General features: G+C 76.1%; 56 protein-coding genes (1 of these 56 running past the window's edge). 23 read left to right on the forward strand and 33 right to left on the reverse strand.

Annotated elements, in window-relative coordinates; translation table 11 throughout:
• Nucleotides 1-98 precede the first annotated feature (98 nt).
• From treZ to ACI78R_RS15215, 3 genes are all read left to right on the forward strand, one after another.
• The gene (gene treZ, locus ACI78R_RS15205) at nt 99-1850 is read left to right on the forward strand and encodes a malto-oligosyltrehalose trehalohydrolase (RefSeq protein WP_457041320.1); all 1752 of its coding nucleotides are present in this window, start codon (nt 99-101) and stop codon (nt 1848-1850) included.
• A complete protein-coding gene (locus ACI78R_RS15210; protein ID WP_457041321.1) occupies nt 1850-2581 on the forward strand; it encodes a dihydrofolate reductase family protein in 732 nt (243 codons plus the stop codon). The genes treZ and ACI78R_RS15210 overlap by 1 nt, the downstream gene beginning before the upstream one ends.
• Before the next feature lie 135 nt (nt 2582-2716).
• Nucleotides 2717-3079 carry a peroxiredoxin gene (locus ACI78R_RS15215; RefSeq protein WP_457041322.1) on the forward strand — a complete coding sequence of 121 codons (363 nt, stop codon included), beginning with the start codon at nt 2717-2719 and terminating at the stop codon, nt 3077-3079.
• On the opposite strand, the gene ACI78R_RS15220 is transcribed toward ACI78R_RS15215, so the two are convergent.
• Nucleotides 3069-5627, reverse strand: a complete 2559-nt coding sequence (locus tag ACI78R_RS15220; protein ID WP_457041323.1) for an ATP-binding protein — start codon at nt 5625-5627, stop codon at nt 3069-3071. The two genes, ACI78R_RS15215 and ACI78R_RS15220, sit on opposite strands and share 11 nt — an antisense overlap.
• Nucleotides 5628-5661: 34 nt before the next feature.
• A complete protein-coding gene (locus tag ACI78R_RS15225; RefSeq protein WP_457041324.1) occupies nt 5662-7173 on the reverse strand; it encodes a serine/threonine protein kinase in 1512 nt (503 codons plus the stop codon).
• An 89-nt stretch (nt 7174-7262) separates the two neighbouring features.
• On the opposite strand from ACI78R_RS15225, the gene ACI78R_RS15230 reads away from it, so the two are divergent.
• The 3 genes from ACI78R_RS15230 to ACI78R_RS15240 are packed head-to-tail and all read left to right on the forward strand — an operon-like array spanning nt 7263 to nt 11025.
• On the forward strand, nt 7263-8330 hold the full coding sequence (locus tag ACI78R_RS15230) for an ATP-dependent DNA ligase (protein ID WP_457041325.1): 1068 nt from the start codon (nt 7263-7265) through the stop codon (nt 8328-8330).
• A 35-nt stretch (nt 8331-8365) separates the two neighbouring features.
• A complete protein-coding gene (locus ACI78R_RS15235; RefSeq protein WP_457041326.1) occupies nt 8366-9931 on the forward strand; it encodes an alpha/beta hydrolase in 1566 nt (521 codons plus the stop codon).
• A 26-nt stretch (nt 9932-9957) separates the two neighbouring features.
• Entirely contained in the window at nt 9958-11025 is a 1068-nt protein-coding gene (locus tag ACI78R_RS15240; RefSeq protein WP_457041327.1) for a DNA polymerase domain-containing protein, read from the forward strand.
• A 9-nt stretch (nt 11026-11034) separates the two neighbouring features.
• Here ACI78R_RS15240 and ACI78R_RS15245 read toward each other — a convergent pair whose 3' ends face one another.
• Nucleotides 11035-11757, reverse strand: a complete 723-nt coding sequence (locus ACI78R_RS15245; RefSeq protein WP_073420323.1) for an SDR family oxidoreductase — start codon at nt 11755-11757, stop codon at nt 11035-11037.
• An 82-nt stretch (nt 11758-11839) separates the two neighbouring features.
• On the opposite strand from ACI78R_RS15245, the gene ACI78R_RS15250 reads away from it, so the two are divergent.
• Complete coding sequence (locus tag ACI78R_RS15250; RefSeq protein ID WP_457041328.1) at nt 11840-12397, forward strand: TetR/AcrR family transcriptional regulator; 558 nt, start codon at nt 11840-11842, stop codon at nt 12395-12397.
• A gap of 54 nt (nt 12398-12451) precedes the next feature.
• Here the strand turns inward: ACI78R_RS15250 and ACI78R_RS15255 are convergent, their stop codons facing one another.
• The 3 genes from ACI78R_RS15255 to ACI78R_RS15265 are packed head-to-tail and all read right to left on the reverse strand — an operon-like array spanning nt 12452 to nt 15931.
• Nucleotides 12452-13990: an acyl-CoA synthetase gene (locus tag ACI78R_RS15255; RefSeq protein ID WP_457041329.1), complete on the reverse strand. Its 1539-nt coding sequence runs from the start codon at nt 13988-13990 to the stop codon at nt 12452-12454.
• On the reverse strand, nt 13987-15105 hold the full coding sequence (locus ACI78R_RS15260; protein WP_073420326.1) for a DUF5938 domain-containing protein: 1119 nt from the start codon (nt 15103-15105) through the stop codon (nt 13987-13989). Before ACI78R_RS15260 ends, ACI78R_RS15255 begins: the two co-directional genes overlap by 4 nt.
• Before the next feature lie 22 nt (nt 15106-15127).
• Nucleotides 15128-15931 (reverse strand): SDR family NAD(P)-dependent oxidoreductase, encoded by an 804-nt coding sequence (locus ACI78R_RS15265; RefSeq protein ID WP_457041330.1) that lies wholly within the window; start codon nt 15929-15931, stop codon nt 15128-15130.
• A 140-nt stretch (nt 15932-16071) separates the two neighbouring features.
• Between ACI78R_RS15265 and ACI78R_RS15270 the strand changes: the two genes are divergently transcribed.
• Entirely contained in the window at nt 16072-16689 is a 618-nt protein-coding gene (locus tag ACI78R_RS15270; protein WP_073420328.1) for a TetR/AcrR family transcriptional regulator, read from the forward strand.
• A gap of 48 nt (nt 16690-16737) precedes the next feature.
• On the opposite strand, the gene pdxR is transcribed toward ACI78R_RS15270, so the two are convergent.
• Nucleotides 16738-18144, reverse strand: coding sequence for a MocR-like pyridoxine biosynthesis transcription factor PdxR (gene pdxR, locus ACI78R_RS15275; protein WP_457041331.1), 1407 nt, complete (start codon nt 18142-18144; stop codon nt 16738-16740).
• A gap of 67 nt (nt 18145-18211) precedes the next feature.
• Between pdxR and pdxS the strand changes: the two genes are divergently transcribed.
• Together pdxS and pdxT are read left to right on the forward strand one after the other, a co-directional pair.
• Nucleotides 18212-19111 (forward strand): pyridoxal 5'-phosphate synthase lyase subunit PdxS, encoded by a 900-nt coding sequence (pdxS, locus tag ACI78R_RS15280; protein WP_457041332.1) that lies wholly within the window; start codon nt 18212-18214, stop codon nt 19109-19111.
• Nucleotides 19108-19848 (forward strand): pyridoxal 5'-phosphate synthase glutaminase subunit PdxT, encoded by a 741-nt coding sequence (gene pdxT / locus ACI78R_RS15285; protein ID WP_457041333.1) that lies wholly within the window; start codon nt 19108-19110, stop codon nt 19846-19848. Before pdxS ends, pdxT begins: the two co-directional genes overlap by 4 nt.
• A 531-nt stretch (nt 19849-20379) precedes the next feature.
• On the opposite strand, the gene ACI78R_RS15290 is transcribed toward pdxT, so the two are convergent.
• Both ACI78R_RS15290 and ACI78R_RS15295 read right to left on the reverse strand, forming a co-directional pair.
• Complete coding sequence (locus tag ACI78R_RS15290; RefSeq protein WP_457041334.1) at nt 20380-20574, reverse strand: hypothetical protein; 195 nt, start codon at nt 20572-20574, stop codon at nt 20380-20382.
• Between the two features lie 295 nt (nt 20575-20869).
• A complete protein-coding gene (locus ACI78R_RS15295; RefSeq protein WP_073420332.1) occupies nt 20870-21091 on the reverse strand; it encodes a hypothetical protein in 222 nt (73 codons plus the stop codon).
• Nucleotides 21092-21353: 262 nt separating this feature from the next.
• On the opposite strand from ACI78R_RS15295, the gene ACI78R_RS15300 reads away from it, so the two are divergent.
• Nucleotides 21354-21557: a cold-shock protein gene (locus ACI78R_RS15300; RefSeq protein WP_073420333.1), complete on the forward strand. Its 204-nt coding sequence runs from the start codon at nt 21354-21356 to the stop codon at nt 21555-21557.
• Between the two features lie 66 nt (nt 21558-21623).
• Here the strand turns inward: ACI78R_RS15300 and ACI78R_RS15305 are convergent, their stop codons facing one another.
• Together ACI78R_RS15305 and ACI78R_RS15310 are read right to left on the reverse strand one after the other, a co-directional pair.
• Nucleotides 21624-22088 carry a hypothetical protein gene (locus tag ACI78R_RS15305; RefSeq protein WP_457041335.1) on the reverse strand — a complete coding sequence of 155 codons (465 nt, stop codon included), beginning with the start codon at nt 22086-22088 and terminating at the stop codon, nt 21624-21626.
• A 97-nt stretch (nt 22089-22185) separates the two neighbouring features.
• Nucleotides 22186-22851 carry a hypothetical protein gene (locus tag ACI78R_RS15310; protein WP_457041336.1) on the reverse strand — a complete coding sequence of 222 codons (666 nt, stop codon included), beginning with the start codon at nt 22849-22851 and terminating at the stop codon, nt 22186-22188.
• 174 nt (nt 22852-23025) lie between these two features.
• Here ACI78R_RS15310 and ACI78R_RS15315 point away from each other — a divergent pair, with 174 nt between their 5' ends.
• The 3 genes from ACI78R_RS15315 to msrB are packed head-to-tail and all read left to right on the forward strand — an operon-like array spanning nt 23026 to nt 26248.
• The gene (locus ACI78R_RS15315) at nt 23026-25134 is read left to right on the forward strand and encodes a sensor histidine kinase (protein WP_457041337.1); all 2109 of its coding nucleotides are present in this window, start codon (nt 23026-23028) and stop codon (nt 25132-25134) included.
• Nucleotides 25131-25787 carry a response regulator gene (locus ACI78R_RS15320; RefSeq protein WP_457041338.1) on the forward strand — a complete coding sequence of 219 codons (657 nt, stop codon included), beginning with the start codon at nt 25131-25133 and terminating at the stop codon, nt 25785-25787. Before ACI78R_RS15315 ends, ACI78R_RS15320 begins: the two co-directional genes overlap by 4 nt.
• A 41-nt stretch (nt 25788-25828) precedes the next feature.
• A complete protein-coding gene (gene msrB, locus ACI78R_RS15325) occupies nt 25829-26248 on the forward strand; it encodes a peptide-methionine (R)-S-oxide reductase MsrB (RefSeq protein WP_457041339.1) in 420 nt (139 codons plus the stop codon).
• 107 nt (nt 26249-26355) lie between these two features.
• On the opposite strand, the gene hemQ is transcribed toward msrB, so the two are convergent.
• The 4 genes from hemQ to hemE are packed head-to-tail and all read right to left on the reverse strand — an operon-like array spanning nt 26356 to nt 30567.
• Nucleotides 26356-27072, reverse strand: coding sequence for a hydrogen peroxide-dependent heme synthase (hemQ, locus tag ACI78R_RS15330; RefSeq protein WP_457041340.1), 717 nt, complete (start codon nt 27070-27072; stop codon nt 26356-26358).
• Between the two features lie 49 nt (nt 27073-27121).
• On the reverse strand, nt 27122-28075 hold the full coding sequence (locus ACI78R_RS15335; protein ID WP_457041341.1) for a hypothetical protein: 954 nt from the start codon (nt 28073-28075) through the stop codon (nt 27122-27124).
• 57 nt (nt 28076-28132) lie between these two features.
• Nucleotides 28133-29515 (reverse strand): protoporphyrinogen oxidase, encoded by a 1383-nt coding sequence (gene hemG, locus ACI78R_RS15340; protein ID WP_457041342.1) that lies wholly within the window; start codon nt 29513-29515, stop codon nt 28133-28135.
• The gene (gene hemE / locus ACI78R_RS15345) at nt 29512-30567 is read right to left on the reverse strand and encodes a uroporphyrinogen decarboxylase (protein WP_073420339.1); all 1056 of its coding nucleotides are present in this window, start codon (nt 30565-30567) and stop codon (nt 29512-29514) included. Before hemE ends, hemG begins: the two co-directional genes overlap by 4 nt.
• An 84-nt stretch (nt 30568-30651) precedes the next feature.
• Here hemE and ACI78R_RS15350 point away from each other — a divergent pair, with 84 nt between their 5' ends.
• Together ACI78R_RS15350 and ACI78R_RS15355 are read left to right on the forward strand one after the other, a co-directional pair.
• Nucleotides 30652-31284, forward strand: a complete 633-nt coding sequence (locus ACI78R_RS15350) for a DUF3000 domain-containing protein (RefSeq protein WP_457041343.1) — start codon at nt 30652-30654, stop codon at nt 31282-31284.
• A 119-nt stretch (nt 31285-31403) separates the two neighbouring features.
• A complete protein-coding gene (locus tag ACI78R_RS15355; protein ID WP_457041392.1) occupies nt 31404-32651 on the forward strand; it encodes an HRDC domain-containing protein in 1248 nt (415 codons plus the stop codon).
• Between the two features lie 65 nt (nt 32652-32716).
• Here ACI78R_RS15355 and ACI78R_RS15360 read toward each other — a convergent pair whose 3' ends face one another.
• The 3 genes from ACI78R_RS15360 to ACI78R_RS15370 form a co-directional block, all read right to left on the reverse strand.
• Nucleotides 32717-34000 carry a sugar ABC transporter permease gene (locus ACI78R_RS15360; RefSeq protein WP_073420341.1) on the reverse strand — a complete coding sequence of 428 codons (1284 nt, stop codon included), beginning with the start codon at nt 33998-34000 and terminating at the stop codon, nt 32717-32719.
• The gene (locus ACI78R_RS15365; RefSeq protein ID WP_073420342.1) at nt 34000-34797 is read right to left on the reverse strand and encodes an ATP-binding cassette domain-containing protein; all 798 of its coding nucleotides are present in this window, start codon (nt 34795-34797) and stop codon (nt 34000-34002) included. The genes ACI78R_RS15360 and ACI78R_RS15365 overlap by 1 nt, the downstream gene beginning before the upstream one ends.
• A 74-nt stretch (nt 34798-34871) precedes the next feature.
• Nucleotides 34872-35978, reverse strand: coding sequence for a sugar ABC transporter substrate-binding protein (locus ACI78R_RS15370; RefSeq protein ID WP_457041344.1), 1107 nt, complete (start codon nt 35976-35978; stop codon nt 34872-34874).
• Nucleotides 35979-36220: 242 nt separating this feature from the next.
• Between ACI78R_RS15370 and ACI78R_RS15375 the strand changes: the two genes are divergently transcribed.
• The gene (locus ACI78R_RS15375) at nt 36221-37426 is read left to right on the forward strand and encodes a thiolase family protein (protein WP_457041345.1); all 1206 of its coding nucleotides are present in this window, start codon (nt 36221-36223) and stop codon (nt 37424-37426) included.
• Nucleotides 37423-39507 carry a 3-hydroxyacyl-CoA dehydrogenase NAD-binding domain-containing protein gene (locus ACI78R_RS15380; protein ID WP_457041346.1) on the forward strand — a complete coding sequence of 695 codons (2085 nt, stop codon included), beginning with the start codon at nt 37423-37425 and terminating at the stop codon, nt 39505-39507. The genes ACI78R_RS15375 and ACI78R_RS15380 overlap by 4 nt, the downstream gene beginning before the upstream one ends.
• Before the next feature lie 139 nt (nt 39508-39646).
• On the opposite strand, the gene ACI78R_RS15385 is transcribed toward ACI78R_RS15380, so the two are convergent.
• Together ACI78R_RS15385 and dxs are read right to left on the reverse strand one after the other, a co-directional pair.
• Nucleotides 39647-39937 (reverse strand): thiamine-binding protein, encoded by a 291-nt coding sequence (locus ACI78R_RS15385; RefSeq protein WP_336033185.1) that lies wholly within the window; start codon nt 39935-39937, stop codon nt 39647-39649.
• Complete coding sequence (gene dxs, locus ACI78R_RS15390; protein WP_457041347.1) at nt 39934-41856, reverse strand: 1-deoxy-D-xylulose-5-phosphate synthase; 1923 nt, start codon at nt 41854-41856, stop codon at nt 39934-39936. Before dxs ends, ACI78R_RS15385 begins: the two co-directional genes overlap by 4 nt.
• Nucleotides 41857-42062: 206 nt before the next feature.
• Here dxs and ACI78R_RS15395 point away from each other — a divergent pair, with 206 nt between their 5' ends.
• Nucleotides 42063-43247, forward strand: a complete 1185-nt coding sequence (locus tag ACI78R_RS15395; RefSeq protein WP_073420348.1) for an ROK family transcriptional regulator — start codon at nt 42063-42065, stop codon at nt 43245-43247.
• A 63-nt stretch (nt 43248-43310) separates the two neighbouring features.
• Here the strand turns inward: ACI78R_RS15395 and ACI78R_RS15400 are convergent, their stop codons facing one another.
• From ACI78R_RS15400 to ACI78R_RS15420, 5 genes are all read right to left on the reverse strand, one after another.
• Nucleotides 43311-43679: a hypothetical protein gene (locus ACI78R_RS15400; protein ID WP_073420349.1), complete on the reverse strand. Its 369-nt coding sequence runs from the start codon at nt 43677-43679 to the stop codon at nt 43311-43313.
• 66 nt (nt 43680-43745) lie between these two features.
• Nucleotides 43746-43973: a DUF4177 domain-containing protein gene (locus tag ACI78R_RS15405; RefSeq protein ID WP_073420350.1), complete on the reverse strand. Its 228-nt coding sequence runs from the start codon at nt 43971-43973 to the stop codon at nt 43746-43748.
• Nucleotides 43970-44566, reverse strand: a complete 597-nt coding sequence (locus ACI78R_RS15410) for a histidine phosphatase family protein (RefSeq protein ID WP_457041348.1) — start codon at nt 44564-44566, stop codon at nt 43970-43972. The genes ACI78R_RS15405 and ACI78R_RS15410 overlap by 4 nt, the downstream gene beginning before the upstream one ends.
• A gap of 48 nt (nt 44567-44614) precedes the next feature.
• A complete protein-coding gene (locus ACI78R_RS15415; RefSeq protein WP_457041349.1) occupies nt 44615-45940 on the reverse strand; it encodes a class I SAM-dependent RNA methyltransferase in 1326 nt (441 codons plus the stop codon).
• Entirely contained in the window at nt 45933-47972 is a 2040-nt protein-coding gene (locus ACI78R_RS15420) for an APC family permease (RefSeq protein WP_073420352.1), read from the reverse strand. The genes ACI78R_RS15415 and ACI78R_RS15420 overlap by 8 nt, the downstream gene beginning before the upstream one ends.
• A 159-nt stretch (nt 47973-48131) precedes the next feature.
• On the opposite strand from ACI78R_RS15420, the gene ACI78R_RS15425 reads away from it, so the two are divergent.
• Together ACI78R_RS15425 and ACI78R_RS15430 are read left to right on the forward strand one after the other, a co-directional pair.
• Nucleotides 48132-48797, forward strand: a complete 666-nt coding sequence (locus tag ACI78R_RS15425; protein ID WP_457041350.1) for a potassium channel family protein — start codon at nt 48132-48134, stop codon at nt 48795-48797.
• Nucleotides 48797-49465 (forward strand): potassium channel family protein, encoded by a 669-nt coding sequence (locus ACI78R_RS15430; RefSeq protein ID WP_073420354.1) that lies wholly within the window; start codon nt 48797-48799, stop codon nt 49463-49465. The genes ACI78R_RS15425 and ACI78R_RS15430 overlap by 1 nt, the downstream gene beginning before the upstream one ends.
• Before the next feature lie 4 nt (nt 49466-49469).
• Here the strand turns inward: ACI78R_RS15430 and ACI78R_RS15435 are convergent, their stop codons facing one another.
• The 7 genes from ACI78R_RS15435 to ACI78R_RS15465 all read right to left on the reverse strand — a co-directional run bounded on the left by ACI78R_RS15435 (nt 49470) and on the right by ACI78R_RS15465 (nt 54078).
• Nucleotides 49470-50312 (reverse strand): DUF3159 domain-containing protein, encoded by an 843-nt coding sequence (locus tag ACI78R_RS15435; protein WP_454555478.1) that lies wholly within the window; start codon nt 50310-50312, stop codon nt 49470-49472.
• Nucleotides 50309-50686, reverse strand: coding sequence for an OB-fold nucleic acid binding domain-containing protein (locus ACI78R_RS15440; RefSeq protein ID WP_073420355.1), 378 nt, complete (start codon nt 50684-50686; stop codon nt 50309-50311). Before ACI78R_RS15440 ends, ACI78R_RS15435 begins: the two co-directional genes overlap by 4 nt.
• Nucleotides 50683-51468 carry an alpha/beta hydrolase family protein gene (locus ACI78R_RS15445; RefSeq protein WP_457041351.1) on the reverse strand — a complete coding sequence of 262 codons (786 nt, stop codon included), beginning with the start codon at nt 51466-51468 and terminating at the stop codon, nt 50683-50685. The genes ACI78R_RS15440 and ACI78R_RS15445 overlap by 4 nt, the downstream gene beginning before the upstream one ends.
• Nucleotides 51465-52226: a DUF3710 domain-containing protein gene (locus ACI78R_RS15450; RefSeq protein WP_457041352.1), complete on the reverse strand. Its 762-nt coding sequence runs from the start codon at nt 52224-52226 to the stop codon at nt 51465-51467. The genes ACI78R_RS15445 and ACI78R_RS15450 overlap by 4 nt, the downstream gene beginning before the upstream one ends.
• Before the next feature lies 1 nt (nt 52227).
• Complete coding sequence (gene dut / locus ACI78R_RS15455; protein ID WP_457041353.1) at nt 52228-52707, reverse strand: dUTP diphosphatase; 480 nt, start codon at nt 52705-52707, stop codon at nt 52228-52230.
• A 23-nt stretch (nt 52708-52730) separates the two neighbouring features.
• Nucleotides 52731-53627: a hypothetical protein gene (locus tag ACI78R_RS15460; protein ID WP_457041354.1), complete on the reverse strand. Its 897-nt coding sequence runs from the start codon at nt 53625-53627 to the stop codon at nt 52731-52733.
• A 148-nt stretch (nt 53628-53775) separates the two neighbouring features.
• On the reverse strand, nt 53776-54078 hold the full coding sequence (locus tag ACI78R_RS15465; protein ID WP_073420360.1) for a DUF4193 domain-containing protein: 303 nt from the start codon (nt 54076-54078) through the stop codon (nt 53776-53778).
• A gap of 292 nt (nt 54079-54370) precedes the next feature.
• Here ACI78R_RS15465 and ACI78R_RS15470 point away from each other — a divergent pair, with 292 nt between their 5' ends.
• Nucleotides 54371-55414, forward strand: coding sequence for a phosphotransferase family protein (locus tag ACI78R_RS15470; RefSeq protein ID WP_073420361.1), 1044 nt, complete (start codon nt 54371-54373; stop codon nt 55412-55414).
• Between the two features lie 85 nt (nt 55415-55499).
• Nucleotides 55500-56036: a LytR C-terminal domain-containing protein gene (locus ACI78R_RS15475; RefSeq protein WP_073420362.1), complete on the forward strand. Its 537-nt coding sequence runs from the start codon at nt 55500-55502 to the stop codon at nt 56034-56036.
• Nucleotides 56037-56102: 66 nt separating this feature from the next.
• Here the strand turns inward: ACI78R_RS15475 and ACI78R_RS15480 are convergent, their stop codons facing one another.
• Nucleotides 56103-56156, reverse strand: partial view of an inositol monophosphatase family protein gene (locus ACI78R_RS15480; protein WP_457041355.1) — the end only. Its footprint extends 759 nt past the window's final position; the window shows 54 of its 813 coding nt (coding positions 760-813); the start codon falls outside the window, past its right edge; its stop codon occupies nt 56103-56105.

The following is a 56156-nucleotide window of genomic DNA, read 5'->3' on the forward strand; positions in this document are numbered from 1 at the left end:
GGCGGCCGGGGCTCCCCCGGCCGCCGCACCGGTGGTTGGCGGGCCGCAGCGCGGGCAAGACGGTCCGGTCACCCCGCACCGCCCCTGGAGGTCCCCGCATGTCCGCACCCGTCGAGTTCGCCGTCTGGGCGCCTGTGCCCGAGCGGGTGCGCGTGCAGGTCGACGGTGCCGTGCACGACATGCGCCGCGACGAGCACGGCTGGTGGCGCGCGGAGGTCGAGGCCGGCCCCGACGCCGACTACGGCTTCCTGCTCGGCGACGACGACACCCCGCGTCCCGACCCGCGCGCGCGGCGGCAGCCCGCCGGCGTGCACGGCCTCTCCCGCCGGTTCGACCCGTCCGCGCACGCCTGGGGCGACGGCGCGTGGACCGGGCGCCCGCTGGCCGGCGGCGTCGTCTACGAGATGCACGTCGGCACGTTCACCCCGGAGGGCACGCTCGACTCGGCGATCGACCGGCTCGGCCACCTCGTCGACCTCGGTGTCGACTTCGTCGAGCTCCTGCCGGTGAACACCTTCGACGGCACCCACAACTGGGGCTACGACGGCGTGCTCTGGTACGCCGTGCAGGAGAGCTACGGCGGCCCGGCGGCCTACCAGCGGTTCGTCGACGCCTGCCACCAGCGCGGCCTCGGCGTCATCCAGGACGTCGTCTACAACCACCTCGGGCCGTCCGGGAACTACCTGCCGCTGTTCATGCCGATCTTCTCCGAGGGCGGCGCGAACACCTGGGGCGAGTCGGTGAACCTGTCGGGGCCGGACTCCGACGAGGTGCGCCGCTACATCCTGGACAACGCGCTGATGTGGCTGCGCGACATGCACGTCGACGGGCTGCGGCTCGACGCCGTCCACGCACTGGTGGACGAGCGGGCCACCCACGTGCTGGAGGAGATGGCACGCGAGGTCGAGGCGCTGTCGGTCGCGGTGCGCCGGCCGCTCACGCTCATCGCCGAGAGCGACCTCAACGACCCGCGCCTGGTCACCCCGCGCGTCGCGGGCGGCACCGGGATCGACGCCCAGTGGAGCGACGACCTGCACCACGCGCTGCACGCCACGCTGACCGGCGAGGGGCAGGGCTACTACCGCGACTTCGCCGAGGCCGGGCTCGGCGGCGTGGCCAAGACGCTCACCGGCGCGTTCTTCCACGACGGCGCCTGGTCGAGCTTCCGCCGCCGGCACCACGGCCGGCCGGTGGACACCGCCCGCCTGCCGGGCTGGAAGTTCCTCGGCTACCTGCAGGACCACGACCAGATCGGCAACCGCGCCGTCGGCGACCGGATCTCGGCCACCCTCTCCCCCGGCCTGCTCGCCGTCGGCGCCGCCCTGGTGCTGACCAGCCCGTTCACCCCGATGCTGTTCATGGGCGAGGAGTGGGGCGCGGCGACCCCGTGGCAGTTCTTCACCAGCCACACCGACCCCGACATCGGCCGGGCGACGGCGGAGGGCCGCAAGAGCGAGTTCGCCGGGCACGGCTGGGACGCCGACGAGGTGCCCGACCCGCAGGACCCGGAGACCTTCCGCCGCTCGAAGCTCGACTGGTCCGAGCCGGAGCGCGAGCCGCACGCCCGGCTGCTGGAGGTCCACCGCACGCTGCTCGCACTCCGGCGCGCGCACCCCGAGCTGGCCGACGCCGACCTGTCGGCGGTCGAGGTCGGCTGGGACGAGGACGACCGCGTGCTGGTCGTGCACCGCGGCTCGCTGCGGGTGGTGGCCAACCTGTCCGGCGAGGAGCAGGAGGTCGACCTCGACCGGACGGCGACCGGCGTGCTGTTCGCGACGTCCGGCGAGCCGGCGCTGGACGGGACGACGGTGACCCTGCCGGCCGAGAGCGCCGCGGTCCTCACCACCTGATGCGCCGCCTGCACCCGGACCCCGCGGGCGACCTGTCCGACGGCGACCTCGCCGACGCCTACCGGCTCCCGCCGGGCCGGTCGCTGCGGGTGGACTTCGTGACCTCCCTCGACGGCGCGATCGCCGTCGGCGGGCGGAGCGCGGGGCTCGGGTCGCCGGGGGACAAGGAGGTCTTCCGGACGCTGCGGGCACTCGCCGACGGCGTCCTGGTGGGTGCCGGCACGGCCACCGCGGAGGGCTACCGGCCGGTGGACGCCGACCCCGCCGTGGCCGCGCTGCGGTCGTCGCTCGGGCGGCCCGCCGGGGCGCCGGTGGTCGTGGTGTCGCGGCGGGCGTCGCTCGCCCCGGACGGCCGGCTGGCGGTGCCCTCGACGGTGCTGGTCACCTGCGCGGCGGCGCCCGCCGAGCGCCGGGCCGCGCTGGCCGCCGCCGGGGTGGACGTGCTCGTCTGCGGGGACGACGACGTCGACCTGCCGCTGGCGCTCGACGAGCTCGCCGGGCGCGGGCTCGAGCAGCTGGTGTGCGAGGGCGGGCCGGCGCTGCTGGCGGCCGCGCTGGAGGCGGGCGTCGTCGACGAGCTCGACCTCACCCTCTCCCCCGCGCTGGTCGGCGGCGAGGCGCGGCTGGTCGGGCCCGCGCTGTCCGACGTCGTCCGCCCGCGGCTGCTGCAGGTGCTGGAGGAGGACGGCGTCCTGTTCACCCGCTACGCGGTGGGCGCGGCCCGCACCTGACCGGCGGGGCGGCGCTCGCGTGGGGGTCCGCGGCGCTCAGATGGGCGCCCGGGACCCATGTCCGCAGGTCGGGGCGTCCCTAGCGTCGTCGCCGGACCCGCCACCCCGGGCGGGCCGCGACCCCAGGAGGACGTCATGGCCAAGGCCGTCGTCAGTCTCGCCACCGGTCTCGAGGACCCGGAGAAGGTCACCGTCGCGATGCTCATGGCCGTCGGCGCCGCCGAGACCGGCCGCGAGACGGTCGTGTTCGCGGCCAAGGAGGCCGTCCGGCTCGCCCTGGAGGGCACCGCGGTCGGCACCGCGTGCGCCGGGTGCCCGCCGCTGCCCTCGCTGATGGACCGCTTCCTCGCCGCGGGCGGCCGCTGGTTCGTCTGCCCGGTCTGCTTCGAGGCCAAGCAGCTCGACGCCGGGCGGCTGGTCAAGGGCGCCGAGCTGGCCGGCACCGTCCCGCTCTGGACGTGGATCGGCGACGAGGGCGCCACCACCTTCAGCTACTGAGCAGGCCCAGCTCCGCCGCCCGGCGGACCGCCTCCCGCCGGCCGCCGGCGCCGAGCCGGCCGAGGACCGCGGTGACGTGGTGCTCGGCCGTCCGCGGTGAGACGACCAGCCGCGCGGCGATCTCCGCGTTGCTCAGCCCCTCGGCCAGCAGCCGCAGCACCTCGGACTGCCGGGCGGTCAGCCCGGCCGGGTGGGCACGGGTGGTCCCCCGCCGCCCGTGCCGGACGGCGAGACCGAGCTCCCGCATCCGCCGGGTCACCCGCGCGGCCAGCGGCGCGGCGCCCAGCGCCCGCGCCGTCTCCAGCGCCTCGGCCAAGGCGTCCGCGTCGTCGAGGGAGGAGAGCCACAGCGCGCGGTCGTGCGGCCAGGCGAGGGCACCGAAGGCGTCGGCGGCGGCCCGGGGGTCCCCGGCCAGCAGGGCCGCGTGGGCGGGCGCGGCCGGGCCGGCGGCGTCGTGGCGCACCCCGGCGAGCGACGCCCAGGCCGCCAGCCGCCCGCCACCCCAGCCGGCGCCACCGGCCACCCGGGCCAGCTCGACGGCGCGGGCGGCGCGCGCGGTGGGCATCGGCCTCCCGCGGACGAGCGCGTCCTCGACCGCCAGCTCCAGAGCGGGCACGAGGCGCTGCAGCTCGCCGGTGCGGTCGGCCCGGGCCGCGACGTCGGCCAGCCGCTCGTCCGCGTCGGGGTCGCCGCGCCGCACCGCCCGCTCGGCCAGCAGCGTGCGGGCCAGCAGGTCGCTCACCGACCCGTCGCGGCCGGCCTCCGCGCGGGCGGCGGCCTCGACGTCCACCGGATCGCCGGCGCGCAGCCGCAGCCACGCCGTCGTGAGCCGGGCGTAGCCGCCGAGCGCGTCGACCTCGTGCGCCGCGGCGTGCGCGGCCGCCCGGTCGGCGGCCGCGCGGGCGGCGTCCGGCCGCAGCCACAGCAGCTGCGTCCAGGCCAGGTTGACCAGCGCGCGCACCGCCTCGTGGTGGTCACCGGCCGCCACGGCCGCCCGGTGCGCGTCCTCCAGGGTGGCCGTGGCGGTGGGGTCGGTCTGTGCCTCGACGGTCCCGGTGGTCACCCGCGCGTGCGCGGCGGTGGCGGCGTCGCCGAGCCGGTCGGCCAGCGCGGCCGCCCGCCGGCCCTCCGCGAGCGCCTCCTCCGCGCGGTCGCCCAGCATGGCCAGCTGCGCGACCGCGGCCCGGGCGCGCACCAGGTCGGCGGAGTCGCCGAGCGGCTCGAGCAGCGCGACCGCCGCCGCGGCCTCCCGGCGCGCGGCCGCGCCGTCCCCGGCGTACCAGTGCAGCCGCGACCGGACCCGCGCGCACCGGCCCAGCCCCCGCCGGTCGTCGGTGGCGCGGTGCGCGGCCGCGGCCGCGTCGACGGCCGCCAGCGCGTCGGGCACCTGCCCGGCCAGGTAGGCGGCGCCCGCCAGCTCCTCGGACAACGCCGCCCGCTCCGCGTCGGGCAGCGCCCCGGCCAGCGGCACCGCGCGGCGGTAGTGCGCGAACGCCTCGCGGGTGGCGCCCGCCGCCGCGGCGGACCGGGCGGCGGGCAGCGCGGCCGCGGCCAGGGCGGCGACGTCGCCGGCGGCCTCCGCGTGGTGCACGAGGTCGGCCGGGTCGGCGCCCAGCCGCTGCAGCGCGGCGAGGACGGCCGCCGACAGGCGGCGCCGGTCGGCGGCGGGGAGCGTCTCGGCGACGGCGGTGCGGGCGAGCTCGTGGCGGAAGGCGACCGCGTCCGGGCCGACGGTCAGCAGGCCGGCCCGCTCCGGTTCGGCGGCGGCCAGCGGCCACCCGGGGAGGACCGCGTCGAGGACACCGGTGCCCGCGCGGGCAGGGACGACCGACACGAGCTCGACCAGCGCCCGGGCTGCCGGGGAGAGGGCGGCGACGCGGCCGGTGACGGCGTCGCGCACCGACGGCGGCGGCGCCGTCGTGCCCGCGGCGGCCAGCTCGGTGACGTAGAAGGGGTTGCCGCCGGTGAGGGCGTGCACCCGCGCCGCGCCGTCGCCGACCTGCTCGCCGACGAGCTCGGCGACCGCCGCCTCCGACAGCGGCGCCAGCGGCAACCGGGCGACCGCCGCCGGCGGCAGGGTGGCGAGCGCCGACCGCAGCGGCGCCCCGCCGTCGGGCTCGGCGTCGCGGTAGGTGAGCACCAGGACGGCGGGCAGCCCCGTCACCCGCCGGCCGACCGTCCGCACGAGGTCGAGGGTCGCGTCGTCGGCCCAGTGCACGTCCTCGAGCACCAGCACGGTCGGCCGCGACAGCTCGGCGAGCAGCGCGTCCGCGACGTCGCCGCGACCGGCCAGCGCCACGGCCAGCGGGCCACCGACCTCGCGGGCGACGTCGCGCAGGGGCCCGAGCGGGCGCGGCGTGGCCAGGTCGTCGCAGCGGCCGGTGAGCACGCGGACACCGGGGACCCGGGCGGCCGGCCCGGTCACCAGCGCCGTCTTGCCGATGCCCGCCTCGCCGGTGACGAGCACGACGCCTCCGCGGCCGGCCGCCGCCGACCGCGCGGCCGCGGCGAGGGCGGCCGTCTGCTCCCCGCGCTCGAGCAGGCGCACGCCCGGACGCTAGCCCCCGCGGGCGCCGTCCCGGTCAGTCGTCGCCGCGGCCGCCCCGCCCGTTGCCGTTCCCGTTGCCGTTCCCGTTGCCGTTCCCGCGGCCGTTGCCGTTCCCGTTGTCCTCGTCCTCGTCCTCCTCCTCGGCGGGCGCCGGGGAGGGCGCCTCCGGTGCCGGCGCGGTGGTCGGCGGGGCGGGGGCCGGCGGCGGGGCGACGGCGTGCGTGACGGTGACGACCGTGCCGGGCGCCAGCGCGCCGACGGGGTCGAGGGTGATCACCTGGCCGTCGGGGACGTCGGCGGTGGTGACCGGGCGCAGCGTCACCTGGAGCCCGCGGGCGGTGAGCTCCTGCTGCACCTCGCCCACGGGGCGGCCGACGTGGTCGGCGGCGGTCACCGCGACCGTCGGGTCCGGGGCCGGTGCGGGTGCCGACGACGTGGTCGTCGGGGCCGCCGGGGTCGCGTCCCCGCCGTCGCCGGCGTTCGCGAGCACCACGCCGACGACGGTCAGCGCCGCGAGCAGCGCCCCGAGCGCGAGCAGGAGGCCCCGGCGGCGCCGGGGAGCCGATCCCGTCCCGGGTGCGGGGGTCGACGGGGCGGGCGGCGTCAGCACCCGGGTGGCCGGCGGCAGGACGGCGCCGCCCAGGACCGCGCCGCCCAGGACCGCGGTGTCGGCGCGCGCGAGGGCGGCCGCGCCGGCGGCGGGCCCGGGGACCGCGTCGAGCGCCGCACGCAGGGCGCCGCCGTCGGGGAAGCGGCGGGCCGGGTCCTTGTCCAGCGCCCGCTCGACCACCGCCCGCAGGCCCGCCGGGACCGTCTCCGGCAGGGGCGCGGGCTGGGCGTGCACCTGCATCAGCGCCACCTGCATGGGCGTCTCGCCGTCGAAGGGCAGCCGCCCGGTGAGGCACTGGTAGCCGACGAGGCCGAGGGAGTACACGTCGCTGGCCGGGGACGCGGGCAGGCCCGACACGAGCTCCGGCGCCATGTACTGCGCGGTGCCGATGACCTGCCCGGTGCCGGTGAGCGCGGCGCTGGCCGCCGACCGGGCGATGCCGAAGTCGGTGATCTTCACGGTGCCGTCGGCGGCGACCAGGACGTTGCCGGGCTTGACGTCGCGGTGCACGACGCCGGCCGCGTGCGCCGCGCCGAGGCCCGCCGCCGCGTCGCGGAGCAGCCGCGCCGCCTCCGCCGGATCGAGCGGGCCGCGGGTCAGCACGCCGGCCAGCGACTCGCCCTGCACCAGCTCCATGACCAGCCAGGCGACCGGCTCGCCGTCGGCGCCGTCGGCCCCCTCGCCGTAGTCGAACAGCGTGGCGATGTGCGGGTGCACCAGGCCGGCGGCGTGCTGCGCCTCGGCGCGGAACCGGGCGCGGAAGGTCGGGTCGCCGTTGAACTCGCCGCGGAGCACCTTGACCGCGACGTCGCGCCGCAGCAGCTCGTCGCGCCCGCGCCACACCTGCCCCATGCCGCCGGTCGCCAGCAGGGACAGGAGCGTGTACCGGCCGCCGAGCACCCGGCCGCCCGGCGCGGCGTCTGTCCCCTGCTGCATCCCCCGAGGATCCCGCACGCCCGGAGGGACCACCCGTCCGGTCGACGTCGTCCTGTGCCGTGTCGGGCCCCGCTGGTTGACTGACCTGCATGGACCTGCCCGTGCTGCCGCCGGTGAAACCGATGCTGGCGAAGGCGGCCACGAAGCTGCCCACCGCCGACGGCCTGTACTACGAGCCGAAGTGGGACGGGTTCCGCTGCATCGTCTTCCGCGACGGCGACGAGGTCGAGCTCGGCAGCCGCAACGAGCGCCCGCTGACCCGCTACTTCCCCGAGGTCGTGGCCGCGGTGAAGGAGGCGCTGCCGGAGCGCTGCGTCGTCGACGGCGAGATCGTCGTCCCGCAGGGCGACCGGCTGCACTTCGAGTCGCTGCTGCAGCGCATCCACCCGGCGAAGTCGCGGGTCGACCTGCTGGCCGAGCAGACGCCGGCCCACCTGGTCGCCTTCGACCTGCTGGCGGTCGGCGACGAGTCGCTGCTCGAGGTGCCGTTCGCGCAGCGGCGGGCACGGCTGGAGCAGGTGGTCACCGGCACCGACCGGGTGCACCTGACGGCGCTCACGCAGGACGCGGCCACCGCGCAGCGCTGGTTCGAGGAGTTCGAGGGCGCGGGCCTCGACGGCGTCGTCGCCAAGGCCCCCGACCTGCCCTACGGGCCCGACCAGCGGCTGATGACCAAGGTCAAGCACGTGCGCACCGCCGACTGCGTGGTCGCGGGCTTCCGCTGGCACAAGAGCGGGCCGATCGTCGGGTCGCTGCTGCTGGGCCTCTACGACGACGGCGGACTGCAGCACATCGGCGTCGCGGCGTCCTTCCCCATGGCCCGGCGCGCGGAGCTGGTCGAGGAACTGGCGCCCTACCGCGCCGACGCGCTCGACGGGCACCCGTGGCAGGACTGGGCCGACGCCGAGCTGCAGGAGAACGGCGAGCACCGCATGCCCGGCGCCCAGAGCCGCTGGAACGCGAAGAAGGACCTGTCCTGGGTGCCGCTGCGGCCGGAGCTGGTCGTGGAGGTCAAGTACGACCAGCTGGAGGGCCGGCGGCTGCGGCACACCGGGCAGTTCCTGCGCTGGCGGCCCGACCGGACGCCGGAGAGCTGCACCTACGACCAGCTCGACGTGCCGGTCCGCTACGCCCTCGCCGAGGTCTTCACCGGATGACCGGCACCCGCCCGTCCCGACCTACGGTGGAGGTCATGCGTCTGCGCCGCGGCATGCTCGCCGCCACGACCGGACTGCTCCTGGCGGTCACCGGGTGCACCTCCTTCTCCGAGTCCTCCGGCGGGAGCGACACGTCGTCGTCGGCGGCCTCGTCCACGCCGGCCGAGCCGGAGGCGGCGCCGATCACCTGGCAGGACTGCGACGCCGAGATCACCGACCTCGTCGCCGGCACGCCGGGCAGCGAGCGCGACCTGGCCTTCGAGTGCGGCCGCACCGAGGTGCCCATCGACCACGACGAGCCCGACGGCGCCACGCTGCCGCTGTTCCTCGTGCGGGCGACGCTCGCCGGCCAGACCGACCGGATCGGCTCGCTGCTGGTCAACCCGGGCGGGCCCGGCGGCTCCGGCGCGGACGCCGCGATCGGGCTGGCGCTGTCGATGCCCGAGGACGTGCTGCGCCGCTTCGACCTGGTCGGCTTCGACCCGCGCGGCGTGGGCCTGTCCACGGCCGTCGAGTGCATCCCGGCCGAGCTCAAGGACCGGTCGACCGCCGCCGAGCCGCGGCCGACGACGCAGGCGCAGCTCGACGAGGTGCTCGCCCTGGCCGACGAGGCAGCCGACGCCTGCGCCGACGAGTACGGCGACGCGCTGGGCACCTTCAACACCGTCGACACCGCCCGTGACATGGACCTGCTGCGGGAGGCGCTCGGCGACGAGCAGCTGAGCTACCTCGGCTACTCCTACGGCACCACGCTCGGCTCCACCTACGCCGAGCTGTTCCCGCAGAACGTCCGCGCGCTGGTGCTCGACGCCGTCGTCGACCCCGACGCCGACCCGCAGGAGAAGGCCGAGTCGCAGGCGGCCGGGCTCGAGGCGAGCTTCGACGCCTTCGCCGGCAACTGCACCGGCCTGGTGTCGGGCTGCCCGCTCGGCGGCGAACCGCGGCGCTTCCTCGACGAGCTGCTCGCCCAGGCCGCGGGCGCGCCGATCCCGAGCGCGCGGCCCGGCGAGACCCGGACGGCGACGCCCGGCGTGATCATGACGGCGGTGCTGGCGGCGCTCTACGACACCGCGTCGTGGCCGCAGCTGTCGCAGTCGCTGGCCGCCGCCCGCAACGGCGACGCCGCCGGCGTGTTCTCCCTGGCCGACTCCTACACCGGCCGGCTCGAGGACGGGTCCTACACCAACCTGACCGACGCGAACCTGGCCATCAACTGCGCCGACACCCCCGAGGACGAGACCTTCTCGGAGGAGGAGGTGCTGCAGCTCGCGCAGGACTGGTCGGCCCGCTACCCGCTGTTCGGCGCCGGCTCCGCCGCCGGCCTCTACACCTGCTCGACGTGGGAGGCCCCGCGCACCCCGCTGCCCGAGCGGGACGCCGAGGGCAGCGCGCCGATCCTGGTCGTGGGCAACACCGGCGACCCGGTGACCCCGCTGCCCGGCGCCGAGGACATGGCCGAGGACCTCACCGCGGGGTCGCTGCTGGTCTGGCAGGGGCAGGGCCACACGGCCTACCCGAAGACCGACTGCATCAGCGCCGCCGTCAACGCCTACCTCATCGACCTGACGGTGCCGCAGGACGGGCTCACGTGCCCGGCCTGACCCGTCCCGACCCGGGGAGCTGACGGGTGGCCAGCAGCAAGGACGCCGTCGTCCTGACCGTCGACGGGCACGAGGTGCGCGTCTCCAGCCCGGAGAAGCCGTACTTCGCCGAGCACGGGATCCGCAAGATCGACGTCGTCGAGTACTTCGTCGCCGTCGGCGAGGGGATCCTGTTCGCCCTGCGGGACCGTCCGACGACGCTCGAGCGCTGGCCCGGCGGGGTGTTCGAGGGCGCCCGGCTGTCGACCCGGATGGACAACACCGGCGACGCCTTCTACCAGAAGCGGGTGCCCAAGAACGCGCCCGAGTGGGTGCCGACGGCGCACATCACGTTCCCGAGCGGGCGGACGGCCGACGAGATCGCGCCCGACTCGGTCGCCGTCGTCGCGTGGTGCGCCAACCTCGGCACGCTGACCTTCCACCCCTGGCCGGTGGACAAGACCGACGTCGAGTCGCCGAACCAGATCCGCATCGACCTCGACCCGCAGCCGGGCACCGATTTCTCCGACGCCGTCCGGGTCGCCCCGCACGTGCGCGAGCTGCTGGCCGAGTTCGGCATGGAGGGCTGGCCGAAGACCTCCGGCGGGCGGGGCGTGCACATCTACGTGCCGATCCAGCCGCGGTGGACCTTCACCGACGTGCGCCGGGCGGTGATCGCGTTCGGCCGCGAGCTGGAGCGCCGCCTGCCCGACCGCGTGACGATGTCGTGGTGGAAGGAGGAGCGCGGCGAGAAGATCTTCATCGACTACAACCAGATGGCCCGGGACCGTACGATCGCCAGCGCCTACTCCATCCGGCCCAAGCCGCACGCGCCGGTGTCCGCGCCGCTGGACTGGGACGAGCTGCCCGACGTGCACCCCACCGACTTCACGGTGCTGACCATGCCGGAGCGGTTCCGCGCGGTCGGTGACAAGCACGCGGGCCTCGCCGGGCACGCCTTCGGCATCGAGCCGCTGCTCGAGCTCGCCGAGCGGCAGGCCACCGACCTCGGGCTCGGCGACATGCCCTATCCCCCCGACTACCCGAAGATGCCGGGCGAGCCGATGCGGGTGCAGCCGAGCCGCGCCCGGAAGCCCGAGTCCGCCGCCGACTGAGCCGGCTCCTCAGCGCGCCCCGAGGGCGGAGAACAGCCGGTCGTACCGCTGCTCCGGGTCCAGCGGGAGGCCGGCCTTGACGAAGCGCGCCCAGTCGTCGGCCAGCACCTCCTGCGCGCCCGACTCGACGGCGTCGAGGGCGGCACCGACCAGGACCGACGGCGCGATCTTCGGCGCCTGCAGGCCCCGGGCCATGTCGGTGTCGACCAGCCCCATGTGCACGCCCACGACGTGCGTGCCCTGGGCGGCGAGCTCGAGCCGGGTGCTGTCGGTCAGCATCCAGGCCGCCGCCTTCGAGGCGGCGTAGGCGCCGGAGCCCGGGGCGGTGAACCAGGACAGCGCCGAGACGACGTTGAGGACGGCCCCGCCCCCGTTCGCCCGGAGGACCGGGGCGAACGCGCGGGTCGTGAGCAGCGGGCCGTAGAAGTTGGTGTCCATCTCCCGCCGGATGGCCGCCTCGTCGCCGGTGACCAGCGCCGTGCCCGTGGAGATGCCCGCGTTGTTGACGAGGACCTGCACGTCGCCGGCCGCGCGGGCGGCGTCCTCGACCTGGCGCGGGTCGGTGACGTCGAGCTCGATGGGGTGGACCCCGTCCGCCGCCTGCACGGTGCGCACGTCGCGGGCGGCGGCGTAGACCTTCGCCGCCCCGCGCTCCCGGAGCCGGGCGACGAACTCCGCCCCGATGCCCCGGTTGGCCCCGGTGACCAGCACGACCGCACCCTGCAGCCTCATGACGTCCTCTTTCTGTAGCGATCACTATGGATTGCGGCGAGCGTAGCAGGTTCCATAGTGATCGCTACGTTATGATCGGGGAGTGGCTGGAAGACCGCGGAGCTTCGATCGCGACACGGCGCTGGCGGCCGCCGTCGAGCAGTTCTGGCGCTCGGGCTTCGAGGGCACCTCGATCGCGATGCTGACCGGGGCCATGGGGGTGACCCCGCCCAGCCTGTACGCCGCCTTCGGCGACAAGGAGACCCTGTTCGCGGAGGCCTCGGCCGAGTACTTCCGCCGCACGTGCGAGGGCGTCGACCGCGCGACCGCCCTCCCGACGGCGCGCGAGGCCGTCGCCCGGATGCTGGAGGACACCGCGCGGGCGCACACCGCCGCGTCGACACCGCCGGGCTGCCTGATGCTGACCGAGCCCCGCCTGGCCGCACAGCGGGCGGACGTGCACGAGCGGCTGCGACGCCGGCTCGACCAGGGGGTGCGGGACGGCGACCTCCCGGCGGGCACGCCGACCGACCGACTCGCCTCCTTCCTCGTCGCGGTCATGCGCGGCATGTCCGGCTGCGCCCGGGACGGGGGCACCACCGAGGACCTCCTGGCGATCGCCGAGACGGCGATGAGCGCGCTGCCGGCCCCACGGCGGTGACACGGCAGGGCCGGGACCCGCACCCGTCGGCGGGTCGGCCAGGCGGGTCGCGCCTCAGGCGAGCAGGCGGGCCCGGACGTCCGGCTTGAGCACCTTGCCGATCTTCGAGCGCGGCAGGTCCGGCCACACCTCCACCTGCTTCGGGGCCTTCACCGGGCCGATGCGGTCGCGGGCGAACGCGCGGAGCTCGCCGGGGTCGAGGTCGACACCGGGCCGGGCCTGCACGACGGCGACCACCCGCTCCCCCCACTTGTCGTCCGGGAGCCCCAGGACGGCGCAGTCCTGGACGCCGGGGTGCGTCATCAGGACCCGCTCCACCTCGGCCGAGTACACGTTGAACCCGCCGCTGATGATCATGTCCTTGGCCCGGTCCACCAGGTACAGCCAGCCGTCGTCGTCGAGGTAGCCGATGTCGCCGGTGTGGTGCCAGCCGAACCGGGCGGCCTCCGCCGTGGCGGCCGGGTCCCGGTGGTAGCCGTCCATCACGAGCGGCCCGCGGACCACGACCTCGCCCCGCTCCCCCGGCGGCAGCAGCCGGCCCTCGTCGTCCATGATCGCGACCCGGGTGAGCGGCGTGGGCCGGCCGGCCGAGTGCAGCCGCTCGCGGGCGACGCTGCCGTCGGGCCGGAAGTGGTCGGCGGGGGCCATGGTCGAGACCATCATCGGCGCCTCGGACTGGCCGAAGAGCTGGCCCATCACCGGCCCGATGCGCGTCAGCGCCTGCTCGAGCCGGTCCGCCGAGATCGGTGCGGCGCCGTACCAGAGGCACTGCAGCGACGAGAGGTCCGTCGCGTCGAGCTCGGGGCGCTCGAGCAGCATGTAGACGAGCGTGGGCGGCAGGAAGGCGTGGGTGACCCGGTGCCGCTCGACGAGCGCCAGGAACTCGCCGAGGTCGGGCCGCGGCATCACGACGACCTCGCCGCCCAGTGCCATCACCGGGAAGCAGAGCACCCCGGCGGCGTGGGTGAGCGGGGCCAGCGCGAGGTACCGCGGCCGCCCTCCGAACGGGTAGCTCATCAGGGTCAGCGCCGCCATCGCCTCCAGGTTGCGGCCGGTCAGCCGCACGCCCTTCGGCCGCCCCGTCGTCCCGCCGGTGCCGACGAGCAGGACGACGTCGTCGGGCGGCGACAGCCCCTCGTCGGGCAGTTCGACGTCGCCTCCGGCGTCGAGCCAGGCGTCCAGGGACGGGTCGCCGTCCCCGTCCCCGTCGAGGCAGACGAGGGTGGTCAGCGCGGGCAGCGCGTCGCGGACCTTGGCGACCAGCGGCGCGAAGGCGGCCTGGTAGAGCAGCACCGAGCACCCGAACAGGTCGAGCAGCTCGCGGTTCTCCTCGGCCTCGTTGCGCGGGTTGACCGGGCACCAGACCGCGCCGGCGCGGGCGATGCCGAAGACGCACGCGAACGCCGTCGGGTCGTTGGCCGACAGGACGGCGACCGTGTCGCCGGGGCGGGTGCCCGAGCGCACCAGCGCCCGGGCCACCCGCCGGCTGAACGCCTGCACCTCGCCGTAGGACGTCGACCGGCCGTCGACGGTCAGGCACGGAGCGCCGGCACCCAGGTCGGCGCCCTTGTCGAGGAAGGCGGTCAGGCTCATCGGTGCTCGGTCACCACCGGGTCGAGGACCAGGCCGAACTGGCGCAGCACGCCCAGCAGCTGCCGGTGACCGAACGCCTGGCAGCCGGAGGCGAAACCGGCCCGCAGCGGCGGCTGCTGGAGCAGTGACATCGCCGCCCAGGCCTGCAGGAGCCCGGTCTGCTTGTAGTTGCTGTTGCCGTGGATGACCACGTGCTTGCGCCCGAGCGGGCCGGAGGCGTGCACGGAGTCGACGGAGGTGTTCAGCCGCGGGTTCTCCCGGGGCGGCATCCCCGTCGACCAGGCCTTGGCGACCTCGGCGAGCGCGTCGTCCCACTGGTCGCGCGGCAGGGTCTTGATGTCGCTCTCCACCGCCGCGGTGGTGGCGACGACGGCCTCCATGACCGGCCGGTTCATCACGCCGCCCTGGACCTTGACGTTGGCGACCCGCGGGTCGTCCTTGAACCACACGGGGTGGCTGGTGCCGCCCCACGGCACGGTCAGGCCGAGCTCGTGCTGACCGGGCACGACGACGTCCCACCTCGACAGCGGGTCGAGCTTCACGTACTGGTTCTCGGCCAGGTGGAACCAGTCGGCCTTGAGGATGGTGAAGATCGTCTCGGTGGAGGCGTTGGTCGGGAACCCCTTCCAGAGCACCAGGACGTCGAGGGTGTCCAGGCCCGGGGTCTCCAGCGCGATCTGCGCGGCGATCTCGCCGGTGGTGTACATCTGCGCGATGCCCGGGGCGAGCAGCAGCCCCTTCTCCTGGTAGTCCGCCGCGAACCGCTCCCGGACCGCCATGACCCAGTCCTGCTCGCCCGTGGTGTCCAGGTAGTGCGCACCGGTGGCCAGGCACGCCTCGGCCACCTCGAACCCCAGCTTGATGAAGGGTCCGACGGTGTTGCAGACGACGCGCGCGCCGTCGAACAGCTCCGTCAGCGCCTCGACGGTGTGCTCCACCTCGACGATGTCGTACTCGGCGGTCTCGATCCCCGGGATCCTGCCGACCACCTCCTGCAGGAGGTCCTTGTTCCGCCCCGCGGCGACGAACGGGACGTTCAGCTCGCGCAGGTACTCGCAGATCAGCCGGCCGGTGTAGCCGGAGGCGCCGTAGACGACGACGGGCTTGGTGCTCATGGTCGGTTCCCCTTCTCTCTGCTCAGGAGCCCATGCCGCCGTCGACGGCGAGGCCGGTGCCGTTGACGAAGCGGGAGGCGTCGGAGGCGAGGAAGACCACGGCGTCGGCCATGTCGGCCGGCTCACCGAGCCGCCCGGACGGCGTGAGCGCCACGACGGCACCGACCGCCTCCTCGACGCTGGGGAACAGACCCAGCTCGGCGCAGTCGACGGCGAGCTTCATGCCCATCTCCGTGGGGACCAGGCCGGGGTAGATGCAGTTGACGCGCACGCCGTAGCCGAGCTTTCCCGCCTCGGCCGCGGCGATCCGGGTCATCCGGTCGATCGCCGACTTGCTCGCCGAGTAGCCCGCGATGCCCGGGAAGGCGATGGTCGCCGCGACGCTGGCGATGTTGACGATCGAGCCGCCGCTCCCGGCCGCCCCGCCCGGTCGCATCGCCCGCAGGCCGTGCTTCATGCCGAGGGCCGTGCCGACGACGTTGACGTCGAACATGCGACGCAGGTTGGCGGGGTCGAGGTCGATCACCAGCTCGGTGACCTCGATGCCGGCGTTGTTGACCAGGACGTCGAGACCGCCCAGCTCGGCGACGGTCTCCGCGATCGCGGCCTCCCAGCTCGCCTCGTCGGTGACGTCGAGGTGGGTGGACGCCGCCTTGCCGCCCTCCGCCGCGATCTGCTGGGCCGCCTCCGCGCCGAGGTCGTCGAGGACGTCCCCGATCACGACCGAGGCCCCCGCGCGGCTGAGCGCCTGCGCCATCGCCTGTCCCAGGCCTCGTGCTCCTCCGGTGACCAGTGCCCTGTGTCCGTCCAGTGCGCCTACCGACATGCCGGTGTCCTTCCTCGTCGAAGCCCGGTGTGACGGCGGTCATGTTCGTGATGCTCTTTGACGACTGTCAAGACTTCTCTTGACGACTGTCCAGACGGACGCCGGGCACGTAGCATCCGCGGACACGAGGAGGAGGACGCGTGACGGCAGCAGCACACCGCCTGGGCCGCCGGCCGGTGGACAAGGTCGCCGCCCGGCGCAGCGAGCTGGCCGCCGCGGCGCTGAAGACGCTGGCCGAGCGCGGGTACGCCCAGACCGGCCTGCGTGACATCGCGCAGAACTCGGACTTCTCCCACGGCGTCCTGCACTACTACTTCGCGGACAAGACGGACCTGATCACGCACTGCGTGCGCGAGTACAAGGAGCGGTGCGCGACCCGGTACGACGAGGTCGTGGCCACGGCGACGACGGCCGAGGAGCTCGCCGCCGGCTTCCTGCGGAAGCTGACCGAGACCCTCACCGACGAGGCGCCGATGCACCGCCTCTGGTACGACCTGCGCAACCAGTCGATGTTCGAGCCGGCGTTCCGGGCCGACGTCGCCGAGATCGACCTCCTGCTGGAGCGGATGATCGGGCGGATCGTCACCCGCTACGCCGAGCTCTCCGGGCGGACGCCGCAGGTCGCCCCGCCGGTCGTGTACGCGGTCTTCGACGGCCTGTTCCAGCAGGCGCTCCTCCGCCAGCTGGCAGGCGTCCCCTCGGCGGCCGGCGAGCTCCGTGCTGCGGTCGGCCAGGTCCTGCCGCACCTCGTCCGCTGAGGCCGGTGCAGCCGCGCGCGGCGCGCGGGCCCGCCTGAGCCGCAGCGCTCAGGCGGCGTCGAGCAGCTCGGACAGGACGGCGAGCCCGCGGCGCAGCTCGAGGTCGGTCGGCGCGCCGTAGCCGAGGACCAGCCCGGGCGACGCCGGCGGACCCGCCGAGTAGTCGGCGAGGTCGGCGACGACGACCCCGCGGCCCGCGGCGGCGCGGACCAGCGCGGCCGCGTCGGTACCCGGGCGCAGGTGGACGACGACGTGCAGCCCGCCGTCGAGCGCGCCCAGCGCGACGTCGGGCCGCTCCCCCAGCGCGGCGGCCACCATCGACCGGCGGTGGTTGTAGTGCCGCTGCGCGCGGGCGGTGTGCCGGGCGAGGCCGCCGTCGGCCAGGTAGTGCGCCAGCGCGGCCTGCTGCACGCCCGACACCGGCGAGTCGAGCAGCGTGCGGGTGGCGCGCAGCCGCTCGCCGAACGCGCCGCGCAGCACCATCCAGCCGCAGCGCAGCCACGGGCTCAGCGTCTTGGACCAGCTGCCGACCAGCACGACGTCGGCCGGCGAGGGCAGGGAGGCCATGGCCGGCAGCGGGCGGCGGCGGTGCCGGAACTCGCTGTCGTAGTCGTCCTCCAGCACCACGACGCCCTCCTCCGCAGCCCACCGGAGGAGGTCCACGCGCTCCTGCACCGGCATCCGCCCGCCCAGCGGGTACTGGTGCGACGGGGTGAGCAGCACCGCGTCCGGCGCGGGGGACAGCGCCCGCAGGTCCGCGACGCGGGGGCCGTCGGCGTCCACCGGCAGGGGCACGACGACGGCGCCCGCGGTGGCCAGCACCCGCCGCGCCGCAGGGTAGCTGGGGTCCTCGACGACGACCCGCGGCGGGCGGCCCGGCGCCCCGAGGGCGGTGGCGACCAGGGCGAGGGCGTCGCTGGCGCCGGCGGTGACGAGGACGTCGTCCGCCCCGGCCTCCACCCCGCGCACGCGGCGCAGGTAGACGGCCACCGCCTGCCGCAGCGCGGGGAGCCCGAGCGGGTCGGGCGGACCGGCCGGGAGGTCGTCGGCGACGGCCCGGCGCCAGGCCGAGCGCCACTCGGCGTCGTCGAGCAGCCGGGTGGCCGGCCGCCCGGGCGTGAGGTCGACGACGTCGGGCCCGGCGGACGGGGACGGCGCGGACGGCGGGGCCGCCGCCGGGCGCGCCACGGTCACGTCGGGCCGGACGGCGACCACCGTCCCGCCGCCCCGCCGCCCGGTGGCGAAGCCCTCGCCGACCAGCTGCTCGTAGGCGGTGACCACCACGCCGCGGGAGACCCCGAGGTCGGCGGCGAGGGTGCGCGTGGGCGGCAGCGTGTCCCCCGGCCCGAGCGCGCCGCCCAGGACGGCCGCCCGCACCGACGCCGCGATCTGCACGCTCAGCGGCGTCGGGGCCGCCCGGTCGACCGGGACGAACAGGTCGCCGGTGTACGCCACTTGGTCCTCCCGCATCCGCCCGGTTTGGACTGCTGCCAGGACCAAAGCATGGCGCACCGTGGCGGCCATGAGCGAGCAGACCCCCTCCGTCGTCGGCACCGACCGCGTCAAGCGCGGCCTGGCCGAGCAGCTGCGGGGCGGCGTGATCATGGACGTCGTCACCCCCGAGCAGGCCCGCATCGCCGAGGACGCGGGCGCCGTCGCCGTCATGGCGCTGGAGCGGGTGCCCGCCGACATCCGCGCCCAGGGCGGCATCGCGCGCATGAGCGACCCCGACATGGTGCAGGGGATCATCGACGCGGTCTCCATCCCGGTGATGGCCAAGGCCCGTATCGGGCACTTCGTTGAGGCGCAGGTGCTGCAGAGCCTGGGCGTGGACTTCGTCGACGAGTCGGAGGTGCTCACCCCGGCCGACGAGGCCCACCACATCGCCAAGCACGAGTTCACCGTGCCCTTCGTCTGCGGCGCCACCGACCTCGGCGAGGCGCTGCGCCGGATCGCCGAGGGCGCGGCGATGATCCGCAGCAAGGGCGAGGCCGGCACCGGCAACGTCGTCGAGGCCACCCGGCACATGCGCGCCCTGCGCGCCGGCATCCGGCGGCTGACCACGCTCGACGAGACCGAGCTGTTCGTCGCGGCCAAGGAGCTGCGCGCCCCGCACGACCTGGTCGCCGAGGTGGCGCGCGCCGGGAGGCTGCCGGTCGTCCTGTTCACCGCCGGCGGCATCGCCACCCCCGCCGACGCGGCGATGATGATGCAGCTGGGCGCCGAGGGCGTGTTCGTCGGCTCCGGCATCTTCAAGTCCGGCGACCCTGCCCAGCGTGCCGCCGCCATCGTCCAGGCGACGACGTTCTCCGACGACCCGGCCGTCATCGCCAAGGTCTCCCGCGGGCTGGGCGAGGCGATGGTCGGGATCGACGTGGACACGCTGCCGGAGTCGCAGCGCTTCGCCGGCCGGGGCTGGTGAGCGCGCCGCGCATCGGCGTCCTGGCGCTGCAGGGCGACGTCCGCGAGCACCTCGCGGTCCTGGGCCGGCTCGGCGCCGACGCGACGCCGGTCCGCCGCCCGGCCGAGCTGGCCGGCCTCGACGGGCTCGTGCTGCCCGGCGGGGAGTCGACCACGATGACGAAGCTCGCGGTGCGCACCGGGCTGTTCGGCCCGCTGCGCGACGCCGTCGGCTCGGGACTGCCCGTCTACGGCACCTGCGCTGGGCTGGTGCTGCTGGCCCGGCGGCTGCTCGACGCCCCGCCGGACCAGCCGACCCTCGGCGTCCTCGACGTCGCCGTCCGCCGCAACGCGTTCGGCCGGCAGGCCGAGTCGTTCGAGGCGCCGGTCGCCGTCGACGGCGTCCCGGGCGGGCCGGTGACGGCGGTGTTCATCCGCGCGCCGTGGGTGGAGTCGGCCGGGCCGGGGGTCGAGGTGCTCGGCCGCGTCGAGGACGGGCCGGCGGCCGGCCGCGCCGTGGCCGTGCGCCAGGGCGGCGTGCTGGCCACCAGCTTCCACCCGGAGCTGACCGGCGACGACCGGGTGCACCGGCTGTTCGTCGACCTGGTCCGCGAGCGACGGTGTCGCGGTGGCCACGGGAGGTCCGGTGACCGTCCAGGCAGGGGACCGAACACGAGGACCACGACCATGATCGTCGAGCGTGCGGCACCCCTCACGCAGGGTCACAACGCACCGGGGACGTCCTCGAACGCCCTTTGAGAGCGACCTGAGGGCGGCGTCCACCCTGTACTCCTCCGGAGCCCGTCCCCCACCTGAACGGAGAGTCGACGTGGACTCCCTGATCGACTCCCGCATCCGCAATGCCCTGTGGGGAGCCAGCATCGCCACCCTGGTCGTCCTGGTGGCTCTGCCCTTCATGGCCCCCGGCGGCGAGGAGACGCCGGCCGGTGGAGGTGGAACCGCGGGAACCCCGGGCGCCGCGGCGACGCACCCGGTCGAGCCGACTCCGGCGGGAGCGACGATCCCGCCGGAGTCGGCTGCACCGACGGCCGGCGAGAGCCTCACTCTCGAGGACTTCCTGCCGGGTGCGGCCCCGCCGGCCGACTCGGCCGCTCAGCCGGTCCTGAGCGAGGCGGCTTCCGTCAGCGACTCGGGGACGACCGCGCCAGGGCGACGGTCCCCCGTCTCACCGAGCCTGCCTGGCCTCCCCTCGGTCACCCCGCCCCCGAGCCCCACGACCGCCGGCAACACGCCGTCCACCGCACCGCCCACGTCGGCGCCACCCACCGCTCAGCGCCCGCCGACCACGACGACACCACCGACGACGAGCCGCCCACCATCGGCGCCGCCCACGACCACCGCTCCACCGACCACCACGACGCCGCCGTCGACCACCGCGCCGCCCACGACCACCGCTACCCCGACCACCACGACGCCGCCGTCGACCACCGCGCCGCCCACGACCACCGCGCCGCCACCGGTCACACAGCCGCCACCGGTCACGCAACCGCCACCGGTCACGCAGGGGCCAGTCACGCAGCCGCCGCCCAGCGCGGAATCGCCGGCCGTGGAGTCCCCGGCTCCCCAGCCGCTGCCCACGACGCCGAGCGAGGTACCCACCTCCTCCGCTCCGGTGCCGCCGGGCGACTGACGCCGACACCGACCGCCCAGCAACAGCTCCCCTGAGGGGGGACGGCGACGGGGTGGCTGCGAGAAGTGAGGCGCCGGTCCCGGACCTCCCCCGCCCCCGTGGCGCGGGGGCCGGGACCGGCGCCCCGGCTCAGTCGGCCAGCAGGGCGGCGTGCGCGCCGAGGCGGTGCGCGAGCGCGGCCGCGGTGCCGGTGGAGCGCAGGACGTCGGCCAGGAGCGCGGCCAGCTCGTCGCCGTCCCCCGCGCCGGGGAGCGCGGCGGCGGGCTCGTCGAGCTCGGCGGCCAGCATCGCGTCGAGGTCGGCGACGTCGAGGTCGGCCAGCTCGACCAGCACGAGCGGGGTGGTCTCCACGACGGGGCTCCTCGGGTCGGGCCGGGCTCCGTCCCGGCACCCACGACCCTGACCGCGCCGCCGCAGCGGGGTCTCACCGGAACCGCACGATCGCCGCAAGAACGGGCTCCAGGGGGCCGCGCGATGTGACCGCCGCCACGCCGGAGGAACCCGATCACGCCCCGGACCCCCACGGAGGCGTCTGTGCGGCTAGGGTCGACACGTCGGGAAGGCCCTGCGCTCTGGCAGGACCCCGATGCACCATCGCAGCTAGGAGCGAGCAATGCCCGAAGGAACTGTCAAGTGGTTCAACGCGGAGAAGGGGTTCGGCTTCGCCACCCCTGACGGTGGCGGACCGGACGTGTTCGTCCACTACTCGGCCATCCAGACCAGCGGGTACCGCTCGCTCGACGAAGGCCAGCGGATCTCGTTCGACGTCGAGCAGGGCCAGAAGGGCCCGCAGGCCGCGAACGTCACCCCGCTCTGATCTCCTGATCAGCACAGCGCCCCCGCCCGGTTCGCCGGGCGGGGGCGCTGTCGTTCGTGGGGGTGGCTACCGGGCCCGGGGCACGTACCCGCCGACGAGCGACTGCATGAGCAGCGCCCCGGCGTCCGGGCCCACCGCCCGCGCCGCGTCGGCGAAGGCCCGCCAGCGGTCCCGCTCGACGTCGGTCGGCGCGTTGGCCGCGCGCAGGTCCGCCTGCTCGAGCAGGCGCTCCCACTCCCCCTGCGGGGTCGGCCACAGCCCCGCGAGCCGCCGCGCCTCGGCGGAGATCCCGGTGATCCGGACGATATCGCCGGCGTGGTTGGTCAACGGCTCGATGTAGCCCGCGGCGGCCAGCGCCTTCGCCGCGGCGACGACGTCGGCCTTCGGCAGCCCGCTGCCCGGGACGACGGAGCCGAGCAGGTACGGCGCGCCGCCGTGCCTGGGCTCGTCGACCAGCCGGGCGATCGCCCGCAGCACGGGCAGGTCGCGGGTGAACCAGGTGTCGGGCAGGGACGGGTCGAGCGGGGTCACGCCGTCCAGTCTCCCCGGGCACCCGGTGGCGCCCCGCCACCCGGGGTCACGGGGCGACGGGGCGGACCGGCGGAGAGGCGGACCGCGGCAGGTCCGCTCAGCGGCGGGTCAGCTGCGGCCGGGTCGCGAGGACCAGGCCCAGCACCCCGTAGCCGAGGACCAGGTGGCCGGCGCCGACGAGCGACTCCGTCGTCGCGCCCGCGACCGCGGCGACCGGGAACATGACCAGCGCCCACGTCTCGGCGAGCGCGGGCCACACCCGGGCGGCGCCGCGCCACCGCCCGGCGACCGCGATGCGGATGCCGATCGCGGCCATGCCGAGCATCGACAGCGGCCACGAGAGGTCCAGCGCGACGAAGAACGGCTCCTCGGTCAGCCCGGGCGCGACCAGCCACTGCACCGACGACCCGATCGCCAGCCCGAGCAGCACGTGCTCGGCGTGCAGGCACCCGCGGGCCAGCCGGCCGGTCCCGGTCGCCCGGGTGCGCAGCTGCACGGCCACCAGCGCGACCAGGCCGAGCTGGAACAGCAACGTCGCGGCCTTGTAGGCCGGCGGGTAGGCGTCGGTGGCCGGGTCGACGTCGGCGGTGGCCAGCAGCCCGGCCGCCCAGGCGACCGCGCCGGCCGTGGTGACCAGGCCGCCGAGCCGGACGAGCCGGGACGGGTCGGGCGCGTGCCGCGGACCGGACCCGGGCGCTGAGCCGGGTGCGGCATCGGGGGCGGCGCCGGTGCGGGCGGACGACGGGGTGGTGCTGAGCGACATCGGGGCCTCCGGGGTGTGGCGCGGTGCCCCGTGGCACCGCCTGCTGGGGACCGTGCCGGGGCCGCGTCCCGGGCGGCCAGGGCGCCGGCGCACGGGCGCTCCCGCGGGTGTCCCGGCCGGGCCGGGACGCCGTGTCCCTGTCGTCCGGGACGGCCGCTCGGGCAGGATCCGCGCGTGACGGTCGGCGAGCGGGTCCCGGCGACGGCGGCGCCGGCGGGCCCGCCGCCGCGGCGCCGGCGTCCCGTGCGCGCGCTCGCCTGGTCGGGTGCGGCCGCCACGCTGGTCGCCGTCGCCGCGACCGCGGTCCTCGACGTGCTCACCCCGGACGCGGCCCGGGCGGCCGCCGGGGCCGGGCCGGGCTGGGAGATCGGGCTGCCGGGGCTGCTGCTCGCCGTCCCGGGCGCGCTGCTGCTGTCCCGCGCGCCGCGCAACGCCGTCTCCTGGGTGGTCGCCGGCACCGGCCTGTTCTGGGCGCTCGACGGCCTGGCCTCGTCCTGGCTCACGTACGCGGTGCAGGACGACCCGCCGCTGCCCGCCGCCTCGGCGGCGATGTGGTTCGTCGGCCGCCTCGGCGCCGCGCTGCTGCTCGGGCTCCCGCTGCTGCTCCTGCTCTACCCGGACGGGCGGCTGCCCCGCGGCCCGTGGCGCGCGGTGTCGGTCGGCGCCCTCGCCGCCACCGCGGCGCTGCCCGTGCTCCTCCTGGTGACGCCGTTCGCGATCGCTGCCGAGCGGGGCGGCACCCCGACGCCCGAGGTCTACCGCGGCCTCGACCTCGACCCGGCCAGCTTGCCGCTGCCCCGTGACGTCGCCCTGCCGCTGCTCGAGCTGGCCTTCCCGGCGACCGGGCTGGGCCTCCTCCTCGCGCTGGCCGTCGTCGTCGCGCGGCTGCGGGCGGCCACCGGGGAGGACCGGCGGCGCATGCGCTGGCTGCTGTGGGCCGGCGTCGTCGACGCGCTCGTGCTGCTCGGCGCCCTGCTCTTCCCGCAGGCCACCCTCGGCCTCGACCTCAGCCTTGCCGTGGGCCTCACCGGGCTGGCGGTCACGCTGGGCATCCTGCGGCCCCGCGCGGTCGACATCGACCGGCTGCTCGGCGGCACCCTCGTCTACGGCGGGCTGGCCGCCGGCGTCGTCGTCGTCGACCTGGCCGTGCTCGCCGCGGCGGGCACGCTGCTCGGCGGCCGCTTCGACGAGCGCAATGCCGTCGTCGTGACGCTGCTGGTGGTGGCGGCCGTCTACGTCCCGCTGCGCGCGGCGCTGTGGCGGCTGGTGCGCCGCTGGGTGTTCGGCGAGCGGGAGGACCCCTACCGCGTCGTCGCGGGCCTGGCCGAGCGGCTCGAGCGCTCCGACGGCGCCGAGGAGCAGCTCCTCGCGGTCGCCGCCGGCATCGCCGAGGCGTTCCGCGTCCCGTGGGTCGGCGTCGAGGTGGACTCCGCCGACGGCGGCCGCCTCGTCGCCGACCACGGCCGGCGCCCGGCCGCGGTGCAGTCGCTGCCGATCGCCTACCGCGGCGAGGAGGTCGGCCGGCTGCTGCTCCCCCGCGACGGCGTCCGGGCGCACCTGGTCACCCGCGACGAGCGCCTGCTCGCCGACGTCGTCCGGCAGGCCGCCGCGGCCGCCCGGGCGAGCTCGCTGGCCGCGCAGCTGCAGGCCGGGCGCGAGCAGCTGGTCGCCGCGCGCGAGGAGGAGCGCCGCCGGCTGCGCCGCGACCTGCACGACGGCCTCGGCCCCTCGCTGGGCGCCGTCGTGCTGCGCATCGACACCGCCCGCAACCTCGCCGCGTCCCGTCCCGGGGACGCCGACCGGCTGCTCCGCCAGGCACGCGACGACGTCGCCGCCGCGCTGGCCGACGTCCGGCGGCTGGTGCACGACCTGCGCCCGCCGGCGCTCGACGACCTCGGCCTCGCCGGTGCCGTCCGCCAGCAGGCGCAGCGGCTGCTGCCCGCGGAGGTGGCCGTGACCGTCGACGCCGGCGACCTGGCCGAGCTGCCCGCCGCCGTCGAGGTGGCCGCCTACCGGATCGTCTCCGAGGCGCTGGCCAACGTCGCCCGGCACGCCGCCGCGTCGCGGGCCGCCGTGAGGCTGGCGCGCGACGGCGGCGACCTCGTCGTCACGGTCACCGACGACGGCGCCGGGATCGCCCCCGACCGCGCGGCCGGCGTCGGGCTGGTCGCGCTGCGGGAGCGGGCCGCCGAGCTCGGGGGCACGTGCACGGTGGACTGCCCCGCCGGGGGCGGCACGGAGGTGCGGGCGGTGCTGCCCGTGGACGGGAGGAGGTCGCGGTGACCGGGCCGGAGGAGCCGCTGCGGGTGGTCGTCGCCGACGACCACCCGGTGTACCGCGACGGGCTGGCCCTGCTGCTCGGCTCGGTGCCCGGTGTCGAGGTGGTCGGCACCGCGGGCGACGGCGCCGCGGCGGTGGAGGTGGTGCGCGAGCACCTGCCCGACGTCGTCGTCATGGACGTGCAGATGCCGGTGCTCGACGGCATCGAGGCCACCCGGCGGATCACCACCCAGGCGCCGTCGGTCGGCGTCGTGGTGCTGACGATGAGCGAGGACGACGGCACGGTGTTCGCCGCGGTCCGCGCCGGCGCCCGCGGCTACCTGCTCAAGGGCGCCGACCAGGAGGAGGTGCTGCGGGCGATCTCCACCGTGGCCTCCGGCGGGGCGGTGTTCGGCGCGGCGCTGGCCCGGCGGATCACCGACTTCTTCGCCGCCGCGCCCCGCGGGCCGGAGGAGGCCTTCCCGCAGCTGACGGCGCGCGAGCGGGAGGTGCTCGACCTGGTGGCCGCGGGACGCTCGAACGCGCAGGTCGCCGCCGCGCTCTACCTGTCGCCGAAGACCGTGCGCAACGTCGTCTCCAACGTGCTGGCCAAGCTGCAGGTCGGCGACCGCGCGCAGGCGATCGTGCGGGCCCGCGAGGCCGGCCTGGGGCGCTGAGCACGGGGAATCCGCCCGCCGCCCGGGCCGTTCCTGCAGGCATGACGACGTCCACCCCCCAGCCGAAGGTCACGAAGAGCGACGCGGAGTGGCGGGCGCAGCTCTCGCCGGAGGAGTACGCGGTGCTCCGCCAGGCCGGCACCGAGCGGCCGTGGACCGGCGAGTACGTGGACACGAAGACCGAGGGTGTCTACACCTGCCGGGCCTGCGGGGCCGAGCTGTTCCGCTCGCAGACCAAGTTCGACTCGCACTGCGGCTGGCCCTCGTTCTACGAGCCGTCGGCTGCCGACAACGTGGTGCTGCGCGAGGACCGCGCCTACGGGATGGTCCGCACCGAGGTCCTCTGCGGCAGCTGCCACAGCCACCTCGGGCACGTCTTCGACGACGCCCCGCAGACGCCGACCGGCGACCGCTACTGCATCAACAGCGTGTCCATCCGGCTGGAGCCGGCGCAGGGCTGACCGGCCCGCGCACGATCAGCCGGGATCACCGCAGCGCGTCCTGGCTCACCGTCGGCGGTGAGGCAGGACGCGGCACGACCAGGCGGCCTGATCGTGCGGCGACGCGGTCAGGCCAGGTCGGCGACCAGCTCGGCGACTGCCTTGCGGGTGCCCGTGTAGAAGGGCACCTCCTCGCGCACGTGCCGGCGGGCGCGGCTGGCGCGCAGGTCGCGCATCAGGTCGACGATGCGGTGCAGCTCGTCGGCCTCGAAGGCGAGCATCCACTCGTAGTCGCCGAGCCCGAACGAGGCGACCGTGTTGGCCCGCACGTCGGGGTAGGGGCGGGCCTGCATGCCGTGCTCCTTGAGCATGTCCCGCCGCTCCTCGTCGGGGAGCAGGTACCACTCGTAGGATCGCACGAACGGGTAGACGCAGACGTAGCGGCGCGGCTCCTCCTCGGCGAGGAACGCCGGGATGTGGCTGCGGTTGAACTCCGCCGGCCGGTGCAGCGCCATCTGCGACCACACCGGCTCCAGCCGCCGCCCGAGCGCCGTGCGGCGGAACCGGGTGTAGGCCTCCTGCAGCGCCTCCGGCGTCTCGGCGTGCCACCAGACCATGACGTCGGCGTCGGCGCGCAGGCCCGCGACGTCGTACGTGCCGCGGACGACGACGCCCTTGCCGGCGAGCTCCTCGAACAGCCCGGAGACCTCGTCGGCGGCCGCCGCGCGGGCCTCGTCGCCGAACGGGCGCGCCAGCCGGAACACCGACCACATGGTGTAGCGGATGAGGGCGTTGAGCTCGTTGGCCCGCTTGCCGACGCTCTTGGTCTCCGTCTGCTCGCTCATGCCCCCATCCTCCCCCGCCGGCCCGGCGGGATGCCGTGGGATCCCGGTCTCAGGACGGGACGACGCTGAGCTGCGGGCGCTGCCTGCGGCCGGGCCGGGCGGCCAGCGCGGCGAGCCCGATCGCGACGGCGTCCTCGGCCAGCGCCGCCTGCCAGTCGGGCACCCGCTTCGCCGCCCAGCGCCGCCAGGCCAGCCCGCCGAAGGACCCGGCGAGCGCGCCGAGCAGGCCGGCCGTCACCGGGGCGGCGGCGTTGGCGCCCTCCCGGCCGGCGATGCGGCCCGCGGCACCGGCGCCGCCGAGCAGCCGCGCCGGGAGCGCCTGCGCGCTGGTCCGCGCGGGGGTGGCCGGCAGCTTGTCGCCCACCAGCTCGCCGGCGACGGCGGCCAGCGCCCCGAGCCGGGTGCCCCGCCGGGATCCCGGGTCGCCGAGCACCGGCGCGGCCAGCGCCAGGGAGCTGCGCCCGCCGGTGGCCACGCCGAGGACGGCCGAGCGCAGCACCAGCCCGGGCGGCGCCGGTACGCGCCGGTCGCGCTGCTCGCGGGCCACCGGGACCGACGACAGCACGCCCTGCACGGCCGCGCCGTAGGCCAGGTGCGGCACCGCGTCGGCCACCCAGTCCGCGGCGGTCCACGTGCGCGGGTCGCTCACGCCGAGCGCGGCGACCGGGCCGTCGGTGGCCGCCATGGCCGCGGCGCCCGCGACCACCGCGCCGGTGGGGCCGGAGAACCGGACGCCGGCCGAGCGCAGCACGCTGGCCAGCACGCCGACGCCGAGCCCGGTGCCGATGCCGCTGAGCGCGCCGAGCGCCGTGCGGCGGTGCTCCCGCACGGCGCCCCGCCCGGGGAGGCCACCGGCGAGCCGCCCGGCCAGCGCGTCGACCACCTGCTCCGGCGTCTCGCTCGGCGCCCGCCCCCGCCAGAGCACGTCGGCGTAGGTGACGGCGTTGAGGACGGTGGTGCCGGCTGCCCCGGCCACCAGCCCGCGGGCGAGGCTGCTGATCACCTCCCCACCCTGCGGGGACAACGGCCGGTGCGGCAACCGGGGCCGCCGGCCCGCGGGCTAGAGCAGCGCCTCCACCGCGCGGCGGGCGCCGCGGATGCAGGCCGGCACGCCGACCCCGTCGTACGCGGCGCCGGCCACGGCCAGGCCCGGCACGGCGGCCACCGCGTCGCGGACCGCCACCACCCGCTGCGGGTGGCCGACGAGGTACTGCGGCAGGCCACCGCCCCAGCGCACGAGGTGGGCCTCCACCGGCTCGCGGCGCTCGAGGTCGAGCAGGTCGGCGACGTCGGCCACCACCGCGGCGGTCAGGTCGTCGTCGTCGCGCTGCAGCTGCGCCTCGTCGCCGTAGCGGCCCACCGAGGCGCGCACCCGCAGCAGGCCGTCGCCGGACAGGTGCGGCCACTTCGACGACGACACGGTGACGCCCTTGACCAGCCGGCCGGTCACCGGCGGCACGAGCAGGCCCGAGCCCGCCACGACCGGCTGGGCGGGGAACGCCATCGCGACCACCGCCATCGACGCGTACGGGATCCCGCGCAGCGGCTCGACCGCGTCCGGGGCGAGCCCGCCGAGCAGCCGCGCCGATTTCCCGGCGGGCGCGGCGACCAGCACGGCGTCGGCCTCGACCACCTCCGGGGCGGCCACCGGGCCGACGGCGACCTCCAGCCGCCCGCCCGCGCGGCGGATCGCGTGCGCGGGGGTGCGCAGCCGCACCCGCGCGCCCGAGGCGGCAGCCAGCGCCCCGGGCAGTGAGCCGATCCCGTCGGCGACGGTGACGAACACCGGCCCGTCGACGTCGCCGCGGCTGCGGGCGCCGGCGTCCCGGGCGGCGACGGCGGCCGCGAGCACCGAGTCGGCGCGCGCCAGCTGCGCGGCCAGGGCGGGCATGGTGGCGGCCAGCGACAGGTCGTCGGGGCGGCCGGCGTAGACCCCGCCGAGCAGCGGCTCGACCAGCCGGTCGACCACCTCGTCGCCGAGCCGCGCGCGCAGCAGCGCCCCGACCGAGACGTCGCCCTCCAGGCGCAGCGGCGGGAGGCCGGCCTCCGCGCGCACCCGCGCGACGCCGTCGTCGGTGAGCACCCCGGCCAGCCCGTCGGCCGACGTCGGCACGCCCTGCACGGTGCCCGGCGGCAGCGGGTGCCGGCCGTCGGGCAGCACGATCGAGGCCTGCGTCGTCGACGGCGCCACCAGCCGGTCGCCCAGGCCGAGTTCCGTCACGAGCTCCACGGCCTCGGGGACGCGGGCCAGCACCGCCTCGGGCCCGGTGTCGTACCAGGTGCCGGCGAGCTCGACCCGGTCGAGCTTGCCACCGATCCGCCCGCCCGCCTCGACGACGACCACCTCGTCGCCGGGCCGCTGCCGCGACCAGGCCCAGGCGGCGGTCAGCCCGGTGATCCCGGCGCCGACGACGACCAGGCGGCGGGTCATCCGGGGGGTCATCGCGCCGAGAGCTCGTGCACCAGCTCGACGACGTGGGTGAGCACGCCGGGGTCGGTGTCGGGCAGCACGCCGTGGCCGAGGTTGAACACGTGGCCGCGCGCGGCCCGGCCCTGCTCGACCACCCGGCGCACCTCGCGGTCGACGGTCTCCCGGTCGGCCAGCAGCACGGCCGGGTCGAGGTTGCCCTGCAGGGAGCGCTGCGGCCCGACGCGGCGGGCGGCCTCGTCGAGCGGCACCCGCCAGTCGACGCCGACGACGTCGGCCCCGGCGTCGCCGATGAGCGCCAGCAGCTCGCCGGTGCCGACACCGAAGTGCACGCGGGGCACGTCGCGGTCACCGAGCCCGTCGAACACCGCCCGCGAGTGCGGCAGCACGCGCTCCGCGTAGTCGGCGGCCGACAGCACCCCGGCCCAGGAGTCGAACAGCTGCACCGCCGAGGCGCCGTTGTCGACCTGCACCCGCAGGAACGTGGCCGCCGAGACGGCGAGCCGGTCGAGCAGCCGCTGCCAGGCCTCGGGCTCGGCGTACATGAACGCCTTGGTGCGGGCGTGCTCCTTCGACGGGCCGCCCTCGATCAGGTAGGTGGCCAGGGTGAACGGCGCCCCGGCGAAGCCGATGAGCGGCGTCGGCCCGAGCTCGGCGACCAGCCGGCGCACCGCCGTCGCGAGGAAGTCCAGCCGGTCGGGCTCGAGGCCCGGCAGCGCGTCGACGTCGGCCACCGTGCGCACGGGGTCCGCCACCACCGGCCCGACGCCGGGCTTGATCTCGATGTCGACGCCGGCGACCACCAGCGGCAGCACGATGTCGGAGAAGAGGATCGCGGCGTCCACGCCGTGCCGGCGGACCGGCTGCAGGGTGATCTCGGTGACCAGGTCGGGGTCCTGGCAGGCCTCGAGCATCGCCGTCCCGGCGCGCAGCGCCCGGTACTCCGGCAGCGACCGGCCGGCCTGCCGCATGAACCAGACCGGGGTCCGCTCGACCGGCAGGCCGCGCGCGGCCCGGACCAGGTCCGAGTCGGCGGGGGACGTCGGGCGGGCCTCTGCGGTGGTCACGACGGTCGATCCTCCCAGACCGCCCGAAGCCGGACGTGCGGCGCGTCGGAGACAGACCGGGCCCGCGACACCTACCCTGCCAGCGTGGAGCCACGCAGCACGGCCGGGACCCGCGAGGTCACGGGCGCGCACGGGCCCGCCGAGCCCCCGCCGGCCGAGTTCGCCGCGGGCGTCGCCGCGCTGTCCGCGCTGCGGGTGCGCCCCGAGATCGTCGTCGAGCAGATCCCCGCGCCGCAGCGGCTCGCGCCGTACGCGCACGCGCTCGCCGCGCGGATCACCGAGGGCGACGGCGACGACGAGGTGGAGCTGGCCGTCGCGCGGTTCATCGTGCTGCACGACCCCGCGGGCCACGAGTCCTGGAACGGCACCACCCGCTGCGTCGGCTACCTGTCGGCCGCCACCGACGAGCACATGGTCGACGACGCCATGTTCTCCGAGGTGGCCTGGAGCTGGCTCACCGAGGCGCTGGCCTCCTCCGGGGCGGCCGCGCACACCCTCGGCGGCACGGTCACCCGCACGGCCTCCACCCGCTTCGGCGACCTGGCCGGCCCCGAGCACACCGTCGACGTCGAGCTGCGGGCGTCCTGGACCGCCGGCGACACGGCCCTCGACCGCCACCTCGACGCGTGGCTGGAGGTGCTGGGCAACGCGGCCGGGCTGCCGCCGCCGGGCGTCTCCCTCCTGGGCCCCTCCGGCACGGTCGGGGACGGCAACTAGGATCGGGCACGGGGAGTTCCGGACTCCCCGGGTCCGCGCCGGCCGGTCCGATCCGCCGGGCACAGCGACTGTGGCGGACGCACGGACGAGAAGGTGGACGGCAACTGAGCACCGAGCCCCTGCCCGACCCCGCTGGCGAGGCCGGTACCGAGGAGACCGACGGGCCCGCGCCCGTCCCCCTGCTGGCGCCGCGTGACGGCCTGCCGCCGGTCCTGGACACCGCCGCGGCCGTCGCGGGCTACGCCGACGCGCTGCGCGCCGGGTCCGGCCCGGTCGCCGTCGACGCCGAGCGCGCCTCCGGCTACCGGTACGGGCAGCGCGCCTACCTGGTGCAGCTGCGCCGCGCCGGCGCGGGCACCGGGCTGGTCGACCCGATCCCCCTGACGCTGCCCGACCTCGCCGTGCTGCAGGACGCGATCGCCGGCGAGGAGTGGGTGCTGCACGCGGCCAGCCAGGACCTGCCGTGCCTGGCCGAGATCGGCCTGGTGCCCGCGCGGGTCTTCGACACCGAGCTGGCCGCCCGCCTGGCGGGGCTGCCCCGCGTGGGCCTGGCCGCCGTCGTCGAGTCGCTGCTCGGGTACTCGCTGGTCAAGGGCCACTCGGCCGCCGACTGGAGCACCCGCCCGCTGCCCGAGGAGTGGCTGGTCTACGCCGCCCTCGACGTCGAGGTGCTCGTCGACCTGCGCGACGCGCTGGCCGCGCTGCTCGAGGAGCAGGGCAAGACCGAGTGGGCGCGGCAGGAGTTCGCCGCGGTCCTCGCGGCCGGGCCGCCCGCGCCCCGGCAGGACCCGTGGCGGCGCACCTCCGGCGTGCACGGCCTGCGCAGCCGCCGCCAGCTGGGGATGCTGCGGGCGCTGTGGGAGGCCCGCGACGACCTGGCCCGCCGGCGCGACGTCGCCCCGGGCCGCGTGCTGCCCGACGCCGCCATGGTGTCGGCGGTGCAGGCCGACCCGCCGTCGGAGTCCGCGCTGCTGGAGCTGCCGGTGTTCCGCGGCCGGGCCAACCGCCGGCTGGTGAGCACCTGGTTCGGGGCGCTGGCCCGCGGGCGGGCGATGCCGGACTCCGAGCTGCCGCTGCACAGCCGCCCCGGCGACGGCCCGCCCCCGGTGAACCGCTGGGCCGACCGCGACCCGGCGGCCGCCACCCGGCTGCAGGCCGCCCGCGCGGGCCTGGCCGAGCTCGGCGAGAAGCACGCGGTGCCGGTGGAGAACCTGCTCTCCCCCGACCTGGTGCGCCGGCTCATGTGGACCCCGCCCGAGCCGCGCGACGCCGCCGCGGTGGCCGCGGCGCTGCGCGCCGGCGGGGCGCGCGAGTGGCAGGTCGAGCTGACGACCGGCCTGCTCACCGACGCGCTCGCCCGCGCCTGACACGACGGAGGGGCGGCCCCGGGAGAACCCCGGGACCGCCCCTCTGTCGTGCGCGGACGACGGCGCTAGTGCCCCGTCGCCGCGGCCCGCCGCCGGGCCAGCGCGTCGACGCTGGCGGCCAGCAGCAGCACTCCACCGGTGATGATGAAGTTCAGGTAGGCCTCGACACCGAGCAGGCCCAGGCCGTTGGCGATGATCGCCACGACCAGGCCACCGAGGACGGCGTCGCGCACCCGGCCCCGGCCACCGAAGAGGCTGGTGCCACCGATGACGGCCGCACCCACCGCGTACAGCAGCGTGTTGCCGGCACCCGACGCCGCGGTGACCGAGGCCAGCCGGGACGCCGCGGCGATGCCGCTGATGGCGGCCATCGTCGAGGACAGCACGAACACCAGGACGCGGATCCTGGTGACGTTGATGCCGGCGCGGCGCGCGGCCTCGGCGTTGCCGCCGACGGCGTAGACGTGGCGGCCGAAGCTGGTGCGGCTCAGCACGAAGGTGAGCAGCAGCAGCAGGATGACCACCAGCGGCACCGCGTACGGGATGCCCTCGAGGTCGACGGCCGCCGACAGCGCCCGGTCCTGGCTGAGGATCGCGGTGACGACGACCAGGATGACGGCGATGAGCACGCACCGGGCGGCCACCACGGCCAGCGGCTGGTGCGCCAGCCCGCGGGCCTTCTGCACCCGCCAGCGGTTCAACTGGATGGCGGCGTAGAGCAGGATCGCCACCGCGGTGAGGACCCAGCCGAGGGTGACCGGCAGGTTCCGGTTGGCGATGCCCTGCACGACCTCGTCGCGCACCGGGATGGTGCCGCCCTGGCCGATGATCCGCAGCGTCACGCCCTGGAACGCCAGGAACAGCGCCAGGGTCACGACGAACGACGGGATCCCGACGATCCCGACGAGCGTGCCGGTGAACAGGCCGATCAGCGCGCCGGCGGCACACGCGGCGAGGATCGCCACGTACCAGGGCGCCCCGGACTGGGCCAGCAGCTGCGCGAGCACGGCGGCACACACGCCGCTGACCACACCGGCCGACAGGTCGATGTCGCCCAGGAGCAGGACGAACACCAGGCCCATGGCGAGCAGGGTGATCGGCACGGCCTGGACCAGCAGGTTGCTGATGTTCAGCGGCGTCAGGAAGGTGTTCGGCCGCAGCGCGAAGAACAGCAGGCCGAGCGCCACGATGCCGAGGACGGCCGGCAGGGCGCCCAGGTCACCGCCGCGGACCTTGTCGACGTACCCGCGGACGACGCCCGAGACGCTGTTGTCCGGGCGGTCGGCCTCGAAGCCGGCCGGCGCGGCGCCGGACGGCTCGGGCTTGGTGGTGGAGACGGGGTTGCTCATCAGATGCTCGCCTCGGCGACGGCCGGCGCGATGCCCAGGTTGCCCGAGCGCCCGGCGGTGATCAGTTCGATGACCTGACCGCGGTCGACGGTGCTGATCGGCACGTCGGCGGCCATGCGGCCCAGGTACAGCGCGGCCACGCGGTCGGAGACCTCGAAGACGTCGACCATGTTGTGGGTGATGTAGAGGACGGCGTGGCCGGTGTCGGCCAGCCGGCGCACGAGGTCGAGCACCTGCCGGGTCTGCGCGACGCCGAGCGCCGCCGTCGGCTCGTCGAGGATGACGACCTTCGACTCCCACAGCACGGCCTTGGCGATCGCCACGGTCTGCCGCTGGCCACCCGAGAGGCTGGACACGAGCTGGCGGACCGACTTGAGGGTGCGGACCGACAGCTTGGCCAGCGTGTCGCGGGCGGCGGCCTCCATGGAGGCCTCGTCGAGCAGGATGCCGCGCTTGCGCTCGCGGCCGAGGAACATGTTCTGGACGACGTCGAGGTTGTCGGCCAGCGCGAGGTCCTGGTAGACGACCTCGATGCCGAGGGCCGCGGAGTCCCGCGGGCCGGTGACGCTCACCGGCCTGCCCTCGAACAGGATCTCCCCACCGTCGATGGGGTGGATGCCGGCGATGGACTTGATGAGCGTGCTCTTGCCGGCACCGTTGTCGCCCACGAGGGCGGTTACCTGGCCGGGGAAGACCTTCAGGTCGACCCCGTGCAGCACCTGGATGGCGCCGAAGCTCTTGGTGACACCGCGGAGCTCGAGGATCGGGGTCCCCTCACCCGCCTGCGGATCGGTCATGGCGGTCCTCTCTCGGAAAACGAGCCTGCGGGGCGCCTCCCGAGCATGTCAGGAGGCGCCCCGCAGGGAGGGGGTCAGGAGATGCCCAGCTCCTGGCAGTCGGCAGCGAACTCGCCGGTGCACAGCTCCTCGGCGGTGACCTGGCCGTCCTCGACGACGTCACCGACGTTGTCGCGGGTGATGGTCACCGGGTCGAGCAGGACCGACGGGACGTCGCGGCCACCCTCGGCGTCCTCGACGGTGCCGGTGGTCTCGGCCTCGTCACCGTTGATCAGCGCGATGGCGAGCTCCGCCAGGGCGCCGGCCTCCTGGGCCGCCGACTTGTAGACGGTCATGCACTGGTTGCCGGCGAGGATGTTCTGCAGGCCCTCGACCGAGGCGTCCTGGCCGGTGACCGGGACCTGACCGGCCTGGCCGTTGCGGGCCAGCGTCTGGATCACGGCGTTGGCCAGCGTGTCGTTGGCGGCGACGACGCCCTGGATGTTGCCGCCGGCCTGGGTGTACATCTGCTCGAAGATCGTCGCGGCCTGGTCGGGCTCCCAGCCCGGGACGGCCTGCTCGGCGACCTGCGTGTACTGGGTCAGCGGGTCGAGGATCTCGTGCGCGCCGTCGGCGAACAGCGTGGCGTTGTTGTCGTCGGGCGAGCCGTTGAGGAAGGCGATGTTGCCCTGCGTGACGCCACCGGCGTTCAGGCAGTCGGCGAGGCCCTGGCCCTGCAGGCGGCCGACCTCGGTGTTGTCGTAGGAGACGTAGTACTCGGCCGAGCCACCCAGGGTGAGCCGGTCGTAGTCGATCGTCGCCACGCCCTGCTGGGCGGCCTGCTGCTGGATCTGGGCGCCCGAGGCGGAGTCCAGGTTGACGATCGCGAGGACGGTGACGCCCTCGGTGATCATCTGCTCGGCGATGGTCGCCATGCGCTGGGCGTCGCCCTCGGCGTTCTGGATGTCGTACTCGACACCGGCGTCCTCGAAGGCCGCCTCGAGCAGCGGACGGTCCGCGCTCTCCCAGCGGGGGGAGGACTCGGTGTCGGGGAGGATGACGCCGACCTTGCCGGCGGCGTCGCCGCCGCCGCCGCCGCCGCCACCGCTGCCGCCGCTGCCGCTGTCGTCGCTGCCGCAAGCAGCGAGGCTGAAGACCAGGGCGGCCGCGAGGGCCGTCATCGTGGTGCGCCGTCGCGCCATGGATTGTCCACCGTTCCGTCGGGAATACGCAGAAGTGCGGCGGCCACTATGCGCGCCGCGTCACAGGCCGTGCAAGGCCACCCCCCCGACGTTGCCGGACCGTGACCTCGACCACTCCGGACGAGTGAGACCTCCGCCCCTCCCGGACCGGGTCGCGCTTGGTCGAGCTGTTACCGGCGGGTAACTTCTTCGGTGCCGCGCGCCCTGCCCGCGCCGGTTCCCGTTCCCGCTGCGGAGGTCCCATGTCCCGCTCGCTGCGCGAGGTCGTCTTCGTCGACGGCGTGCGCACCCCCTTCGGCAAGGCCGGCCCGAAGGGCATCTACGCCGAGACGCGCGCCGACGACCTCGTCGTCCGCGTCATCCGCGAGCTGCTGCGCCGCAACCCGTCCCTCCCGGCCGACCGCGTGGACGAGGTCGCCATCGCCGCCACCACGCAGATCGGCGACCAGGGGCTGACGATCGGCCGCACCGCCGCGCTGCTGGCCGGGCTGCCGAAGTCGGTGCCCGGCTACGCGATCGACCGCATGTGCGCCGGCGCGATGACCGCCGTCACCACCACCGCGAGCGGCATCGCCTTCGGCGCCTACGACGTCGCGATCGCCGGCGGCGTCGAGCACATGGGCCGCCACCCGATGGGCGAGGGCGCCGACCCCAACCCGCGGTTCTTCAGCGAGAAGCTGGTCGACGGCTCGGCGCTGGTCATGGGCTCCACGGCCGAGAACCTGCACGACCGCTTCCCGCACCTGACCAAGGAGCGCGCCGACGCGTTCGCCCTGGCCAGCCAGCAGCGGTACGCCAAGGCCGTGGCCAACGGCCAGATCGGCCCGGAGCTGGTGCCCGTCGCGACCCGCTCCGCCGAGCAGGGCTGGGGCCTGGCCACCGCCGACGAGCCGCCGCGCCCGGGCACCACGCTCGAGGGCCTGGCCACGCTCAAGACGCCGTTCCGCCCGCACGGGCACGTGACCGCCGGCAACGCCGCGGGCCTCAACGACGGCGCCACGGGCTGCATCCTCGCCGCCGAGGAGGTCGCGCAGGAGCTGGGCCTGACCGCCGGCATGCGCCTGGTCGGCTACGGCTTCGTCGGCGTCGAGCCCGAGGTCATGGGCGTCGGCCCGGTGCCCTCGACCGAGCGCGCGCTGGCCCGCACCGGCCTGACCATCGACGACATCGGCCTGTTCGAGCTCAACGAGGCCTTCGCCGTCCAGGTGCTGGCCTTCCTCGACCACTTCGGCATCGCCGACGACGACCCGCGGGTCAACCCGTGGGGCGGCGCGATCGCCGTCGGCCACCCGCTGGCCTCCTCGGGCGTGCGCCTGATGACGCAGCTGTCGCGGCAGTTCGCCGAGCGGCCCGACGTCCGCTACGGCCTGACCGCCATGTGCGTGGGCCTCGGCATGGGCGCCACCGTGATCTGGGAGAACCCGAACTGGGAAGGTGCCGCGCAGTGACCACTGTCTTCGAGGACGAGGTCGTCACCCGGGCGCTCGTCCGCTACCTGCGGGTGCCCGGTCTGGCCGGCGAGATCGCGCTGGTCACCCTGGACAACGGGCACGACCACACCCGCCCCTCCACCTTCGGCCCCCGCGGGCTCGCGTCCCTCGACGCGGCGCTCGACGACATCGCCGCGCACAAGCCAGCCCCGGCGGCCATCGCCGTCACCGGCAAGCCGTTCGTCTTCGCCGTGGGCGCCGACCTCTCCGGGGTCCCGGCGGTCACCTCCGCCGACCAGGCGCGCGAGATCGCCGAGACCGGGCACCGGGTGTTCCGGCGGCTCATGGACGCGGCCGTCCCGACGTTCGCGTTCGTCAACGGCGTGGCGCTCGGCGGCGGGCTGGAGCTGGCGCTGCACTGCCGGTACCGGACGATCGCCTCCACCGCGGTGGTGGCGTTCCCCGAGGTGTTCCTCGGCCTGGTGCCCGGCTGGGGCGGCACGCAGCTGTTGCCGGACCTCATCGGCATCGACCCGGCGGTCACCGTCGTCGTCGAGAACGCGCTGGCGCAGAACAGGACGACGCCCGCCCCGAAGGCGGCGCAGCTGGGCATCGCCGACGTCGTCCTGGAGCCCGCCGACTTCCTCGAGCGCTCGCTCGAGTGGGCCGTGGGCGTCCTGAACGGCGACGTGACGGTCGACCGGCCCGAGGTGGACCGGTCGGCCTGGGACGGCGCCATCGAGCGCGCCCGGGCGATCGTGGCCGGGCGGACCCGCGACGCCTCCCCCGGCGCCCTGCGCGCCGTCGAGCTGCTGGACCTCGCGCGCGCCGGGGTCCACGGCGAGGCGTTCACCGCCGGCACCGCCGCCGAGGACGCCGCGCTCACCGACCTGCTCATGACCGACGAGCTGCGGGCCTCGCTCTACAGCTTCGACCTGGTCAACAAGCGGGCCAAGCGGCCGGCCGGCGCCCCGGACAAGGGCCTGGCGCGGAAGGTCGGCAAGGTCGGCGTCGTCGGCGCGGGCCTCATGGCCAGCCAGCTCGCGCTGCTGTTCGTCCGGCAGCTGAAGGTGCCGGTCGTGCTCACCGACGTCGACCAGGCGCGCGTCGACAAGGGCGTCGCCTACGTCCACGGCGAGCTGGAGAAGCTCGCCCAGCGCGGGCGCCTCAGCGCCGACCGGCTCAACCAGCTCCGGGGCCTGGTGAGCGGCTCGCTGTCCAAGGACGTCTTCGCCGACGCCGACCTCGTCATCGAGGCCGTCTTCGAGGAGATGTCGGTCAAGCAGCAGGTCTTCGCCGAGGTGGAGGCCGTCGTCTCCCCCGAGTGCGTGCTGGCCACCAACACCTCCGCGCTGTCGGTGACCGAGATGGCCTCGAAGCTGGAGCACCCCGAACGGGTCGTCGGCCTGCACTTCTTCAACCCGGTCGCGGTCCTGCCGCTGCTGGAGGTCGTGCGCGCCGAGCGGACCGACGACGCCTCGCTGGCCACCGCCTTCGCCGTCGGCAAGGCGCTGAAGAAGAGCTGCGTGCTCACCGCCGACGCCCCGGCGTTCGTGGTGAACCGGCTGCTCACCCGCTTCCTCGGCGAGGTCACCTCGGCCGTGGAGCAGGGCACGCCGGTCGCCGTCGCCGACCGCGCGCTGGACCCGCTGGGCCTGCCGATGTCGCCGTTCGACCTGCTCACGCTGGTCGGCCCGCCGGTCGCCCTGCACGTGGCCGAGCGGATGCACGAGGCCTTCCCCGACCGGTTCGCCGTCGGCGAGGGGCTGCGGAAGATGGTCGAGCTCGGCAAGTCCAGCGTCTACTCCGAGCCGGGCGTCGTCGACCCCGAGCTCGAGGGCATCGACGCCGGCGACTCGCCGCTCACCGAGGAGCAGGTCCGCGAGCGGGCCGTCGAGGCGCTGGCCGAGGAGATCCGGCTGATGCTCGACGAGGGCGTCGTCACGGCCGTGCAGGACATCGACCTGTGCATGCTGCTGGGTGCCGGGTGGCCGTTCTGGCTCGGTGGCATCTCCGCCTACCTCGACCGCGCGGGCGTCTCGGAGAAGGTGACCGGGCAGCGGTTCCTGCCGCGCGGGGTGGCGAGCCTCCCCGCCTGAGGGCGCTGACGACGACGGCCCGGGTCCCCGCGCGGGGGCCCGGGCCGTCCGTCGTCCTGGCTCACCGTGGCGCGTCCTGGCTCACGGTCGGCGGTGAGCCAGGACGCAGCACGATCAGGCGGCCTGATCGTGCTGCGTCTCAGCGGAACTTGCGGGTGAGGCTCTCGATCGTGCGGTCGACCGAGGCGACCTTGACGTGCGAGATGCCGCTCGTGGCACCCGCGGCCAGCATCGCCTCGTGCGCGGCCCGCAGCGTCGCCCACACGGCGTCGGCGTCGCCCTCCAGCGTGGTGCCCAGCGCCCCGACCTCGGAGTGCAGGCCGGACGCCTGGATCACCCGGACGGCGGCCTCCACGAAGGCGTGAGGGTCGTCGGGCGTCCCGGCCGGCGAGGGCGCGACCTGGATCTCGGCGATCACCCGCCCGGTCACTGCTGGGCGCCGTCGACCGGCTCGACGGCCGCCGGCTGCTCCTCGGTGCGCTCGGTGACCACCGCGGTCCACTCGGCGATGCGCCGGGCCACGTCCTGCTCGGTGAGGCCGGCGTCGGCGAGCACCTGACCGCGGCTGCCGTGCTCGAGGAACGCCTGCGGCAGGCCCAGGGTGCGCACCGGCACGTCGACCTCGCGGTCCTGCAGCGCCCGGCTGAGCAGCGTGCCGACGCCGCCGGCCCGGCCGCCGTCCTCCACGGTGACGACCAGCCGGTGCTCCCCCGCCAGCTCCACCAGTTCGCCGGGCACCGGCACGACCCAGCGCGGGTCGACGACGGTGACGCCGATGCCGTGGTCGGCGGCGCGCTCGGCGGCGGCCAGGCACACCGGCACCATCGAGCCGACGGCGACCAGCAGCACGTCGTCGCGGTCGCCGCGGCGCAGCACGTCGACCGCGCCCCGCCGCTCCAGCGCCGGGATGTCGACCGGCGGCACGCCCTTGGGGAACCGCACGACCGTCGGCCCGTCGGTGACGTCGAGCGACTCGCGCAGCGCCTCCCGCAGGGTGGGCTCGTCGCGCGGCGCGGCCAGGCGCAGGCCCGGCACGACCGAGCAGATCGACATGTCCCACATGCCGTTGTGCGAGGCGCCGTCGGTGCCGGTGACCCCGGCCCGGTCGAGGACGACGGTGACCGGCTGCCCGTGCAGCGCGACGTCCATGAGCAGCTGGTCGAAGGCCCGGTTGAGGAACGTCGAGTAGACGGCGACCACCGGGTGCAGCCCGCCCATCGCCATGGCCGCGGCGCTGGTGAGCGCGTGCTGCTCGGCGATGCCGACGTCGAAGGTGCGCTCGGGGTACCGCTCGGCGAACGCGGCCAGGCCGGTCGGGTGCAGCATCGCCGCGGTGACCGCGACGACGTCGGCGCGCTCGCCGCCGATGCGCACCAGCTCGTCGGAGAACGCCGTCGTCCAGTCGCGGGCGACGGCGGGGCTGGTGCCGCTGTCGGGGTCGAAGACGCCGGTGGCGTGCCAGGCGTCGATCTGGTCGGTCTCGGCCGGCGGGTACCCGAAGCCCTTGGTGGTGACCGCGTGCACGATCACCGGGCCGCCGAAGGAGCGGGCGCGGCGCAGCGCGGACTCCATGACCTCGACGTCGTGGCCGTCGACCGGGCCGACGTACTTGAGGCCGAGGTCCTCGAACATGCCCTGCGGCGCCAGGACGTCCTTGACGCCCTTCTTCAGCCCGTGCAGCGCGTCGTAGAGGGCCGAGCCGACCACCGGCGCGCGGTGCAGCGCCTGGCGGATGGCCAGCAGCGCCTGCTCGTAGCCGGGCCGCAGCCGCAGGCTGGCCAGCGCGTCGGCCACGCCGCCGATGGTCGGCGAGTAGGACCGGCCGTTGTCGTTGACGACGATGACCACCGGGCGGTCCTTCGCCGCGGCGATGTTGTTGAGCGCCTCCCAGGCCATGCCGCCGGTGAGCGCGCCGTCGCCGATCACGGCGACGACCGGGCGCGCGTCGCCGCGCACCGCGAACGCCTTGGCCAGCCCGTCGGCGTAGGACAGCGCCGTGGAGGCGTGGCTGTTCTCCACCCAGTCGTGCTCGCTCTCGGCGCGGCACGGGTAGCCCGAGAGCCCGCCGCGCTGGCGCAGCCGGTCGAAGCCCTCGACGCGGCCGGTGAGCATCTTGTGCACGTACGCCTGGTGGCCGGTGTCGAAGACGATCGGCTCGCGCGGCGACTCGAACACCCGGTGCAGGGCGATGGTCAGCTCGACGGTACCGAGGTTGGGACCGAGGTGACCGCCGGTGCGGGCCACGCTGGTGACCAGCGCGTCACGGATCTCCGCCGCCAGCGCGGGCAGCTGCTCGGCGGGCAGCGCCCGGAGGTCGGCGGGGTCGCGGAGCGAGCGCAGGAGCGACACGGCGCGGCGTCGTCCTCTCTGTCGGCGGCAGGGACACGGCTCGTCGACGGGGCCGCCGACCCACTGTAGTCGCGCGACGGGCCCTCCCTCCTGGCGAAGCGGGGCCGGGCGGACCGTTCCGTCGCCCGCCGACCCCGACACCCCGGCGGAGGACGGCCGTTCCGTCGGTGATTGACAGAAGGCGACGGTGTGCTCACGATCACCGGATGGACCCCCGGCCGTGGCTGCCCGACCTCAGCGGGCCCTCGCGCCGGCTGGTCGAGGCGCTGCGGGTGACCGGCCCGGCCACCCGGGCGCAGCTGGTCGAGCAGACGGGCCTGTCCCGGGCCACGGTGTCCGGCTACGTGTCCGAGCTCGTCGACCGCGGGCTGGTCGCGCCCGCCGACCCCTCCGACGCCCTGCCCACCGGCGGCCGCCCGGCGGGCCTCGTGCAGCTGACCCGGCAGGCCGGCCTCGTCGTCGGCATGGACATCGGGCGCACCCACGTCCGCACCGCCGTGGCCGACCTCTCCCACCGCATCGTCGCCGAGCACGTCACCACGCTGCCGGTGGCCGACCTCGGCGCCGACGCCGTGCTCGACACGGTCGCCGGACAGGTGGAGCAGGAGCTGGCCCGGGTCGGGGCGTGCACCTGCGACGTCGTCGGCGGGGTGGTCGGGCTGCCCACGCCCGTGGTGGGGCGCTCGGCCAGCAGCCGGGGCACCGTCGTCCGCTCGAACATCCTGCCCGCCTGGTCGGGGCGCACCCCGGGGCCGGCGCTGCAGGAGCGGCTGGGCATGCCGGTGGTGGTGGAGAACGACGCCAACCTCGGCGCGCTCGCCGAGGTGCGCTGGGGCGCCGGGACCGGCTCCCGCTCCACGCTCTACCTGAAGATGGCCACCGGCGTCGGCGGCGCGCTGGTGTTCGACGGCGGCCTGCTGCGCGGCACCTCGGGCACCGCCGGGGAGATGGGCCACGTCAGCCTCGACCCGGCCGGGCCGCTGTGCCGCTGCGGCAACCGCGGCTGTCTCGAGCTCACCGCCGGCGGCAGCGCGCTGCTGCGCGCCATCCGCACCGCCGCGCCGCACTACACCGACCTGCGCTCGCTGGTCGAGGGGGCCGAGGACGGCGACCAGGCGTGCCGGCGGCTGATCGCCGACGCCGGCACCTCGGTCGGCGTCGTCCTCGGCGGGCTGGTCAACGTGCTCAACCCCGACCGCATCGTCGTCGGCGGCGAGCTCGGCACGGCCGGCGACCTGCTGGTCGAGCCGATGCGCCGCGCGCTCGCCCAGTCCGCCATCCCCGCCGCCACCGAGCAGCTCACCGTCGTCCCCGGCTCGCTGGGGGCGCGCGCGGAGGTGCTCGGCGCCGTGGCGGTCGCGCTCCGGGAGGCCGACCGGCTCACCGGCTGAGGGCCCCGGGGGCCCGTGCCGACCGTCCGGGCCCCCGGGTGCCGCCTCCCCGGGCCCGGCCGGTCAGAGCCGGGGCACCCACACCTCGCCCCGCAGCGCCCCGGCGACCACGCTCACCCCGCGGGCGGCCGACGCCAGCCGCGCGCCCTCGCGCTCGTAGGCGGCGACGGCGGCCTCCACCGCCTCGGGCGGCAGGTGGTCGGCGAGCTCCACGCGCACCGTCCGCCAGCCGGCCCGGGCCGCCTCCAGCCCGGCGCCGACGTGGTCGGCGGCCATGCGGGCGAGCAGCACCGGGTAGCGGCGGAGCACCTCGTGCGCCCGGTAGTCCGGCGGCACGAGGTCGAACAGCCAGGTGACGGCGGAGCGCTCCCAGTCGGGCGCGCCCGGCGGCCGGACCTGCTCCGGCCAGCCCGGCGGCACGCTCGCTCCCACACCGGCAGTGTGCCGGAGATCGAACGGGTGTTCGAGCCGACGCGGTCGGCCGTCACCCGGTCGTGATCAGCTGGTCTGTCGCTTGAGCCAGAACTGCTCGAAGCCCCAGGTCCCGGCGCCGCTGGAGTGGTAGCTGACCAGCTCCCAGCCCTCGCCGCCGAGCCGGTTGAGCACCGAGCTGGTGTCCCCCTGCTGCCGCTCGAGCCCGCCGCCGGGGAGCTTGACGCTCACCCCCGCGCGCTGCGACTCGTTGTCGTTGGCCGTGATGACCGAGGCGTACTCCCAGGTGGTCACGGTCCCACCGTAGCGACCGGCTCCGTACCGCCCGGCCCGAGACGGGTCCACGGGACGGCGCCGCGGCCGGTGGCGGGGTCGTAGGACCAGACGCTGCCCTGGCCGGGCTGGTCCCACCGGCGGTCGACCGGCACGCCCAGCACCGCGCACAGCAGCAGCGTGCCGACCCCACCGTGGCAGACGACGGCGACGTCGCCGGCCGCGCCCGCGGCCGCCCGGGCGGCCGCGGCCACCACGCGGGCCTGCGCGTCGACCGCCCGCTCCCAGCCGCGGACGCTCTCGGCGGGCCGGGCGAAGAACGCGTCCGCCGTCGCCTCGAACTCCGCGGGCGGCAGGAAGCCGGTGGCCGAGCGGTCGTTCTCCCCCAGCTCCGGGTCGACGCCGACCGGCAGGCCGGTGACCTCCGCCAGCGCGGCCGCCGTCTCGCGCGCCTTGCGCTCGGCGCTGGACACGATGCGGGTCAGGCCCGGCACCCACGGCAGCGCGACCAGGTGCGCCAGGCGCGCGCGGCCGGCGTCGGACAGGCCCCACTCGGGCACGGGGACGGCCGGGTCGACCCGGACCTCGGGATGGGTGACGACGTGGACCCGCACACCCCGGTGCCTACCGCGCCGCGGCCTGTCGTGGGGGCGGCGGCGTCCTCAGGCGGGCTCGAACAGGGCGACGCACTCGACGTGCGCGGTCATCGGGAAGGCGTCGAAGGCGCGCAGCGCGGCCAGGCGGTACCCGGCGCCGGCGAGCGCGGCGACGTCGCGGCCCAGCGACGCCGGATCGCACGCCACGTAGACGACGGCGCGCGCCCCGGTGCCCGCGACCACCCGGCTCACCGCGGGGCCGGCGCCGGCGCGCGGCGGGTCGAGCACCACGACGTCGGGGGCGTCGCCGAGCTCCTCGAGCAGCCCGGTGAGCCCCTCGGCGTCCACCTCGCCCTGCCAGACCTCGGCCTGCGGCAGCCCGCCCAGGTTGGCCTCCGCGGCGGCGCACGCCTCGGCGTCGGCCTCCACGCAGACCACCCGGCCGGAGTCCCCCACCGACGGCGCGAGCGCCCCGCCGAACAGACCCGCCCCGGCGTAGAGGTCGAGGACGGTCTCCCCGGCCCGCGCGGCGGCCAGCCCGGTGACCGCGGCGACCAGCGCGTCGGCGGCGGACTCGTGCACCTGCCAGAAGCCGGTGCCCTCGACCTCCCAGTCCCGCCCGCCCGCCCGGCGCCCGGCGCGGCCGGCGGGCTCGGCGGGCACGTCCTGCCCGGCGGCGAGCACGCGGGTGGAGGTGGGCGCGCCGCGCCGGTCGAGCCGCGTGGTCGTGACCGTGCCGGCGGAGTCCACGGCGACGTCGACCGCGCCGGCGCCGGGCCAGCGGCGGTCCAGGACGGCGCGGGCGGCCGGCTCCACGGTGATCGGGCAGTCGTCGAGCGCGACGACGTCGTGCGAGCGGTGCCGGCGCAGCCCCGGCACCCCGGCCCGGTCGACGGCGAAGCGCGCCCGCGACCGCCAGCGCAGCGGCCCGCCGGGCAGCGGCTCGACCTGCAGGCCGGTCAGCAGCGGGTCGGCGGCGTCGAGCCGGCCGAGGCGGGTGAGCTGCTCGCGGACGACGTCGGCCTTGAGCCGTCGCTGGCCCTCCCAGGACACGTGCTGCCAGTCGCAGCCGCCGCACCGCCCGGGCCCGCTGTACGGGCAGGGCCGCTCGACCCGGTCGGGCGCGGCCTCGAGCACCTCGACCGCGTCCGCTCGGCAGTAGCCGGGCTGGCGGTCCTCGGTGACCCGGACGACGACCCGCTCCCCCGGCAGCGCGTGCCGGACGAAGACGACGCGCCCCTCGTGCCGGGCCACGCAGTGCCCGCCGTGCGCCACCGGGCCGACGGCCACCTCGAACTCCCGGCCGGTCCACCCGCCGCCGCGGTCGGGCCGCTCGGCGCGGGGCCGCCCGGCCCCGGGACGGCGGCGCCCGGACCCGCGCCGCTCAGCCATACGGCGTGGCCTCGACCTGGTCGTCGGTGAGGCCGCGGCGCAGGTCGCCGGGCATCGGGCCGTCGCGGTGGTCGTCCTCGCGGCCGATCGAGCTCTCCAGCTGCCACGGCACCGTGGTGATCATGACGCCGGGCTGGAACTGCAGCCGGGCACGCAGGCGCAGCGCGCTCTGGTTGTGCAGGACGTTCTCCCACCAGTGCCCGACCACGTACTGCGGCACGAACACGATGACCAGCTCGCGCGGGCTGGCCCGCCGGATCGCCTTGACGTAGTCGACGACCGGCCGGGTGATCTCCCGGTACGGCGACTCCAGCACCGTGAGCGGGACGGGGATGTCGTAGCGGTCCCAGTCGGTCTGCAGCCCGCGGGTGTCGGCGTCGTCGACGTTGACCGTGAGCGCGGTGAGCACGTCGGGCCGGGTGGCGCGGGCGAAGGCGAGCGCCCGCAGCGTCGGCTTGTGCACCTTGGAGACCAGCACGATGGCGTGCACCTTGCTGGGCAGCAGCCGCGCGTCGCTGTCGGGGACGAGCTGCTGGGCGACGTGCGAGTAGTGCCGGTTGATCGCCCGCATGAGCAGGAACAGCACCGGCATCACCAGGATGACGAGGTAGGCGCCGCGGGTGAACTTCGTGATCACGATGATCACCAGCACGATCGTGGTCAGGCTGCCGCCGATGGTGTTGATGACCTGCGAGCGGCGCATGCGGCGCTTCTCGGCGGCGTCGTCGGACAGCCGGATCTCGCGGTTCCAGTGCCGGACCATGCCCCACTGGCCGATCGAGAAGCTGGTGAAGACCCCGACGATGTACATCTGGATCAGCCGGTTGGGATCGGCCTGGAAGGCGACGATCAGCAGGACCGCGAAGCCGGCCAGCAGCAGGATGCCGTTGCTGTAGACGAGCTTGTCGCCGCGGGTGTGCAGCTGGCGGGGCAGGAAACGGTCCTGCGCGAGCACCGAGCCGAGCAGCGGGAAGCCGTTGAAGGCGGTGTTGGCGGCGAGGACGAGGACCAGGGCGGTGGCCGCCTGGATGTAGAAGAAACCGGGTGACTGGTCCCCGCCGAAGGTGGCGGCCGCGAGCTGGGCGATGACGGTGCGCTGCGGGTCGGTCTCGCAGTTCCCGGGGAAGCCGACGAGGTCGCAGGTGTTCTCCGCGTACCGGACGTCGCCGAGCAGGGCGAGCGCCGTGACGCCGGCGAACATCGTCGCGGCGATCCCGCCCATGAGCGCGAGCGTCGTCGCGGCGTTGCGCGACTTGGGCGGCCGGAAGGCGGGCACGCCGTTGGCGATGGCCTCGACGCCGGTGAGCGCCGTGCACCCGGAGGCGAAGGCGCGCAGCGCGAAGAACACCAGCGCGACGCCACCGAGGTTGTCGTAACCGCCCTCGGGGAGCACCGACCACGAGGCGCTCTCGGCGACCACCGGGGAGTCGGTGAAGAAGTCGCGGATCAGCCCGGTGACGATCATCACCATGATCCCGGCGACGAACAGGTAGGTCGGGACGGCGAACGTCTTGCCCGACTCCCGGACGCCGCGCAGGTTGGTCGCGGCCAGCAGGGCCACCAGGCCGACGGCGATGAGCACGCGGTGCTCGTTGAGCGCCGGGAACGCCGAGATGATGTTGTCGGTGCCGGCCGACACCGACACGGCCACGGTGAGCACGTAGTCGACGAGCAGCGCGCTGGCCACCGTCAGCCCGGCGAACTGCCCGTGGTTCTTCATCGCGACCTCGTAGTCGCCGCCGCCCGAGGGGTAGGCGTGCACCACCTGGCGGTAGGACAGCACCACCGTCGCGAGCAGCAGGACGACGGCGACGGCCAGCCACGGGGCCAGGAAGAGGAACGCCGTCCCGGCCAGCGTGAGGACGATGAGGACCTCCTGGGTGGCGTAGGCCACCGAGGAGAGCGGGTCGCTGGCGAAGATCGGCAGCGCGAGGGACTTCGGGAGCAGCGACTCGCCGGCCCGGTCGCTGCGGACCGGTCGGCCCAGGACGAGCCGTTTCGGGAGTTGCCCGAGGTCGGACAGCTTGGGCACGGCGGCGATGGTACGGACGCCGGGGCACCGGGTGCCGCCCGCGCCGGGCGGCTCGCCCGGGCGGGTGGACGGCGGGCGTCCGCGCCCCGCAGCGGGTGTAGCTTCGCGCCCGGCACGCGGGCCGACGGCACGCGGCCACGAGGACCGAGGGAGCGACACGTGCACGTGGTCGTCATGGGCTGCGGCCGTGTCGGCTCGGCGATCGCCCGGCGGCTGGAGGAGATCGGCCACAGCGTGGCGGTCATCGACCAGGACCCCGAGGCGTTCCGCCGGCTGGGGCCGGAGTTCACCGGGCGCCAGGTCACCGGCCTGGGCTTCGACCGGCAGGTGCTGCTCGACGCCGGCATCGACTCCGCCGGCGCCTTCGCCGCGGTGAGCAGCGGCGACAACTCCAACATCATCAGCGCGCGGGTGGCCCGGGAGACCTTCGGCGTCCAGCACGTCGTCGCCCGGATCTACGACTCCAAGCGCGCCGAGGTGTTCGAGCGCATGGGCATCCCGAGCGTGGCCACCGTCCCGTGGACGGTGAACCGGCTGCTGCGCGAGCTGCTGTCGGTCAAGGTCAGCGAGCTGTGGCGCGAGCCCACCGGCAAGGTGCTGCTGATGCGCGTGACCGTCACCGACGGCTGGGTGGGCCGCAAGCTCGCCGAGCTCGAGGCCGCCTCCGGCGCCCGCGCGGCCTGGCTGGTGCGCTTCGGCGAGGCCCAGCTGCCCACGCCGTCGACGGTGCTGCAGGACGGCGACCAGCTCGTCGTCGCGGCCACCGACGAGATCTCCGACCGCGTGCACCAGACCATCGAGTCCCCCGAGGGAGGCAGGGCCTGATGCGCGTGGCCATCGTGGGCGCCGGCGCGGTCGGCCGGTCGATCGCCGGGGAGCTGCTGAGCAACGGCCACACCGTGATGCTCATCGAGAAGGACGGCCGCAAGGTGCGCGCCCGCTCGGTGCCCGGCGCGGAGTGGGTGCAGGCCGACGCCTGCGAGGTGTCCTCCCTCGAGGAGGCCCAGCTGGCCACCTGCGACGTCGTCGTCGCGGCCACCGGCGACGACAAGGCCAACCTGGTCGTGTCGCTGCTGGCGAAGACCGAGTTCGCCGTCAACCGCGTCGTCGCCCGGGTCAAGGACCCGCGCAACGAGTGGCTCTACACCGAGGCGTGGGGCGTCGACGTCGCCGTCTCCACCCCGCGGGTGCTGGCCGCGCTGGTGGAGGAGGCGGTGACCGTCGGCGACGTCGTCCGGCTGATGAGCTTCCGCAAGGGCGCGGCGACGCTGGTGGAGATCACCCTCGCCGAGGACACCCCCTGGGCGGGCCGGCCGCTGCGCGAGGTGCCGCTGCCGCGGGAGACGGTGCTGACGGCGATGCTGCGCGGCGAGCGGGTCATCACGCCCACGCCCGACGAGCCGCTCGAGGTCGGCGACGAGCTGCTGTTCATCACGCACGCCGACGTCGAGGAGCAGCTGCAGCAGGTGCTCTCCCCCGCCGGGCTGGTCTGAGCGGTCAGCCCGGCGGCGCCGCGCCGGCGTCGGTCTCCACCCGGTGCCGGTGCAGCCGGGCGACCACCCAGAGGGTGACCGCGAGCGCCGCGGCGGTGACCGGCAGGCCGAGCACGAGCGAGGCCACCCCGAGCAGGTCCTCCTCGTTGGCGAGGTAGAGCGGTGTCTGCACCGCCACCCGCAGCAGGAAGGTGACCGCCCACATGACGGTCAGCCAGCCGTAGGCGCGCACCACCTTCGGGTCGTCGCGCCAGTGCCGCTCGGGGGCGGGGTCGGCGGGCCGGGCGCCCGGTGCGGGCGCCGGGGGCGGCGGCTGGTGGTGCAGGCGGGCGCGGGCGGTGTCGACGCGGCGGCGCAGGCCGGGCAGCGAGTGCGCGGCCATCGAGCCCAGGTGGCTGGGCGCCAGGAACTCGGCGAGCACGCCGACCAGCGGCCAGCGCAGCGGCACCGACCCGAGCAGCACCACGCCGATGACGGCGTTGCGGATGATGCCCGGCACGAAGTAATTGCGCGCCTGCCCGGAGGCGGCGGCGATGGCCACGGCCACGGCCACGCCGAACAGGCCGCTGAAGGCCTGCTGCACGCTCTCCCGCCGCACCAGCCGGAAGACCAGCACGAGCAGCGCCGCGCCGATCGCGCACCAGATGCCGGTGCGCAGGTCGCCGATCGCGTTGGCGACGATGAACGCCACCGTGGGCAGCGTGGCGTCGACCATGCCGCGCCAGCCGCCGAGCTGCTCGAGCACCAGGTGGCGGTCGAAGGTCACGCCGCCGGCGTCCCCGGACTGCTCCTGCGGTGCTGCTCCCCCCGGGTCGCGCCGGCCGCCGTCGTCGGCCGGGGAGGTCACCCGGCGCTCAGCTCGTACCAGGGGTTGTAGATGACCTTGCGGCCGTCGAAGTTGGCGAAGCGCCCGCGCGCGGTGAGCGTGCGCCCCGGCTCGATGCCGGGGATGCGCCGCCGGCCGAGCCACACCAGGGTGACCGAGCCCGAGCCGTCGAAGAGCTCGGCCTCGAGGGTGGGGACGGTCTCGCGCGGGGTGTAGACGACCGACTTCAGCCGGCCCGTCACGGTCACGACCGCCCCCTTGCGGCAGGAGCTCACCGGCTCGCAGCCGGCGCGGTCGGCCTCGGCGCGCAGCTCCTGCGCGTCGATCGTGGAGTCGTCGGCGGTGAGTCGCTGCAGCGTGCGGGCGAGCCAGCCACCGGGACGCGTCTGTGTCACGGCTCCAGGGTAGTGCCGTCACGACGCGCGGTGGCGCGCTCCCGCAGCCAGTCGCGGACGACCGCCCAGCCCTCCCCCGCCGGGTCGATGACGTCCCGGTGCCCGCCGGGCACGCCGCGCACCTCGACCCGGTCACCGGCGGCGCGGGCGGCCGCGGCGTAGCGCTCGCTCTGCTCGGGCGGGACGACGTCGTCGCCGGTGCCGTGCACGCACAGCACGTCGGCCCCGGTGGGCAGCAGCCGCGCCGGGTCGGCCGCGGCGTAGCGGTCGGGCACCGCGCCGGGCTCCCCGCCGAGGAACTCCTGCGGAGCCCGCCGGCCCAGCTCCTGCTCCGCGGCGCGCGCGAGGTCGAGGACACCGGCCTGCAGCACGGCGGCGGCCACCCGCACCCGGGGGGCGGCGCCGGGCGCGCCCTCGGGCAGGCGCGCGCGTCCGGCGGCCCAGGCGGCGAGGTGCCCGCCGGCCGAGTGGCCGATCACGGTGACGTCGCCGAGGTCGAGGCCGTCGGTGCCGGCGAGGGCGTCGAGCGCGGCGGCGACGTCCTCCAGCGTGGCCGGCCACCCGCCGCCGGTGCCGACCCGCCGGTACTCGACGGCGACGGCGGCCCACCCGGCCGCGGCCAGGTCGGCGGCCAGCGGGCGGGCCAGCTCGATGCCGTACGCGGCGCGCCAGAACCCGCCGTGCAGCACGACCGCCACCGGTGCCGGGCCCTGCGCCGCGGGGAGGGTGAGCTCGAGGAACTGGTCGGGGTGCGGGCCGTAGGCGAGGGTGCGGGTGCTCACGCGGTCGGGCCGGCGGGCGGCGCCTGCCGCCCCTGCGCCGGCGGGGCCGCCGGGGGCCGGCCCGCCTGCTGTCCCGCCTGCTGCTGCGCCGCCTGCTGGCGGGCCAGCTGCTCGGCGGCCTGGGCCGGGAGGGTGAGCGGCAGTTGCTCGCGCACCGGCATCGGGTCGGTGCCGCGGACGACGACGACCTGGCGGAACGCCTCCTCCAGCACGGCCGCCGCGTCCGGGTTCTCGGCCGCCGGGCCGCTGATCATGCCGCGCAGGAACCAGCGCGGGCCGTCGACGCCGAGGAAGCGGGCCGCGCGGCGCTGCGGCTTCGGCGGCGGGCCGCCGGGCTGGGCCGCCGGGGTGACGAGGACCGTGCCGGCGAGCTCGGGACCGAACGGGCCCTCGACCTCGGTGAGCCGCCCGCCCTGCCCCGACGCGCTGCGCGCGAGGTCGGCGCGGACGTCGTCCCAGATGCCGGCGGCCCGCGGCGCGGCGAACGCCGACAGCTGCAGCAGGGAGTCGCCGTAGCGCAGCGTGGCGCCGATGACCTTCTGCTGCTGGTTGAGGTCCACGCGCAGCTCCGTGCCGGGCACCGCGGGCAGCCGCAGCGCGCCGAGGTCGACGCGGGGACGGCCGTCGTCGGGCGCGTCGGCGGCGTCGAAGGGCCCGGCGGTCTCGTCGACCTCCCGCTCCCGGTGCTGCGGCTCCGGCGGCACGCCGCGCTCGCGCAGGCTGCGGTCGATCCGGTTGCGTCGTCGTCCGAACGGCATCTCAGGCCTCCTTCCCCGCGGCCCGGCCGGTGGAGCCGTGACCGGCCTCGCCGCGGACGCTGGCCGGCAACTCCTCGACCGGGACGAAGCGCGCCTGCACCACCGGCTGCACGACCAGCTGGGCGACGCGCTCGCCGCGGCGCAGGGTCAGCGGCGTCTCCGGGTCGAGGTTGACCAGGTTCACCTTGATCTCCCCCCGGTAGCCGGCGTCGATGGTGCCCGGCGCGTTGACCAGGCTCAGCCCGTGCCGGTGGGCCAGGCCCGAGCGCGGGTGCACGAAACCGGCATACCCCTCGGGGATCGCGACGGCCACGCCCGTGCCCACCAGCGCCCGCTGGAACGGCGCGAGGACGACGTCCTCGGCCAGCGTCAGGTCCGCGCCCGCGTCGCCGGGGAGGGCGTAGCGGGGCGGCTGCGCGCCGTCGCCGGTGAGCCGCACCGGGACGTCGAGCGGAGCTGGTGCGGGGGCGGGCTCGGGCACGACGGCGACCCTAACCACGGCGCTCAGGCGTCGCGGCGGCGCAGGTCGGACCGCACCCGCCGGGCGAGGGTCTCGGTGGCCTTGAGGTTGCCGCGGCCGCCGAGCGCGGCGCCCACGAGCAGCGGCGCGGCCGACCCGAGGTTGCGGGCCAGCCGGCGGGACAGGCGGCGGCGCAGCGCCCGGAACCCCGCGGTGCCGAGGACGGTGCCCATCCCCTGCCGGGCCCCGCCCTCGACGGCCCGCTGGGAGGTCCAGCTCGCGAGGTACGCGGCGGCCCGCTCGCGGTCGCTGCCGGCCGCCGGGCGGCCGTAGAGCTCGTGCAGCTCGCCGAGCAGGACCACCTCGACGGCGGCGGTGAGCAGCGTCTCGGCGCCGAGCTCGAGCGGCAGGGCCACGAGCGACGGCGGCGCGAACCAGTGCGCCGCCGACAGCCCGCCGGTGGCCGCGCCGACGGCTGCGGTCATCCGGGCGGCCCGGGTGGTGAGCGCGTCGGCGATCTCCTCGTCCGAGCGCCCGGGGTGGGCGGCGCGGATCCGGGCGGCGTCGCGGATGGGCAGCCGGGGCGCGGCCGCGGCGAGCAGCTCACCGAGGACCGTGCCGGGGCCGCGGGAGTCGTCGTCGCCGGCCGCGGCCGGGTCATGACGGCGCCCGGCGGACGTGGCGGCGGACCCCGCGGTGGACGCCGCCGTGGACGCGGCGGCCGACGCGACCGCGCCGACGACGTCGCGCAGCAGGCCGGCCGTCGAGCGGCGCCCCTCGGGAGCGGCGCCGCCGGCGCGGTCGCCGTCGGCGTCGTCGGTGCCGCCGAGCAGCCCGGAGACCGCGTCGGCGAGCGCCCGGGCGGCGCGGCCCAGACCGGTGTCGGGGTCGAGCCAGCCGGGGCCGGACTCCTCCGGCGCAGGCTCCGCGACCCGCTGCACGGGCCGTGGCGGCGGGACGTCCCTGGGCGCAGCCGTCCGCCTCGTCTCCTCGGTCATCGTCTGCTCCCTCCCCGTGCGTCCCGCCGCACGCCGTCGCCGGTGCCGGCGCCGGTCACGCCGCCGACCGGGCCCCTCGTGGGGCCCGTGATCAGGCCGCGCAGTCGCGGCAGTAGTTCTCGCTGCCGCGGCTGGCGGCCAGGCGGCTGCGGTGCTGCACGAGGAAGCACCGCGAGCAGGTGAACTCGTCCTCCTGCTTGGGCAGGACGCGGACGGTCAGCTCCTCGTTGGACAGGTCGGCGCCGGGCAGCTCGAGGCTCTCGTTGAAGTCGGTCTCGTCGACGTCGACCGAGCTGGACTGCGCCTCGGCGCGCCGGGCCTTGAGCTCCTCGAGGGAGTCCTCGCCGAGCTCGTCGGCCTCGTTGCGGCGCGGGGCGTCGTAGTCGGTGGCCATGGGGTGTGCCCCTCCTCCGGGGTCGTTCGCGGGCGCACCCGCGGCGTGCGCCGGCGGCGGTGGCCGCCGGCGTCCTGGCCGGCCGCACGGGGCGGCCGCTGGACGGTGTCCGGACCGGCTGCCGGACGACCCCGGGAGGGACGTCCGCGCCGGACCGGCAGCCCCCCAACGCCGTGCGGTCCCGGTTTGTGCCCACGCTCGGACACGGGACACATCGGCCGTTCCTGGGCCGCGGATCGGGGCCCGGACGGGCGGGTCGGGGAGCGGAGTGCCGGAGGTTACCCTGCGGCGCGTGTCGAGTGCCGTGGGAGCTGACCCCGCCGTCGTCGGTCCGTACCTCGCCGCAGCCCTCGGCGACGAGCGCTGGCGGGAGGTGACCGTCGACCTCGTCGCGGCCGGCATGTCGAACCTCACGTACGTCGTCACGCCCGCGGGCGGGTCGGCCGACGACGCGGTGATCCTGCGGCGCCCGCCCACCGGCGCGGTGCTGGCCACGGCGCACGACATGGCCCGGGAGCACCGGGTCATCAGCGCGCTCGGGCCGACGCCGGTCCCGGTGCCGCGGACGCTGCACCTGTGCACCGACCCCGAGGTGCTCGGCGCGCCGTTCTACGTGATGGAGCGCGTCGTCGGCCTGCACGTCGTCGACGAGATCCCGGCGGGGTACGCCGACACCCCCGAGCTGCGGCGGCAGGTCGGTGACGGCCTCATCGACGTGCTGGCGCAGCTGCACGCCGTCGACCCGGCGTCGGTGGGGCTGGACGACTTCGGCCGGCCCGAGGGCTTCCTGGCCCGGCAGGTGCGCCGCTGGACCAAGCAGTGGGACGCCACCCGCGACCGCGACCGCCCGGGCATGGACGCCCTCGCCGCGCGGCTGGCCGAGACGGTGCCGCAGACGCAGCGCACGGGGATCGTCCACGGCGACTACCGCCTCGACAACTGCCTGCTCGACCCCGAGCGGCCCGGCGGCATCCGCGCGGTGCTGGACTGGGAGATGTCGACGCTGGGCGACCCGCTCACCGACATCGGCATGCTGTTCGTCTACTGGCCCGAGGCCGGCGAGACCCGCCCCGTGCTGTCGCCCGTGACGACGCTGCCCGGCTTCCCCACCCGCCGCGAGATCGCCGAGCGCTACGCGCAGCAGGCCGGCGTCGGCCTCGAGGACCTCGACTGGTACGTCGGCTTCGCCTTCTTCAAGTTCGCCGCGATCGTCGCCGGCATCGTCGCCCGCTCGGCGGCCGGGGCGATGGCCGGCAAGGACACCTCCGGCTACGCCGACCGCATCGACCCGTGCGTCGAGCTGGGACGCGCCGCGCTCGACGACGGTGCCCTCTGACCCCGCCGGCCGCCCCTAGACTCCGGCCGATCCGACCCCGCGCGGCCCGCCGGTCCGTGGCGGGTCGGCGCCGAGGAGGACGAGCGTGAGCACCAGCACCGACAGCCCGCCGGTGCGCCGCCGCAGGGACCGCCGGCTGCTGCCTCCCCTGGTCTTCCTCCTGGTGCTGGCGCTCGCCGCGCTCGGCGTGTGGTGGAAGGTCTTCCAGGACGCCGGGGCCCGCGCCGAGGCCGCCGAGGCCGCCTGCGAGACCGCCGCCGCGGCGCCGCCGTCGCTGGACCCCAGCACGCTGTCGATCCGCGTCTACAACGCCACCGACCGCGGCGGGCTGGCCAACACCGTCGCCGCCGAGCTGCAGGCGCGCGGGTTCGTGGTCGAGGAGATCGCCAACGACCCGACCGAGCGCGAGGTCACCGGCACCGGCGAGGTCCGCCACGGCCCGCGCGGCAACGACGCGGCCCGCTACCTGGCGCTGTTCCTCCCCGGGGCCGGCGACCTGCTCGACACCCGGGCCACCGCCACGGTCGACCTGGTGATCGGGCCCGACTTCCAGGCGCTGGCCACCCCCGAGGAGGTCGCGGCGACCCTCACCCCGATCGCGAGCGCCGAGGCCGCCTGTTGACGGACCCCGTCCCCCTCACCCCTCGCGAGCTCGGGGTGAGCCTCCGGACGGGGCCGTTCCAGCACGTCACGGGTGGAGACGGTCGAGCAGCTCCAGCAGCGGCTGGGCGACCGTCGCGGG

The sequence above is a fragment of the Geodermatophilus sp. SYSU D01106 genome (assembly GCF_054049995.1).

Coding starts and splice junctions, on each gene's coding strand:
- ACI78R_RS15375 (WP_457041345.1), top strand. CDS start 36,221: ATGTCCCGCTCGCTGCGCGAGGTCGTCTTCGTCGACGGCGTGCGCACC.
- msrB (WP_457041339.1), top strand. CDS start 25,829: ATGACGACGTCCACCCCCCAGCCGAAGGTCACGAAGAGCGACGCGGAG.
- ACI78R_RS15395 (WP_073420348.1), top strand. CDS start 42,063: ATGGACCCCCGGCCGTGGCTGCCCGACCTCAGCGGGCCCTCGCGCCGG.
- ACI78R_RS15415 (WP_457041349.1), bottom strand. CDS start 45,940: ATGGCTGAGCGGCGCGGGTCCGGGCGCCGCCGTCCCGGGGCCGGGCGG.
- ACI78R_RS15225 (WP_457041324.1), bottom strand. CDS start 7,173: ATGCAGCAGGGGACAGACGCCGCGCCGGGCGGCCGGGTGCTCGGCGGC.
- ACI78R_RS15465 (WP_073420360.1), bottom strand. CDS start 54,078: ATGGCCACCGACTACGACGCCCCGCGCCGCAACGAGGCCGACGAGCTC.
- ACI78R_RS15255 (WP_457041329.1), bottom strand. CDS start 13,990: ATGAGCCTGACCGCCTTCCTCGACAAGGGCGCCGACCTGGGTGCCGGC.
- ACI78R_RS15235 (WP_457041326.1), top strand. CDS start 8,366: ATGCGTCTGCGCCGCGGCATGCTCGCCGCCACGACCGGACTGCTCCTG.
- treZ (WP_457041320.1), top strand. CDS start 99: ATGTCCGCACCCGTCGAGTTCGCCGTCTGGGCGCCTGTGCCCGAGCGG.
- ACI78R_RS15210 (WP_457041321.1), top strand. CDS start 1,850: ATGCGCCGCCTGCACCCGGACCCCGCGGGCGACCTGTCCGACGGCGAC.
- ACI78R_RS15310 (WP_457041336.1), bottom strand. CDS start 22,851: ATGTCGCTCAGCACCACCCCGTCGTCCGCCCGCACCGGCGCCGCCCCC.
- pdxS (WP_457041332.1), top strand. CDS start 18,212: ATGAGCGAGCAGACCCCCTCCGTCGTCGGCACCGACCGCGTCAAGCGC.
- ACI78R_RS15260 (WP_073420326.1), bottom strand. CDS start 15,105: ATGAGCACCAAGCCCGTCGTCGTCTACGGCGCCTCCGGCTACACCGGC.
- ACI78R_RS15450 (WP_457041352.1), bottom strand. CDS start 52,226: ATGCCGTTCGGACGACGACGCAACCGGATCGACCGCAGCCTGCGCGAG.
- ACI78R_RS15370 (WP_457041344.1), bottom strand. CDS start 35,978: ATGGCGCGACGGCGCACCACGATGACGGCCCTCGCGGCCGCCCTGGTC.
- ACI78R_RS15230 (WP_457041325.1), top strand. CDS start 7,263: ATGGACCTGCCCGTGCTGCCGCCGGTGAAACCGATGCTGGCGAAGGCG.
- ACI78R_RS15365 (WP_073420342.1), bottom strand. CDS start 34,797: ATGACCGATCCGCAGGCGGGTGAGGGGACCCCGATCCTCGAGCTCCGC.
- ACI78R_RS15265 (WP_457041330.1), bottom strand. CDS start 15,931: ATGTCGGTAGGCGCACTGGACGGACACAGGGCACTGGTCACCGGAGGA.
- ACI78R_RS15360 (WP_073420341.1), bottom strand. CDS start 34,000: ATGAGCAACCCCGTCTCCACCACCAAGCCCGAGCCGTCCGGCGCCGCG.
- ACI78R_RS15300 (WP_073420333.1), top strand. CDS start 21,354: ATGCCCGAAGGAACTGTCAAGTGGTTCAACGCGGAGAAGGGGTTCGGC.
- ACI78R_RS15430 (WP_073420354.1), top strand. CDS start 48,797: ATGCGCGTGGCCATCGTGGGCGCCGGCGCGGTCGGCCGGTCGATCGCC.
- hemQ (WP_457041340.1), bottom strand. CDS start 27,072: ATGAGCGAGCAGACGGAGACCAAGAGCGTCGGCAAGCGGGCCAACGAG.
- hemG (WP_457041342.1), bottom strand. CDS start 29,515: ATGACCCCCCGGATGACCCGCCGCCTGGTCGTCGTCGGCGCCGGGATC.
- ACI78R_RS15245 (WP_073420323.1), bottom strand. CDS start 11,757: ATGAGGCTGCAGGGTGCGGTCGTGCTGGTCACCGGGGCCAACCGGGGC.
- ACI78R_RS15215 (WP_457041322.1), top strand. CDS start 2,717: ATGGCCAAGGCCGTCGTCAGTCTCGCCACCGGTCTCGAGGACCCGGAG.